Source organism: Streptomyces sp. NPDC026062, assembly GCF_055568375.1.
The window spans coordinates 1-47,623 of sequence record NZ_JBVHOQ010000018.1 but is presented as its reverse complement, the minus strand read 5'-3'; the positions used below and the strand labels follow the sequence as shown (position 1 = coordinate 47,623).

Below are 47,623 nucleotides of genomic sequence, written 5' to 3'. Positions count from 1 at the left end.
CCAGCCACCGCACCGAGGCCGCCCTCTACGCCCGTCACCTCGGCCTCGCCTCTTGAACCGGCCGGAAGAAGGCCGTCGGCTCCCGCGGTCAGCCCTCCTCGGTGAGGAACCCGCGTACCAGCTCGGCCGCCTCCTCCCGGCGCTCATCGAAGTAGGCGTGCCGGGCGCCCTCGAAGAGGCGGGTACGGGCTCCGGGGATACGGGCGGCGAGCAGTTCGAGGTTGTCCGGCGGGGTCAGCCGGTCGTGGTCTCCGTGGAGGACCAGGGTGGGTGCGGTGATGCGCGGCAGTTCGCTCCAGGCATCGTGCTCGTTGCTGGCCACGAGATGGCCGCGGCGCGCGTGGGCGGGCATCCGGGGGTCGCCGAGGGTGCGGTAGGGGCCAGGGTGTGCGGCCCGCCACCGGGGCGAGTACATCAGGTCGGCAAGCACCTCGCGTACCGCCTCCGGGTCCGGCTGGGCGAGCAGCTTGCGCACCGCGGTGTCACGTTCCACGGCGTGCGGGCCGCCCGGGGAGGTACAGCCCAGCACCAGCCGGCGGACCCGCTGCGGATGGCGGATCGCCAGCCACTGCGCGACGCGTCCGCCCATCGAGGTGCCGTACACGTCGGCGCGCGCGATACCGAGCGCGTCCAGGACCGTGACGACGTCATCGGCGAACTGCGCGGTGGAGTAGCGCCCCTTGGGCTTGTCGCTGTCGCCCGTGCCGCGCTGGTCCAGGGTGAGGGTGGAGCGCACGGTGTGGAAGTCCTCCCGCACGTCGTCCCACCAGTGGTGGTCGTTCGCCTGCCCGGCGAGCAGAACCAGCGGCGGCCCCTGCCCCCTGAGCTGCCAGGCCAGCGCGGTGCCGTCGGGGGCGCGGGCGAAGTCCGTTGCCGGCAGGTCGTGTTCGGTCATCGACCGGAACCGCCTCCATACTCGAAGGGAAACGTCTCTCAGTTGGCACTCGGGTCGGCGACCGGCCTGCGGGACCGGGCCAGCTCGATCTCCGGGACATGCTCCTCGGCCCAGCTCCGCACCGCGCGCAGCGGCACGAGCAGGGAGTGGCCCAGCGGTGTCAGGGCGTACTCGACACGGGGCGGATTCTCCTCGTACTCCTGGCGGCTGATCAGACCGTCCGCCTCAAGGGAGCGCAGGGTCTCGGTCAGAGCCTTCGATGTGATGCCCCGGATGTGCCCCTTGAGCTCGGTGAAGCGGCGTGGCCCGCTGTCCAGGGCGTTGACGACGAACACGGTCCAGCGCGCGCCGATCCGGTGCAGCACCGTGCGACTGGGGCACGTCGCCGCCATCACGTTGTATGCCCTGCCCATGGCTGCCTCCGGTTTCGTTGAAGATACCGGTATCAAATCTATACCGTTGGATCCGATCCTACGAGAGGGAGTGCGAGCCATGGAGCGAATCCTGGTCATCGGCGGTACCCGGGCGCTCGGCGCGGCAATCGCGCGGCGTGCGGTCAAGGACGGTTACGAGGTGATGATCGGCACCCGCGACCTGGCAGCGGCCGAGGGGCCGGCCCGGGAGATCGGGGCCACGGCGGTGCGGTGCGATCTCCAGGACGAGTCGACGCTCGCGGCCGCGGCGGAGCAGCTGAAGGACGGCATCGACCACATCGTGACGACAGGCTCGGCGCCGCACGACGTGCGCGCGGCCGAGCTGGACCACGACAAGCTGGTGGCCGCGTTCACGGCGAAGGTGATCGGCCCGATGCTGGTGGCCAAGCACTTCGCGCCGGTACTGCGCCCGAGCGGATCGATGGTGCTGTTCTCCGGTGTGGTCGGGTGGCGCCCCGGGCCGGGATCCCTCGTCAAGGGGGTCACCAACGGTGCGGTCGAGTACGCCGCGCGCCATCTGGCGGCGGATCTGGCCCCGGTGCGCGTCAACGCCGTCTCCCCCGGTGTCGTGGACTCGGGCCTCTGGGACCGCCTGGGTGACAAGAAGGGCGCCCTGCTGAGCAAGAGCGCCGCGGGGACCCTGGTCGGCCGGCACGGCGAGAGCGACGACATCGTCGACGCGGTGATGTGGCTCCTGCGCGCCGGATTCGTCTCCGGCGAGACGATCCACGTCGAGGGCGGCGCCCGCCACAAACTCGCCTGACACCGCAGCCGCCGCGTGCGCCCGGGCGCACGCGGCAGGGGGGTCGGCCGGGGCACCCGGTGCCCCGTACCCGTACCCCGTACCCCCTTGGCCCACCCCCCTTTGCCCCACCCCTCTTTGTCCCGCACCGGATTTCCCCCGGCGCGGTGAGGCCCCGGCGGGCCGTCCCGCCCGTACCCCGCCCACTCTTCCGGCGGGGCCCCGAGACCCAGGAGACAGACCATGTCCGAGTCCGAGCACATTCTGATCGTCGGCCCAGGCCGCGACTTCCCTGCCCGCCTCCGCCGGGTCAGGCCCGGAACCCGCACCACCGTCCTGTGCGACATCACCTACATCGGCCGGGTGCGCGAGCCGGCCGAGAACGTCCGGGTCATCTGCCTGCGCAGAAACGCACCCGAGCAGGAATGGATCGACCTCGCCACGGCCGTGCACACACGTGATCCGTTCACGCGCGTCGGCTCGTTCGGCGAGTCGGACCAGATCCCCTACGCGGCGGTCGCCCAGGCCCTGGGACTGCCGGCGCACAGCCCGCAGACCGTGCACCTGGCCCATGACAAGGCCGCGATGCGCGCCTGGCTGCGCGGGAAGGGGATCGACTCCACGGCGTCGCGGCGCGTCGAGAGCCTCGACGAACTGCGCGCCTTCACCCAGCGCCACGGCCTGCCCTGCATCGTGAAACCGGTGTCGAGCGCGGGCAGCGCGGGAGTCGGCAAGGTCAGCGCCGAAGGCGATCTGGAACACGCCTTCGCACGGGCCGTCAGCCAGAGCGACGCTTCCCAGGCCCACGCGGGCGTGCTGGTCGAGGAGTTCCTCGAAGGACCGCAGTACAGCGTCGAGGCGTTCTCCGAGCACGGCGAGCACGTACTGGTGGGCATCACCGCCAAGTGCTCCGACCCGGACGGCTTCGTCGAGCTCGGCCACGTCTCCCCCGCCGGCCTCCAGGAGGAACAGCGCCTGGACATCGAGACGTACCTCAAGCGGATACTCGACGCCCTCGGCGTGCAGAACGGTCCCACCCACACCGAGGTCGTCCTCACCGCCAAGGGCCCGCGGCTGATCGAGACGCACGTCCGCGTCGGCGGCGACAGCATCCCGGACCTGACCCTGGACGCCACCGGCGTCGACATGGACGACTGCACGGCCCGACAGGCACTCGGCGAACAAGTGCTGCCCGGCATCCGGGACACCCTCGCCGACACCCGGTCGCCGAGCCGGGCCTCGGCGATCTGGTTCGCCTCCCTCGACACCTCCGGCACTCTCGTCTCGGTCACCGGCACCGACAGGGCGGCGGCCGTGCCCGGCGTCAGCAAGGTTTCGGTCCTCGTCCAGCCCGGCACCGAGATCGGCGCGCTCACCGACTCCGACGCACGCGTCGCCTCCGTCCGCGCGCTCGCGGACACCCCCGAAGCCGCACTGGCCGCCGCCCGGGAAGCGGTGTCGCAGCTGGAGTTCCAGCTCGGTGCCCGCCCGCGGGACAGCCGGACGATCTGAGACCCGCACCCGGCCAAACCCCCCACGAAGAGGGATTGGAATGCTGTTATGACTACTGGCCCCAAGCTCACCGAGGTGCCCGGCGGGACCTCGTCGCGCTCAGGATTCTGGTACTTCTGGGCCGCCTCGGGCACCAGCAGCCTGGGGTCCGGTATCACCGCCGTCGCCCTGCCGCTGACCGCCCTCGTCATCCTCCACGCCTCGGCCTTCGAAGTCGGCCTCATCACCGCGGCCAGCTACGCGGGCGCGGTCCTCCTCGGACTGCCGGCCGGCGTGATCGTGCAACGCTTCCCCATGCGGGGCCTTCAGGTCGTCATGGACCTGGTCCGCGCGGTCCTGATCGCCTCGGTGCCCATCGCGGCGTGGCTGGACATCCTGACCATCGCGCAACTCGTCCTGGTCGGCCTCTTCATCAGCCTGGCCAACATCCTCTTCGACGTCGCCAACACCGCGTATCTCCCCTCCATCGTCAGCAAGGAGGAGCTGACAGCCCGCAACAGCCTCATCTCCGGCACCCTCGCCACCACCCAGCTGGCCGGTCCCTCACTGGGCGGCCTCCTCGTCCAGCTCCTCGGCGCGGCCACCAGCCTGCTCACCGACGCGGTCAGCTACCTGCTGTCCGCGGTCCTCCTGGGGCGCATCCGCACGGAGAGCCCCCGCCCCCCGGCACGCCACCACGAACCCTTCGTCCGGCAGATCAGGGAGGGCGTACGGTTCGTCCTCCAGCACCCGGTGATACGCCCCTCCGTCCTGGCCTCCACCGCCTTCAACCTCGCCTCCGGCGTCGTCCTGGCAGTCGCCCCCGTCTTCCTCGTCCGCACCGCCGACCTCCCGGCCGGCACCGTCGGACTCGTCCTCGCCTGCGACGGTGTGGGAGCTCTGGCCGGAGCCGCGGTCACCACCCGGCTCGCCGCCCGGCTCGGCACCGCACGTGCCATCGTGGCCGCCACCGTCACGGGAGCCGCCGCCACCCTGTTGCTGCCCCTCGCCCGCTCCAGCTGGACAGTCGTCTGCTTCGGTCTCGGCCTGGCCGGCTTCGCGGCCGGCATCACGATCCTCAGCATCCTCACCCGCACCCACCGCCAGACCGTCACCCCAGCCGAACTGCTCCCCCGCGTCGTCGCCTCGGTCCGCTTCTTCACCTGGGGAGCCATCCCCATCGGCGCACTCCTCGGCGGCACCTTCGCGGACACCCTGAGCCCACGCGGCGCCCTCTACGCCGGCTGCGCCCTCGTCGTCTTCGCCCCCCTCGCCCTCTACTGCAGCAAGGTCCGCACGATCAGGAACCTCGAAGACTGACCGAGACGTTGCTCGTGGTGACGCGACCGGCGGGCCTGCCCCTCCGAGCCACTGGCATCTCAACTGTCCCGTGGGGGACTTGCCGGCCCGCCAGGCAGCCACCGCGCACGCCCGGACGGGCGTCGGTGAATTCGTGGGCACTTGGGCCCAGAAGCCCCGCCACCGCTCTCCGCCCGCCGCAGCACGGGCAGGGCCCGCACCCGGAATCGGCCGATCAGGAGGAGCGATCCGGCCAACACCTCTTTCTCCGCGCTTCATTGGGGACAGACACCTGCGACATCCCCGTGTCCGGAAGGCAGTCGGGACGCATCGTGTGAACCGCCGCTTGCCCGGCAGGGCTGAGTCCCGACATCCGCTGAGCCCGACATCCGCTGAGCCCGACATCCACGCGGCCGTGGGGCGGGTGGAGGCGGCGTTGGCGGCTCAGCCCAGGTAGGGGTAGGTGCCGGCGAGGTAGTCGCCGATCTGCTGCCGCATGCTCGGGTGGATGTCGTACTGGTCCAGGTCGCTCGACCGGACGTAGCGAACGCCGTCGGCCTCGTCGTTGATCGTGGGCTCGCCGCCCACGGGTCGGCCGATGTAGGTGTTCTCGTACTGCTGGCGGATCTCGCCGTCGGTGTAGGCCACGATGTGGTTCGGGTTCGTGTAGGGCCGTGCAGTGGCCCGGACAGCTTCGAAACCCTGAGCGTAGTTGTCGAACCAGCCCGCCCTGCCTGCTCTGCGAAGATGGAGGGGGAGCACCTGCCTCACTGGCGGGGGTCGAACAGCACCCGCTCCAACTGACGCCACTCAGGCTCGGGCGCCGCAGCAGGCCGAACGACGGTGAGAAGCCGCCCGTCGAGACACACGTCAAACCGCCCTTCCGACCGTGCCATCCTTTCCCGAATCGCCACCTGCCGGGGCGGCCTCTCAGCAAGTACTCCGACCATGACCTCGTGCTTCGCAGGTCCCAAGGCGTCGGCCGGTACCCAACGGCCACGCACGGCGATCCCGGCGAGGGTGGCCTCTTGGTCCGGTTCAGGAGCGGATGCGTAGAGCCTGCTCACCACATCCTCTGCGACTTCCTGGGGAGGCCGCGTGGGTTCCGCCGCCATTGACACAAGTGATTCGAGGTCCGTGATCGCCTCGCCTGCGGCGCCGCTGGAAACCGTTCCCCCCGCCGGGGACGGCTGACTCGACGGGAGAACGTCAGGGCCGGACGCTGCGTCCGCCCCCGATTCGCCCCAGTGGAAGGCCTGCTCCTGGCCGTCCCCGTCCTCCGTCTCTACCCAGTCGGTCATCAGCGTGTCGCCCGATTCGCTGCCTTCGGGGATAAAAATGTCCACAGCCACCCCGGCCGGACCGACGTAGACCCAGCTCATGAAGTAGGAGTGGTCGCCATGAGCAGCAGACCAGGCCGTGAGCTGAGCGAGTCGCCGTCGCTGTACGGAGAGAAGGCGCTTGGGCAGCAGATCCTTCTGTTTGCGATACCGCCCACGAGCCTCTCCCGCGATTGGGCCCGCTGGCACATGGAACAGCAGATCAGGGCGTACACCACTGCCCCGATACGACTTCGACAGAGGTCTCGGCAGAGCATCGAAGCTGTGCAGTGCGTGGGTTCCGTCCGTCCACGAGAAAAGAGCTTCACTCGCCGCGGTCAGCAGCCCGAGCCCTGCGCACTCGCTGACGAAGCTCCGTATGTGCCGAGAACTCGCCATAAGGGAGGGATGATCGAGTTGCAGGGGACTCCCTCCTGGAGCGTCGACGTAACTGAGCAGAAGGCGGGCCTCCAGCTCCTTGGTCCGAAGGTCGACGACGCCTTGCAGGTCACAGGCCAGCGCGTTGATGTGGACCAGCCGAGCCAATCCGACCGGCAGTTGCCCGCGACCGATGATCCAAGCCGCACCCTGACCACTCGACCGCGGCTCGAACCGCCAGACCCGAGCTTCAACCGTGTTCACGCCGACTCCCCCGCACCCATCACTCCATGCCCCCGATCGCCTGACCGCACGTACTCAAGAGCCACGATAGCGACGGCCACCGACCGTCACGTGGTCTGGAGGAAGACCGCTGCTCACCCTTGATCGGTGAGCGAACGCGCAGGTGGGTGTGGACGGCGCTGAGCAAGAACGGTCGGCACAACGACGCGACCCGCGTCATGCGGGCCGCGACCCGCGACTTCGGAGGCCTCACCCAACCCGACGACCGGTCCGGCCACATCCTGCTCTCCGACGCGGCGTCCCGGGATGATGGACTCCACGTAAATCGCCCCCGGCGACGGTGATCAGGGAGAGACGCGTGAGCGACAACCAGCAGGCCATCACCGAGGAGCAGTGGCGCCAGGCCGCGCTGATCTGGAACTACCACCAGATGCACCACCAACTGGGCCCTGTCGACGTGGCTATCGGGCTGGGCAGTCATGACCTCGGCGTCGCCACCCACTCCGCCGAGCTGTACCGCGCCGGGCTGTTTCCGACCCTCGTCTTCACCGGCGGCAACAGCCCCACCACCGCCAAGGTCTTCCCGCGCGGCGAGGCCGTCCACTTCCGCGAGCACGCCATCGGCCTCGGCATTCCCTCCGAGGCCATCCTGTTGGAACCGAACGCCGCCAACACCGGGCAGAACATCACTCTCTCGCGAGAGGTCCTCACCGCGGCCGGAATCACCCCGACCACCGTGCTGCTGGTCTCCAAGCCCTATATGGAGAGGCGGTCGTTCGCGACAGCCCGCAAGCTGTGGCCCGACGTCGAGATCCTCTGCACGTCGGAGCCGCTGGGAATGGACCACTACGTGAAGTCCATCGGTGACGAGAACCTCGTCGTGGACATGCTCGTCGGCGACCTCCAGCGCGTCATCGAGTATCCGAAGCGCGGATTCGCCATCGAGCAGGAGGTCCCGGAGAACGTGCACGGAGCGTACGAATCCCTCGTCCACGACGGCTTCACCAGCCGTCTCATCGCTTCCTGACCTGCCGGAGCCGGGCGGACCGCGCGCGATTCATCAGCCCAATCCGTTCCCGAGACCGACCACACCGGCCGAGCTGTTCGCGAACGCTCGGTCCGCTGTCGGCGTCGGCGGTGCCCGGCCCGCAGATTCCGGCCGTCCGTCCACAGAGGCCCGTCTTGGATCACGGCGGCCGGCACACCACCCCCGAAACAGCAGAAACCCCAGGTCACGGGCTGTACGACCTGGGGTTCTCGCCGAGCCCCCTATCGGATTCGAACCGATGACCTACGCATTACAAGTGCGTTGCTCTGGCCAGCTGAGCTAAGGAGGCAGCGCGCACGCCGAAACCACGCGCGCGAGCCCTCACTCTACACAGCGCCCCACGCGCCGATCCACGATGTTTCCGACCCCTGCCGCAACCCGCCGGGGCGCCGCCGCTCCCGGCCGCCCGGCGCCCCACGCGGCCGCCCGGCGCCCGTATCCGGGCGGGGCTCGACGCCGGCTTCTGGTGCCCGGCCGTTCCACCCCGGGCGGCGCCGACCAGGAGATATTTCTCCCCAGAGAACTACTGACAGATCCGAAATCGCCAGGTAGCGTCGCTGGTGGTTCACCCAGGTGGACCAGACCACTCCCTTTACAACGGATCGTCCGGCACGTTCCTGCCGGTTGAGGAGAAGATTCAGCATGGCCAGTGTCACGTTCGACAAGGCGTCCCGCGTCTACCCCGGCTCCACGAAGCCGGCCGTCGACCAGCTCGAGATCGACATCGCGGACGGTGAGTTCCTCGTCCTCGTCGGTCCCTCCGGTTGTGGCAAGTCGACCTCCCTGCGCATGCTCGCGGGTCTTGAGGACGTCAACGGCGGCGCCATCCGCATCGGTGACCGCGACGTCACGCACCTGCCCCCGAAGGACCGGGACATCGCCATGGTGTTCCAGAACTACGCGCTCTACCCGCACATGTCCGTCGCGGACAACATGGGCTTCGCGCTGAAGATCGCCGGTATCAACAAGACCGAGATCCGCGCGAAGGTCGAAGAGGCCGCCAAGATGCTGGACCTCACCGACTACCTGGACCGCAAGCCGAAGGCGCTCTCCGGTGGTCAGCGTCAGCGTGTGGCGATGGGCCGCGCGATCGTGCGTGAGCCGCAGGTCTTCCTCATGGACGAGCCGCTGTCGAACCTCGACGCCAAGCTCCGTGTCTCCACCCGTACGCAGATCGCCTCGCTCCAGCGCCGTCTGGGCATCACGACCGTGTACGTCACGCACGACCAGGTCGAGGCCCTCACCATGGGTGACCGCGTCGCGGTCCTCAAGGACGGTCTGCTCCAGCAGGTCGACTCGCCGCGCAACATGTACGACAAGCCGGCGAACCTCTTCGTGGCCGGCTTCATCGGCTCCCCCGCCATGAACCTGGTCGAGGTCCCGATCACCGACGGTGGCGTGAAGTTCGGCAACAGCGTCGTCCCGGTCTCCCGCGAGGCGCTCACCGCCGCCGCCAACCGCGGTGACCGCACGGTCACGGTCGGCATCCGTCCCGAGCACTTCGACATCGTCGAGCACGGCGGCGCCGCCGCGAAGTCCCTCACCAAGGACTCCGCCGACGCCCCGGCCGGCCTGGCCGTCTCGGTCAACGTCGTCGAGGAGCTCGGCGCCGACGGCTTCGTTTACGGCGCTGCCGAGGTCGGCGGCGAGCACAAGGACCTGGTCGTCCGCGTCGGCGGCCGCGCCGTCCCGGAGAAGGGCACCAAGCTGCACGTCGTGCCGCGCCCGGACGAGCTGCACGTCTTCGCGACGTCGACGGGCGAGCGCCTCACCGCCTGATCCGCACCCGCTCCACGGTGGCCCCGCACGTTGTCCGTGCGGGGCCACCGCGCGTTCGGGGGTTTGGACCGGACAGGCCGAATTCCCCGGCACAACGGTCATTTCACTCCGGGCCGTCAACACGGGATTCGAAAAGCGCAGTCGAACCATCCCTCACAGGGGTGACGTAGTGCTGTCCAGTCATCACCGCCCGCTACGCTCGCTGCGTGACCCATACCGCGCGCCGTATCGGCCGATCTCTCGCTTTCGTCCTGCCTGTCGTCATGGTGCTGTCCGGGACCCTCGCGGTCACCGCCGTGCCGTGGGCAGCCGACAACTCCGATTCGACGATGCTCACCGCGTCGGCCCGGACCGTCTCCAAGCGCGCCGAGCCGCGCACGCCGCAGGACATCCTGCGCGACAAGCTTCTGCTGGAGCTCCAGGAGAAGGACCCGGGCGTCGCGTTGACGGATCTCCAGCGTGCTGTGGAGGGGCGTCCGTCGCTCGCCCGGCACTGCATGTCGATCGCCAAGGCGCTGGGCAAGGCCGCCGTCGCGCAGTACGGCCCGACGCGCGCGCACCGCTTCTCGCGTCCGGTCTGTGACACGTCGTTCGCCTCGGGTGTCGCACAGTTCAGCTGACCGCTCCCGACCGGGCACCGCATATCGTGCCTGGCATGCATACGTTTCCGACGCAGGCCGTGATCCTGGCGGGTGGCCAGGGGTCACGGCTGCGCCCGTACACCGATGACCGCCCCAAGCCGATGGTCGAGATCCCGGGCACCGGGACGCCGATCATCGGCCATCAGCTTGCCTGGCTGGCCGCCGAGGGCGTGACCGACGCCGTGGTGTCGTGCGGGCATCTCGCCGAGGTGCTTCAGGAATGGCTGGCCGAGGCGGTCCTGCCGCTGCGTGTGACGACGGTGGTGGAGTCAGAGCCGCTGGGCCGCGGTGGCGGACTGAAGTACGCGGCGGCCCGGCTGCCCGATCCGGAGCAGCCCTGGTACGCGACCAACGGCGACATCTGGACCCGCTTCTCGTTGCGTGAGATGGCCGCGTTCCATGCGGAGCGTGATGCGACCGCGACGCTGGCGCTGGCACGTCCGCGCATTCCGTGGGGTGCGGTGGAGACGGACGCGTTCGGGCACATCACGGACTTCATCGAGTCCCCGCCCTCGCCGTATCTGATCAACGCGGGGGTGTACGTGTTCTCCCCGGCGTTCACGGGGCTGCTGCCGGACCGCGGCGACCATGAGCGGACCACGTTCCCGAGGCTGGCGCGCACACGCAGCCTGGCCGGGTATCCGCTGCCGCACGGGGCGTACTGGCGGGCCATCGACACCGCGAAGGACCTGACGGAGGCGGCGAAGGAGCTGGACGGGCAGTAGGTTCCCGTCGGCTGTCCGTACGCGTCACCGCCGCAGCACGCGCCAGGGGCCACGTACCAGGGGCGGGCACCAGGGGCGGGCACGAGGGCCACGCACCAGGGGCGGGCACCGGAATCGATTCCGGTGCCCGCCCCTGGTGCGTGGTGCGGTGCTGTCAGCCGAGGAGGCCGCCGATGGGGTTGCGGCCACCGCCGCCACCGTCGGAGGTGTCGGTGCCGCCCGTGGCCCCGGCGCTGGGGTCGGTGCCTCCGGTGGTGGCGCCGCCGCTGGGACCGGCGGAGCTGGGGCCGGAGGAGGTGGCGGGGGGCTGTTGGGGGGTGGTCTGCCGCGGAGCGGTCTGGCCGGTGCCCTGGGTCTCGCTGGGCTGACCGGCGCCGGCCGCCTGACCGGACTCGCGGACGCTGTCCGCCGCGGGGGTGGATGCCTGGGCGGACGGGATGCTGGGTGCGGTGGTGCGGGAGGGGGTGGGGCTCTGTCCCGCAGGGGTGTGGGAGGCCTTGCCGCTCCGGGACTTCTCGGGGAGCGGGGAGCCGGGGAGCTGGTTGGTGGGGACGCCGTTCGGGCCGGGAACGGTGACAACACCGGAGGAGCGGACGGCGCCGCCGAGCATGGAGCCGATGAGGAGAGTGAGGCCGACGACGACGGTGGCGACGACGGCACCTCGGCGCAGGACACGGCGGCGGAGGTCCCAGATCTCCGAGCGGGGACCGAGCTTGCGCCAGGCTTCGCCCGCGAGGCGTCCGTCGACGGAGTAGACGGGGGCGCCCGCGATGACGAGCGGGCTCCAGGCGGCGAGGTAGATGATGTCGGGCGCGTCGTACGCGGCGACCGTGCGCCAGCTGACGGTCACCAGGAGGGCGGCGGACAGCAGGGCGCCGATGGAGGCGGCGACGCGCTGCCAGAGGCCGAGGACGGTGAGGACGCCGACGACGACCTGGAGGAAGGCGATCGAAAGACCGGCGCCGACGGGGTGGGAGAGCGCGAATTCGCGGAGCGGTTCGGCGAGTGCCCAGGGGTGGAGCGAGTTCAGCCACTTGACCATGGAGCCCCGGTCGCCGCCGTCGAAGTAGACGGGGTCGCAGAGTTTGCCCATGCCGGCGTAGATGGAGATGAAGCCGAGGAAGACCCGCATGGGGAGCAGGACCACGCCGAGGTTCATCCGCCGGCCGGGGTAGTACGCGTGCCGGACGTTGTCGGCGCCGGTGCGCGGGTCGCGGGTGTCGGTGACGTCGGCGTCGGCGTCGTCGAATCCGTCCCGGTGGTATCCGTCCTGGTGGTATCCGTCCCGGCCGGGTCCGTCGGTGTCGTACGGGCCGGGCTCGACGGTGTCGTAGGCGCCGACAGCCTGGCGCATGGGGGGCAGCAGCGGGCCGCCCGGGTGGCGGCGGGGCTGGTGCGGTGCGGAGATGACGGGGTTGGGCTGGGTCTCGTCGAGGCGCGGGATGACCTGCGTGCCGGAGCCGCCGCGTCCGCCGTCGAAATCGTAGGCGGGGTACGGCTCGTAGGGGTCGTAGCCGCTGTCGGGCAGACCCGCGGTGGAGTTCCGTACGGCCTGGAGGAGTCCGCTGGCGCCTGGGTCGCCGGGAGCGGATTTGCCGCTCCACACGACGGGGGCGCGCCGGCCGCGGCCGGCTCCGGTTCCGCTCATGGCGGGGATCCTGGGCGCTCCGGCCGGGGCCACGCCGCGGAGCCGTGCGCGCTGGCCGGGGGCGAGCTGCACCCGGAAGCTGGCGTGGTTGACGATGACCTGCGCAGGGTCGCAGTCCACCTTGGTCATGCTCAGGGCGGGTAGTTCGTCGAACCGAGGCGTTCTGGTGTCCACACTCATCTAACCGAGTGATGTGTGGTTAGGACACTGCCTTGACGGTGTCGAAGTGTCCGAGGCCAGTCAACAGGTGGTGGCGGGGTGCGCCGGGGCGTGCGCGCACCCGGACACGCCCCCGGCGCACCCCCGCGGGGCCTGTCGGCCGCCGGTACCGCGGGTGGGTCCGGACCCGGTCGGCCGCCGCCCGTGCGGGTGGTTCCGCGGGACGGACCGCGCGGCCCGTCCCGGCGGCGGGTCAGGCGCGGCGGCGCGCGACCTCGTACATCACGATGCCGGCGGCGACACCGGCGTTGAGGGACTCGGCGCCGCCCGGCATGGAGATGCGGACGCGGTAGTCGCAGGTCTCGCCGACGAGGCGGCCGAGGCCCTTGCCCTCGCTGCCGATGACGATGACGACGGGGCCGCCGAGCGCTTCGAGGTCCTCGACGGTGTGCTCGCCGTCGGCGGCGAGGCCGACGATCGCGATGCCTTCCTTCTTGTACGCCTCCAGCGCGCGGGTCAGGTTGGTGACCCTGGAGACCGGGGTGCGGGCGGCGGTGCCGGCGGAGGACTTCCAGGCTCCGGCGGTCATGCCGGCGGCACGGCGCTCGGGCACGACCACGCCGTGGCCGCCGAAGGCGGAGACGGAGCGGACGATGGCGCCCAGGTTGCGCGGGTCGGTGACGCCGTCGAGGGCGACGATGAGCGGGTCCTCGCCGTTGTCGTAGGCGGCAGCGGTGAGGTCCTGCGGGTCCGCGTACTCGTACGGGGGCACCTGGAGCACGAGCCCCTGGTGGTTGAGGCCGTTCGTCATCCGGTCGAGCTCGGGGCGCGGGGCTTCCATCAGGTTGATGTTGCCGCGCTCGCCGGCGAGCTGGAGGGCCTCGCGGACGCGCTCGTCGTTGTCGATGTACTGCTGGACGTACAGCGTGGTGGCGGGCACGCCGTCGCGCAGGGCCTCGAAGACCGGGTTGCGGCCGACGACCATCTCGGAGGTGCCCTTGACGCCGCCGCGCCGGGGGGCGGGGCGGCGGTTGGCGGCCTGCTTGGCCCTGGCGGTGGCGATGCGGTTCTTCTTGTGCTTCTTGCGGTCCTCGGCGGGCGGCGTCGGTCCCTTGCCTTCGAGGCCACGGCGTCGCTGGCCACCGCTGCCGACCGTGGCGCCCTTCTTGTTGGACGTGCGGCGGTTCCTGCGCTGGCTGTTCCCGGCCATGACCTACCTGTTTCGTTGCTTCAGTCGTGCGTACGTATAAGTGAAGTGTGCCGCCCGGCGGGCCAGGCGGCACTCGGGAGGACTACTGGCGCGGGCCGAGTGTCCACCGCGGTCCGGCCGGGCTGTCCTCGATGACGAGGCCGGACTGGTTGAGCTGGTCGCGGATGGCGTCGGCCGAGGCCCAGTCCTTGCGCTCGCGTGCGGACTGACGCTGGTCGAGGACGAGGCGTACGAGGGTGTCGACGACGCCGTGGAGGTCGTCGCCGCGGTCGCTCTCACCGGCCCAGTGGTCGTCGAGCGGGTCGAGGCCGAGGACGCCGAGCATGGCGCGGACCTCGGCGAGGCGCGCGACGGCGGCTTCCTTGTCGTCGGCGGCGAGGGCGGAGTTCCCCTGGCGGACGGTGGTGTGGACGATGGCGAGGGCCTGGGGGACGCCCATGTCGTCGTCCATGGCCTCGGCGAAGGCGGGCGGCACCTCGGCGGCGGGGGCGACGGTCTCGCCGGCCTTCTCGGTGACGCGCTGGACGAAGCCCTCGATGCGGGCGAACGCGGATTCGGCCTCGCGCAGGGCCTCCTCGCTGTACTCGATCATCGACCGGTAGTGCGGGGTGCCGAGGTAGTAGCGCAGCACGATGGGTCGCCAGGTCTTGACCATGTCGCTGACGAGGACGGAGTTGTCGAGCGACTTCGACATCTTCTCGCCGGACATGGTGACCCAGGCGTTGTGGACCCAGTACTTCGCGAACGCGTCGCCGAAGGCCTTGGCCTGGGCGATCTCGTTCTCGTGGTGCGGGAAGATCAGGTCGATGCCGCCGCCGTGGATGTCGAAGGCGGCGCCGAGGTACTTGTGCGCCATGGCGGAGCATTCGAGGTGCCAGCCGGGACGGCCGCGTCCCCAGGGGGTCTCCCAGCTGGGCTCGCCGGGCTTGGACGCCTTCCACATGGCGAAGTCGCGCTTGTCGCGCTTGCCGGTCTCGTTGTCGCCGGAGGGCTGGCGCAGGTCGTCCAGGTCCTGGTTGGAGAGCTCCAGATAGCCGGGGAACGAGCGCACGTCGAAGTAGACGTTGCCGTCGGCGGCATAGGCGTGCCCGCGCTCGATGAGACCGCGCATCATCTCGATCATCTCGGGGACGTGGCCGGTCGCGCGGGGCTCGTACGTGGGCGGCAGGCAGCCGAGGGCGGCGTAGCCGTCGTTGAACGCGCGCTCGTTCTCGTAACCGATGGCCCACCAGGGGCGTCCCTGCTCGGCCGACTTCTTGATGATCTTGTCGTCGATGTCGGTGACGTTCCGGACGAAGGTCACGTCGTAGCCGCGGTGGGCGAACCAGCGGCGCATGATGTCGAAGTTCAGTCCGGACCTGATGTGCCCGATGTGCGGGGCGGCCTGGACGGTAGCGCCGCAGAGGTAGATCGAGACGCAGCCCGCTGTGAGCGGGACGAAGTCACGGATCTGCCGGGCGCTGGTGTCGTACAGGCGAATAGTCACGCCTCAAGGGTAGTGGGCGCGCACCAGTGCCCAGCGCCCCCTTGGGAGATTGCGTGGACAGTTGTTACGGCTCCGGGCGGGCCGGAGCCGTCACAGGTGAGGGCCGGAGCCGTGACAGGCGGGCGTCGGGGTCCGTTCAGATGCGTCCGACGACCTTGCGCGGGGTGATCCGGACGACGACGCGGGCGTCGTCGTCACCGGAGGAGGGGTTGAATTCGGCGTAGGACTTGCCGGTGTACTTCCGGGACAGCTCGTCGATGAGTTCCTGGCCGCCCTCGGTGGTGAGCGTGGCGGTGCCCCGGATCTCCGCGTAGGTGTACGGGGCGTCGAAGGGCTGGACGACGACGGAGACCCGGGGGTCGCGGGCGAGGTTCTGTTCCTTGCGGCGGCCGGTGGTGGTGGAGATGAGGACGTCGTCGCCGTCCCGCTTCACCCAGACCGGGGACACCTGGGGGCTGCCGTCGGGCTGGATGGTGGCCACGGTGACGAAGACCGGGGTGTCGAGCAGTGCCTTGAGTTCGGGGGAGAGTGCGGCGGTCATGGCGTACGTCCTCCTGAGCGGGTCGGTGATGCCTCTACGCCTACCCCAACCGCGCCCCCACCGTGCCTCTTCCCGCCCGCGACCCCCGGAAGGGTCAGCGCCAGGGCGGCGCCCGTGAGGGGGATGGCGGCGAGGGCGGCCCAGCGGACGGGCGCGGGGGCGTCGAGCAGGGCACCGGTGGCGGCGCTGCCGCCGAGGACCGCGAGGCCGGAGACCGAGGAGAGCGCTCCGGTGGCCAGACCCAGGTGCCGGTCGTCGACGAGATCCGGTACGAAGCCCCGGGCGGCGGGCACCAGGAGCATCTGGCCCAGGGTGAGGAGCACGACGAGAACGGCCGGGGGCAGCAGCCCGGCGGGGCCCGCGGGGGTCAGGGGTACGGCGGCGAACCCGGCGGCGACGGTGGCGAGCCCGGTGACGAGGGCGGTGCGCGGGGTGAGCCGGTGGGCGGACCAGCGGGTCAGGGGAAGCTGGACGCAGACGACGAGGAGGGAGGAGAGCGCGAAGAACCAGCCGAGGGCGGCCTGCGACCCGGTGGCGCGCGACACCTCGGCCGGGAGCGAGAGGTAGAGCTGGTTGTACGCGACGAGGTAGCTGCTGTACGCGAGGCAGAGCAACAGGAACGGCCGGTGGGTGAGGACCTGCCGCAGGGCAGCCCCGGTACGTACGGCCGTCCGGGTGACGGGGGCGCGGCGCGGCATGAGCCGGGCATGTCCGGCGAGGACGGCGACGAAGACGAGGACGCCGGCGAGGCAGGCGGCCCGGAAGCCGCCGTTCAGGAGAAGGAGCAGCGAGCCGAGCAGCGGCCCGAGGAAGGCACCGGCCTGTCCGGCGGCGGAGAACCGGGCGAGCAGGTGGGCGCGGGGGATGCCGGTGCGCCGCTCGTGCCGTACCGCTTCGCGGGCGGTCTCGGATTCGACGGCGGGCGAGAAGAGCGCGGCGGCGAACCCGGTGAGCAGGACGGCGCCGATGACGGCGGCGGTGGAGCCGGCGAAGGCCAGCCAGCCGAAGCCGGCGATGCGCAGGACGCAGCCGGTGAGGACGACGGGCCGGGGGCCGTAGCGGTCGGTGAGTGTGCCGCCGATGACGAAGAGGCCCTGCTGGCTGAAGGTACGCAGACCGAGGACGAGGCCGACGAGCCAGCCGGTCATCCCGAGGCCGGTTCCGAGGTGGGTGGCGAGGTAGGGCAGGACGGCGTAGAAGCCGGTGTTGAAGGCGAACTGGGTGGTGGTGAGGAGGCGGAGGTAGGGGGTGGTGGCGGCCGTCATGCGGCGGCCTGCGCAGGGCTGCCGTCCGGCAGGTGGTGGCCTGTGCGCTTCGGCCCGTCCGGCAGGTAGTGGCCGGCGCGCTTCGGCCCGTCCGGCAGGTGGCGGCCTGTGCGCTTCGGCCCGTCCGTCACCCGCTGGCCGGCGCGCTTCGGCTCGCCCGTCACGCGGTGGCCTGCGCGCGGCTCTCGTCGGTGGCCTGCGCGCGGCCGCCGTCGGCGGGCTTGCGAGGGTGCCTGCCCCGTACCGCTGCCGTGGTGAGGACCGCCAGCGCGCCGAGGGCGGCGAGGGCGGCGGCGGGGGCGAGGACGGACCAGGGGGCGCGCTCGGCGTAGGGGAGGTTCTCGGAGAGCATGCGGCCCCACTCGGGTGAGGGGGGCGCGGTGCCGAGGCCGAGGAAGCCGAGGGAGGCGAGGGCCAGGGCGATGGCGGGGACACGCAGGACGGCGTGTCGGGCGACGGGGGGCAGGACGCCGGGCAGCAGGTGGCGGCGGAGCAGATGGAGGCGTCCGGCGCCGAGCGCGCGGGCGGCGGCGAGGTGGGGGGCGGCGCGCTCCTGGGCGTACAGGGCGGCGGTGTGGGCGGCCAGGGGTGCCCAGGCGACGGCGGTCACGGCGGCCGCGGCGCTCCAGGGGCCGGGGCCCGCGATGCCGGCGACGACGAGACCGGTGAGGATCGCGGGCAGGGCGTTGGCGGTCTCGGTGAGGGCTCCGGCGCGTACGGCTCCGAGGACGAGGCCGATGAGCAGGGTGGCGGCACACACGATGACGGCGGTCAGAACGGTGCGGGCGGCTCCGTGTCCGAGGCGGGCGAGGACGTCGCGGCCGAGGGAGTCCGTGCCCAGGGGGTGGGCGGCGGAGGGACCGGCGAGGCGGGCGGCGGCGTCGATGTGGAGCGGGTCCCGCAGGAGCCCGGCGAGCGTGACGGCCGTGAAGAGCGCGGCGAGGAGCAGCGCGCCGGCGATCAGGGACCGGCGTGCGCGGGCGGCCGGCGGGACGAGTGCGGGCAGGGCGCCGTCGTCCAGCGCGGGGCCGAGCAGAACGCGGGAGACGAGACGGGCCGCGAGTCCGGCGGCCGTGCCGAGGAGCAGCAGGATCAGGACGGAGGCCTGGAGGACGGGGAGATCCTGGGCGAGGGCGGCGGACAGGGCGGTGGAGCCGAGGCCGGGGATGGCGTAGAGGGTCTCGACGGCGACGGCTCCGCCGGTGAGTCCGACGGTGGTCAGGCCCAGCTGGGGCAGCAGTCCGGGCAGGGTGCGCCGCAGGGCGTTGCGGGCGGTGCGGTGCCCGGGCATCCCGGCCGCCGTGGCGGCGCGGGCCCAGGGTTCGGCGAAGGCGGCGGGCAGCGCGTCGTCCAGGAGACGGCCGAGGAGGGCCCCGGCGGGGACGCCCATGGCCAGGGCGGGCAGCACGGTCTGCTCGGGGGTCCCCCAGCCGAGCGCGGGAAGCCAGTCGAGCCGGACGGCGACGACCGCGGCGAGAACGGCGGCGATCAGGAACTCGGGGAGGGCGGCGAGTACGGCGGCGCCGGTGCCGGCCCCGGCGGAGACGACGCGGCTCCGCGCCCCGCGCCGCAGGGTGCGGGCGGCGAGGGCGGCGGCGGTCACCAGGGCGACGGCGAAGGAGACGGCCATGAGGGTCAGGGAGACCCCGAGGGCGGATATCGCGTCCGGGGCGACCGGCTGCCCGGAGACCCAGGAGGTGCCGAGGTCGCCTCGGAGGAGTCCGGCCAGCCAGTCACCGAGTACATGGAGGGGTCCGCCGTCCAGGCCGGTCTCGGCGCGGATGGCGTCGAGGGTCTCGGCGGTGGGCGGCCGGTCGGCGTACCGGGCGCGCAGGATCGTGCGGGCGGGGTCGGTGCGCGTGAGCCGGGGCAGCAGTCCGATGACGGCGACGACGGCGAGGAGTGCGGTGAGCCCTCCGGCGAGCGCCGCGGCCGGCAACGTGCGCCGGTGGAGGAGCGGCGCCCGGTGCGTGCTCCCGGCGTGCCCGCCGGCGAGGCGCTTCACCCGGTCACCCGACGTGGGTGTCTGCGGTGATGAGGGTGCGTTCCTGGGGGTCGAGGGAGACGCCCCGGACACGGGTGTCGTCGTAGCCCTGGACGAAGCGTTCGTGGAGCAGCGGGACGAGGGCGTCGGTGCCGAGGACGTCGGCCTCGGCCGCCGCGGTCGCGGTGTGGCGGGCGTCGGTTCCGGCGGTGGCGGCGGCCTTGCGCACAGCGCCGTCGACGCGCTTGTCGCAGAGCTGCGAGATGTTGGAACTGCCGTCGCAGGTGAAGTCGGAGGCGAGGTAGGAGACCGGGTCGGCGGTGTCAAGGAGAGTGTTGCGGGCCTGGATGAAGGCGTCGTACTTCCCGGCGAGGGCGTCGGCCTCCATCTGGGCGTAGTCGCGGACGACCTGCTTGACGGTGAAGCCGCGCTTGGTCAGCTGCTGCTGGACGACGGTGGCGACCTCGGGGAGTTCGGGCCGGTTGGTGTAGGTGGCGAGGACGATCTCCTTCGTCCTGGCGACCTCTGCCTTGCCGGCGGCCTTCGTCCGGCCGACGGGGGTGATGCGGGCCCCGGCGGCCCAGGGGACGCCGGGGCCGAGGAGGCCCTGTGCGCTGTCGGCGCGTCCTTCGTAGACGGCCTTGACGAGGGCCTTGGAGTCGATGGCCTCGCGGGCCGCGGCGCGCATCGCGGGGTCGGCGAAGACGCCGCGCCCGGTGTTGAGGGAGAGCCCGTTGGTGCGGGCGGAGGGGAACTCGTGGACGAGTCCGTCGCCGAGGAGGGAGGCCTGGGAGATGGGCACGTACTCGGCGATGTCGACGGCCTCGGTGCGCAGGGCGTTGGCGCGGGCGGTGCCGTCGGCGACGAAGGTGACGTCGACGCCGGGGGCCTTGGCCTTACCGCCCCAGTAGGTGCCGTTGCGTTCCAGGGTGGCGCTGACGGCGCCCTTGACGGCGGCGAGGGTGAAGGGGCCGGTGGCGTGCCCGGCGGGGTTCACCTTTCCGTCGGCGTAGGCGGCGGCGGAAAGGATCGTGAGGGAGGGGTTGGCGAGGCGCTGGGGCAGCAGCGGGTCGGCCTCGTCGGTGACGATCCGTACGGTGGTGGCGTCCCGGGCCGTGGCGGTGAGGCGGGTGTCGGACAGGACGCGGGGCTTCGGCGAGGCCTTCTCCGCGGCGGTCAGTGAGCGTACGACGGCCGCCGCGTCCACCTTCGTGCCGTCCTGGAAGGACGCCTTGCGCAGGGTGAAGGTCCATTCCTTCGCGCTGTCGCGCTTCCAGGAGGCGGCGAGCGCGGGCTTGGCCGCACCCTCGCGGTCAAGGGTGGTGAGGCCCTCGATGACCGCGAGGCGGCTGAGGGTGACGGCGTCGTCGCCGTAGGGGGACATCGCCTGGGCGGGCGGAAAGGCCATGACGACCCGGAGGCGTTGCCCGCCGTCCCCCGCACCCTTGGCGTCGGACGCGCTGCCGGAGCAGGCGGTGGCGAGCGGGACGAGGAGCGCGGTCGCGGACAGAGCCAGCGGCAGCGCGGAGCGACGGCGTCGGGGTGCAGACATGGAACGACCTTATATGAAAATGATTGTCACTTAGAAGGGGTGGGGCGCAGTGCGGGCCGCAGCCCTTCCGGACGGCCCGGACTCCGGCAGCGGCGGCAGCGGCAGTTCGAAGTGGACGATGCCCTGGCCGCCGCCCGGCAGCGCGCGCTCGTCGCACACCTCGCGCGCCAGCGACCGCCAGAACGGTTCGGCGCCGGGGACGGCGGGGTCGGTGTGCAGATAGACCGCCTCGTAGCCGCCGGCCCGCGCCACGAAGTCGCAGAGCTCACGCACCACCCGGCGGGCGAGCCCGTGCCTGCGGTGCTCGGGCGCGACGTAGATCCGGCAGAGCTGGGCGGTGGTGCCGGACGGGAAACGGTCCGCGACCCAGCGGGGGTTGGGCGGCGCCTGGGGGCCCCGGTCCCGCACGGCGCCCGTCGCGACGATCTCGCCGTCCCGCTCGGCCACCAGCAGGGTGCAGCGCGCGGGCCGCAGATAGGCGGCCTCGGGGTCGATGATGTCGGCGTGCCAGCGCGGTACGTAGCCGGAGCGCAGGTCACGGTAGACGGTGTCGAGCATCACGGCCCGCGCCCCGCCGATGTCCGGCGGACCTGCGGTGCGCACGACGTACCCGTCGGCATCGGCCCGCACCGGAGCGATCGTCGTCGTGCCCATCCCGGAGCTTCACCGTCCCTTGCCGCACCACCATTGCCGCACCAGCGTACGTGCGACTAATGTGCAACAAGCCCGCGGGCCCCAGGGGTGCGCCGGACCGGACCCCCAGGACACCGCAGCCCGTTCAGCCGGTGCGGTAGACCAGAGCCGTCGCGATGCCGGCGATGCCCTCGCCCCGGCCGGTGAAGCCGAGTCCGTCCGAGGTCGCGGCGGAGAGCGAGACGGGGGCACCCACGGCGGCGGAGAGGACCTTCTGCGCCTCGTCGCGCCGCTTGCCGATCTTCGGCCGTACGCCGACGACCTGGACGGCCACGTTGCCGATCTCGAAGCCCTCGGCCCTGACGATCCTGGCCGCCTCGGTCAGCAGCGTGACGCCCGCGGCGCCGGACCACTCGGGGCGCCCCGTGCCGAAGTGCTGCCCGAGGTCACCGAGACCGGCGGCCGAGAAGAGCGCGTTGCACGCGGCGTGCGCCACGACGTCGGCGTCGGAGTGGCCGGCGAGACCGGGGCCCTCGCCCTCCCAGAGCAGACCCGCGCACCACAGCTCGCGGCCCTCCTCGAAGGCGTGGATGTCGGTGCCGATCCCGACGAGCGGGATCACGGGCGCGCCGCGCCCGCCGGATACCTCAGAAGCCATCGTTCGCCCTCCTGCGTGCGAGTACCGCCTCGGCCAGGACCAGGTCCAGCGGCCGGGTCACCTTGAACGCCTCCTCGTGCCCGGGTACGGCCACGACGGGCACCCCGAGCCGCTCGGCCAGACCCGCGTCGTCGGTCGCGCCCTCGCCACTGACGGCGACCTCCTCGTGGGCGCGCACCAGAGTGTCGCGGTCGAAGCCCTGCGGGGTCTGCACCGCGCGCAGCCGGGCCCGCACCGGAGTCGAGAGCACCGGCTCCGGCTCCCCCGGCGCACCGGGCTCGACCTCCTTGACGGTATCGGCGAGCGGCAGCGCGGGCACGACGGCGGGCGCCCCGTCCCGTACGGCCTCGATCACCGCGTCCACGGTGTCGACGGGCACGAGCGGGCGGGCCGCGTCATGGACGAGGACGGCGTGGACATCGGCCGGCAGCGCGTCGAGTCCGAGCTTCACCGACTGCTGCCGGGTCTCACCGCCGGGCACGACGAGGAAATCGGTGCGCTCGGGCAGGGCGTGCTCGTCGAGCAGGTGCCGCACCTCGGCCGCACCGTCGGGCGGTGCGACGACCACGACCAGGGAGACATGGCGGGAGGCCGCCATGGCCCGTACGGCGTGGACGAGCATGGGCGTCCCGCCCAGCCCGCGGAGCGCCTTGGGGGCCCCGGGGCCGAGCCGTACGCCGCGGCCGGCCGCGGGAATCACGACTGCGGTGCGGTAAGAACGCGATTGATCAGACATCGGTTGCACTCCGAAGCATCGGCATGTTTGTCTCCACGGCGGACGTGGGTATGGCCACAAGCGAGCCGGGCGCTACGCCATGACTCGACCGGGACCCTTTCCGTGACCCCGGGCGAGTCGCGGGGGCCGCCCCGGCCGCTCGGGATCGGCCGCACACGTCGACTTCACAAGATCGCGAGCAAAGTACCGGGGGATCGTCGATGAGGCCAACGCGTCGACGCATCGGGGAGAACATCCGGGTTCGGCGGGCCGCGTCGCCCACAGGCGTCCGCGAACAGGTGGCCGCTGCCCGGATTCCGCGCACCGAGGCGCCCGCGGCCGGCCGTCGCGGGCCGGGTACGGCACGATCGGGCACGGCACGGCCGGAGGTGTCACAGCCGGATGTGCCGCAGCCGGGCGTGTCGCTGCGGGGTCCCGGGCAGGGCCGTGTGTACGGCCATGTCGCGCATACCGGATCCGGACATGCCGCAGCGCCCGACGACACACCGTGTATACGGCTGGTCAGCGGGCACCGCGGCACATTATTGAGGACCGGTCCTATCCGGTTCAGGACGCGAGAACCTCGTCGAGGAGAGCCTCGGCCTTGTCCTCGTTCGTGTTCTCCGCGAGAGCGAGCTCACTCACCAGGATCTGGCGCGCCTTGGCGAGCATGCGCTTCTCACCTGCGGAGAGTCCACGCTCACGCTCGCGACGCCACAGGTCACGCACGACTTCCGCGACCTTGATGACATCACCGGATGCGAGCTTCTCGAGATTTGCCTTGTAGCGTCGGGACCAGTTCGTCGGCTCCTCGGCATACGGTGCGCGCAGCACCTCGAAGACCCGGTCCAGCCCTTCCTGCCCGACCACGTCACGCACGCCCACGAACTCCGCATTGTCCGCCGGCACACGCACCGTCAAGTCGCCCTGGGCGACCTTGAGCACCAAGTAGGTCTTGTCCACGCCTTTGATCTGGCGAGTTTCGATAGCCTCGATCAGCGCGGCCCCGTGATGGGGATAGACCACGGTGTCGCCAACCTTGAACGTCATGTGACAGGTACCCCTTCCGTGGCTATCAAGAGTAACACGAGAACAGCTTCTCCTGAATGACGTTTTCGCAGGTCAGGGCATATCTCGGGGCTTGACAACTGCAACAGGGACGTGCTGCGGAAGGCTCGCGGAGAGCGGTATTCGCAGGTCGGAGCGGCTGCGCGGGCAAGGAGAAACGCGCACGTTACACCCGCCGGAACCCGCTCGGAAGAGACGAGAAGTCCCGGTTTGCCGGGTTCCGGATGGTGAACATTCCGCGTTCCGTTCGGAGATCGATCACTCGTGCGTCACTAAGTGCCGGTGGCCAATAAAATTGATCAACGTCGGACACCGCGAGAGTTATGCGCAATGAATGCGCCACGGCCGCTTGAACAGCGGCGCGAAGCACGGGGGCGGAACGCGGGACGAACGCGCGGCGGAATTGATCAAGCGTGTTATGTGAACCAGGATGCGAATGATCTCGCGTGCGACAGCCCGCGATCCCCGGGACCGTCAGGGGCGGGTCGGGTGCGGGGCGGGGACGGCGGCTCGGTAACCTGGCCGCTGAAACACGCTTGGGGCGGCTTTGCACCGTGCCGCCCGACCCCGTCCGTAAGTCCGCTCGTTCAAGGAGTTGCCGCCGCCGTGAGCCGCAGCCTTCGACACGGCGCCCTCGCCGCCACCGCCATCGCGTTCTCGATCGCCGGGCTCTCCGCATGCGGAGCCGGCAACAACGCGCAGACGCTCGAAGTCAGGCCTGACAACGCCGCCACGTCGTCCGGCGACATCAAGATCCAGAACGCGAACGTCATCACCCAGCCGGTGCGCGGTGCCAACGGCCCGGCCGTGGTCAGCGCCACGCTGTTCAACAACGGCTCCAAGGCGGAGACCCTCGACGCCATCACCCTGACGGGGAGCAGCGGCTCCGTGCAGCTGCACGCCGCCAAGGGCGCGGGACCTGTCGTCGTACCGGCCGGCGGCCGCGTGATCCTCGGCGGTGCGGGCAACGCCTCCGCCGTGATCGAGAACGGCAACGAGGCCACGCAGAACGGCAACGTGCAGTCGCTGGTCTTCAAGTTCAGCCGGACCGGCGACATCAAGCTGGGCGCGTCCGTCGTGCCCTCGGACAACTACTTCAAGGGCTTCGGTCCCAGCTCGCTGCCGAAGCTCCCGGAGCAGTCGGCCGAGTCCCCCGAGACGTCGCCGTCCGGCTCCGCGTCCGAGACCCCGGACGGATCGGCCTCGGCAAGCGATTCCGCCACCCCGGACGACGCGGCGTCCGACTCCCAGCAGCCGGGCTGACCGCACCCCGCACCGAATGGCAGGTGTGGCTGAGGCGCCCCCGGGTCCCGGGGGCGCCTCAGCCACACCTGCTGTCGTACCGGCCCCGGACGGTGGGGCGGGCCGGTCTACGGCTCGAACTTGTACCCGAGGCCCCGCACCGTCACGAGGAACCGGGGGGCGCCCGGGTCCGGCTCGATCTTGGCGCGCAGACGCTTCACGTGGACGTCGAGCGTCTTGGTGTCGCCGACGTAGTCCGCGCCCCAGACCCGGTCGATCAGCTGCATCCGGGTCAGCACCCGGCCGGCGTTGCGCAGCAGCATCTCCAGCAGGTCGAACTCCTTCAGCGGCAGGTCGACCTTGCCGCCGGAGACCGTGACGACATGACGGTCCACGTCCATCCGCACCGGGCCCGCCTCCAGGGCGGCCGGGCTGGCCTCCTCCGGCTCCCCGCGGCGGCGCAGCACCGCGCGGATGCGGGCGACGAGCTCGCGCGAGGAGAACGGCTTGGTCACATAGTCGTCGGCTCCTATTTCCAGACCGACGACCTTGTCGATCTCGCTGTCCTTCGCGGTGACCATGATCACGGGGACGTTGGACTTGCTGCGCAGCTGCCGGCAGACCTCCGTGCCGGGCAGGCCCGGCAGCATCAGGTCGAGCAGCACGAGGTCGGCGCCGTTGCGCTCGAACTCGTCCAGGCCGTCGGGTCCGGTGGCCGCGATGGCGACCTCGAAGCCTTCCTTGCGGAGCATGTAGGACAGGACGTCGCTGAAGGATTCCTCATCCTCGACGACAAGCACTCGGGTCACGGAAGAGCCTCCGGGGCAGGGAATGAATCAAAGGTGTCGGGTGCGGCGTCCGGACCGGACGCCTCGTCGCCGTTGACGATGAGCGGGCCGCCCGATGTGCGGTCCCGGTCCCGTGCGGAGCCCGCTTCGGGCAGCCGCAGGGTGAAGGTGGAGCCCTGTCCCTCCGAGCTCCACACGGTGACCTCCCCGCCGTGCGAGGCGGCCACGTGCTTGACGATGGCGAGGCCGAGGCCGGTGCCACCGGTGGCGCGCGAGCGGGCCGGGTCGACGCGGTAGAAGCGTTCGAAGACCCGTTCCCGGTCCTTCTCCGAGATGCCGAAGCCCTGGTCGGTCACGGCGATCTCGATCTCGTTCCCGCCGGGTACGACCACCCGGCGCACGGCGATGCCGACGCGGGTGCGGGCGGGGCTGTAATTGACGGCGTTCTCGACGAGATTGCCGAGTGCCGCGGCGAGCTGGCCCCGGTTGCCCCATATGCGGAGCTCGGCGGTGCCGCCCGCGGCCATGGTGATCTGCTTGGAGCCGGCCTGCTGACGACAGCGGTCGATCGCCTCGGCGACCAGTTCGTCGACGCGCACCGGCTCGGCGTCCTCCAGCGGGTCGTCGTTCTGCACCCGGGAGAGGTCGATGAGCTCCTGGACGAGGTTGGTGAGCCTGGTCGCCTCGATCTGCATCCGCCCGGCGAACCGCTCCACCGCCTCCGGATCGTCGGAGGCGTCCATCACGGCCTCCGAGAGCAGGGACAGCGCACCGGTCGGGGTCTTGAGCTCATGGCTGACGTTGGCGACGAAGTCACGCCTGACCGCCTCGATGCGGCGGGCCTCCGTGAGGTCCTCGACCAGCAGCAGCACCAGCCGGGAGCCCAGCGGGGCGACCCGGGCGGACACCGCCAGGGCCTCGCCGCGGCCCGTGCCGCGCCGGGGCAGGTCCAGTTCGACCTGTCGTATCTCCCCGTCGCGGCGGGTGTCCCTGGCCATGTTCAGCATCGGCTCGACGGCCAGCCGCCCTCCCCTGACCAGTCCCAGCGCGTACGCGGCGGAGCTGGCCTTGACGACGCTGTCGCTCTCGTCGAGCACGACCGCGGAGGAACTGAGCACGGACAGGACCGTGTCGACCCCGGGAGGCAGGGGGGCACCGCTGTCGGGCCGCAGGGACGTACGCGTGGGCTTCTTCTGGTCGCGCTCGCTCCAGCGGAACGCCAGCATGGCGATCACACCGGTACACACCCCGGCGATCGCTGCAGCTGCGGCGACCGCCGCGTTCACGTCCATGTCTCCAGGTTATGCGGCCCGGCGGACACTCTCCCAGCCGTCCGAGTGCCTGTCCGAACACTCGTCGCCCAGAGTTCACCGAGGGGCAAGCATCGGTTCATTTGGCAGGCCGGAACCCGACGCGTACGCCCGTCACGGTGGCAGCGTGGGGTTCAGGGACGGCCCCGGACTCGGTTCAGGACTGGAGAGGGACACCATGCGTGACGCGTACCACGAGGAACTCGACTCGATCGGCGAGGGACTGGTCGAGATGGCCCGGCTCGTCGGGTCGGCGATCGGCCGGGCGACGACGTCCATGCTCGACGCCGATCTCAAGCTCGCGGAGACCGTGATCGCCGCGGACCAGAAGGTCGACGACCTCCAGCACGACCTGGAGGCCAGGGCCATCGCGCTGCTGGCCCGCCAGCAGCCGGTGGCGACCGACCTCAGGATCGTGGTCACCTCGCTGCGGATGAGCGCGGACCTGGAGCGCTCGGGCGACCTGGCCCAGCACGTCGCCAAGCTGGCCCGGCTGCGCTTCCCGCAGTCGGCGGTCCCGCACGACCTGCACGCCACCATCCTGGAGATGGGGCAGCTCGCGCAGCGCCTCATGGCCAAGGCCGCCGAGGTGATCATCACCAAGGACGTCGACCTCGCGCTCCAGCTGGAGCAGGACGACGACGAGATGGACCTGCTGCACCGCACGCTGTTCCAGCACCTGATGGACGACCGCTGGAAGCACGGCATCGAGACCGCCGTCGACGTGACCCTGCTGGGCCGTTACTACGAGCGGTTCGCGGACCACGCCGTCTCGGTGGCCAAGCGCGTCGTCTACCTGGTGACGGGCGAGCACGCGGACGAGCTCCAGCAGCCGGCACCGGTGGACGGCGCGTAGCGGCGCCCGTACGGGACATCTGGATACGCACATGTGTTCCTGCGCGTGTGCGCCGTTGATGCGCCCGCCCGGCTGGGCATGCAATGGGACGGGGCGCCACGACTTGTCCGTACGCCCCGGCCGTGGGCCCCGTGCGGGTGTACGGCCCTGCCGTACACCTTGAGGAGGAACCATGGCCGATTCCCCCATGACCGAACCCCAGCAGGAGACGCCCGCCGACGTGGCGCACCGCGGCGTCGTCGGCGCCTGCGGGTGCGGATCGGGCTGCGGGTGCGGCTGCCAGTCCGGGGCGCCGTGCCAGTGCGGCGGCTGCTCCGGCTGACGGACCCGCGCGACAGCGGGGCGCCCCGCGCGGAACACTCCGCACGGGGCGCCCCCGGCCCCTGTCGCGCGTCAGCCGGCCCGCTCCACGAAAGCTTGCGCCGGCCCGCTCCACGAAGGCTTGTGCCGGCCCGCCGGCTCCGCAACGGGCGTCGCTCAGCCCGCCGGCTCCGCCACGGGCCCGGCCTCGTCCGCGACGCGGGCCGGTCCGCTCCCGGCCACGGCTGCGGGGGACGTCGTCGCGCCGTCCCGCGGCAGGCTCCGCATCAGCAGCCAGTACCCGAACGCCGCCGCGGTGCCCAGGACCGCGCACGTCCCCCACAGCCAGCCGGCCCCGAAGTGGTCGATCACCACACCGGACATCAGCGGGGCGACGAGCGCCGCCGCCGACCAGGACAAGGTGTACATGCCCTGGTAGCGGCCCCGGCCATGGGCAGGCGAGAGCTGCACGACCAGACCGTTCTGCACGGGCGCGTTGACGATCTCGGCGACGGTCCAGACGCAGATGGTCAGCGCGTAGAGCCCCACCGAGCCGGCGAAGGCTGTCAGCCCGAAGCCGTAACCGGCGAGCAGTGACGACACGATGAGCAGCCGGCGCGGGTCGCGGCTCTGGATGAACCGGGTGACCGGGATCTGCAGCACCACGATGAGGACGCCGTTGACGGCTACCGCCGTACCGTAGTCGGAGCTGCTGAACCCGTCCGCCCCCATGGCCACGGGCAGCCCCACGTACCCCTGCTGGAAGATCAGGGCGATCACGAACGACAGGCCCACGACGCCCATGAACCGCCCGTCGCGCAGCACCGTGCCGAGCCGTACACCGTCGGAGGTATAGGCGGCCTTCGGGGCCGCGCTCGGGAACGCGGGCGTGGCCTTCTCCGGCCGGGACTCCGGCACCTTCATGAAGACGACGACCGCGCAGACGAGCGTCATCGCCGCCTCGCCCACGAAGCCCGCGAGATAGCTGTGCTCGGCGACGAACCCGGCCCCGGCGGACGAGACCGCGAACCCGAGATTGATCGCCCAGTAGTTCAGCGAGAACGCCCGCACCCGGTCCTTCGCGGGGACGATGTCGGCGATCATCGCCTGGACCGCCGGCCGGGAGGCGTTGCCGGCCATGCCGACGACGAAGGCGACAGCGGCGATCGCCGCCGGATGGACCATGAAGCCGAGCACCGCCACCGACACGGCGGTCGAGAGCTGCGCGATCAGCATCGTGGGCCGCCGGCCGAAACGGTCCGTCATCACCCCGGCCCCGAGCGAGGAGACGACCCCGCCGAGCCCGTGCAGGGCGGCGACCAGCCCGGCGTACGAGGCGGAGTAGCCCCGGTCCAAGGTCAGATACAGGGCCATGAAGGTGGCGACGAACGCCCCGAGGCGGTTGACCAGAGTGCTGGTCCACAGCCACCAGAACTCCCTGGGGAGACCGGAGACCGTTTCACGGACGGCCCGTCCGAGACCGGCGGCAGGCATGCGGGTTCCCCCAGGGAGGTACGAGATCTGATGCGGGCGGTATGAGGTTCGCCGACGGTCCGAACATTACGAATCCTGCGCTCGGCCCCGCCACTCGATTGACGGCCGCCGTCAATCGAGCACCGCCCGCCCCCGGCGCACGCGCCCCGCCTGTCCGCCCTGTGGCCGGGCGCGCGCGGCCCGTACGGGTTCGATTACGCTCGGACCCATGGCCGACGCACCGTACAAGCTGATCCTCCTCCGCCACGGCGAGAGCGAATGGAACGCGAAGAACCTGTTCACCGGATGGGTGGACGTCAATCTCACCGAGAAGGGCGAGAAGGAGGCGGTCCGCGGCGGTGAGCTGCTCAAGGACGCCGGCCTGCTCCCCGATGTGCTGCACACCTCGCTCCAGAAGCGCGCCATCCGCACCGCCCAGCTCGCGCTGGAGTCCGCGGACCGCCACTGGATCCCCGTCCACCGCTCCTGGCGGCTGAACGAGCGCCACTACGGCGCCCTTCAGGGCAAGGACAAGGCCCAGACGCTCGCCGAGTTCGGCGAGGAGCAGTTCATGCTCTGGCGCCGCTCGTACGACACCCCGCCGCCCGCACTGGAGGACGGCACCGAGTTCTCGCAGAGCGACGACGCCCGCTACGCGACGATCCCGCCGGAGCTGCGCCCGCGCACGGAGTGCCTGAAGGACGTCGTCGTCCGCATGCTGCCGTACTGGTACGACGGCATCGTCCCGGACCTGCTCGACGGCAAGACGGTCCTGGTCGCCGCGCACGGCAACAGCCTCCGCGCCCTGGTCAAGCACCTCGACGGTGTCTCGGACGCCGACATCGCGGGCCTGAACATCCCGACGGGCATCCCGCTCGCGTACGAACTGGACGAGGACTTCCGCCCCTTGAAGCCGGGCGGCACCTACCTCGACCCGGACGCGGCGAAGGCGGCCATCGAGGCCGTGAAGAACCAGGGCAAGAAGTAACAGCCCCAGCGATCACGCCCCTGACCCGCGCTTTCGGTGCGGGTCAGGGGCTGCTTTCTGTTCCGGCCCGGCCCTCGCCCCTGAGGCCCCGGCCCTCGGTGTCCGGCCGCGCAGCCGCCCCGCCGCGCTCACCGCTCCGCCCCGCACGGGGACGACCAACGGGCCGCCCGCACACGTCGGATGCCTGACCCGACCCCGAGCCGGGGCTGCCGGAAGTGACGTGCCTCACGGCGCGTCGTACCCTGTGGCGCATGCGGGGAGAGCGGGGAGAGCAGCCATGAGTGAGCCCCTGAAGACCTTCGTCGGTGGCGCCGAGGTCGAGGTGCCCAACAGCATCCCGACCATCCGCGATGCCCTGCCCGAGGCGAGACGCGAGGAGTTCGACCGCGCCATCAACGAGGCCGGGGTACACGAGATCCAGGCCGTGATGCGGCACTGGATGCTGGAGGCCGTACCCGATCCGGAGGCCGAGCGGATCCTGGACCGGCTGGCGCGGGACGAGGCCGAGAGGCGGAGCGTCGCTTGAGCTTCCGGATCTCCTACGCGCCGCCCGCCGACGACACCCTGGCCAAGATGCGGGACGGCGACACCTTCCGGGACGAGATGGCGTGCACGCTGGGGCGTGAGCCCTACGGGCACGGCTCGTCCGCCGTCAAGCACGAGCACGATCGCCGCGAGGCGACGGTCGCCGGGGCGATCGTGCTCTATTACGTCTCCGGATCGGTCCTGACCGTCACCGTCGTACGGCTCGTCCCGCTCCCCTGACCGTCACCGTCGTACGGCTCGTGGCGCTTCCCCGGCCGTCACCGCGGAACGGACCGTCCCGCTCCCCCGCCCCTGACCGTCCCTCAGGCCAGCTTGGCGGCCTGGGCGTTGATCACTGCGGTCGGCAGGTCGAAGTCGCCGCCGGCGCCTGCCGCGCCCAGGTTGAGCGAGGTCAGCGAGGCGAGCGTGGTGCCCTGGCGGATCTGGATGAGCTTCATGGCGCTCTTCTCGCCCTCCGACTCGACCGTCACCGTCCAGGCGACGGCTTCCTCGCCGCCCTTGACCGGCACCTCCGCGATCTTGGCGACCTTCTGCTTCGATCCGGCCGCGGTGAGGGTGAAGCCGGAGGCGCAGTCGGTCGCGGCGGTCCGCAGCCCGGCCAGCGTCTCCTCGGCACCCTTGCCGTCGTACGAGGCGAGCGTGGTGAGCGTCGTCGTGATGTCGAAGGCGGCCTTGAACGCCTCCGCCGGGTCGTCGCTCTCCTTGTCGCCGACCGTCTTCGGCTCGCTGACGATCTTGCGCTGCGTGGACGCGGCGGGCTTGCCGGCCTTGGCACCCATCAAGGCGTCGGCGAAGACGTCGCAGGCGGCCTTGTCGGCGGTGACGTCCTCGGCGGCGATGGCGTCCGCCGGACCGGCCTTGGTGATCTTGTGGCCCTTGACGTCGCCCTGGGCCAGCGAGGCCGTCTCCAGCTCGGCCGCCGTCAGCGCCTTGGCTGCGGAGGTGTCCGCGCCCTTGTCCGCCGGCTTCGCGGAGGCCGAACCGCCCGCCTTGCCGCTGTCCTTGCCCGCGTCGTCCCCGCCGTCCGAACCGCAGGCCGCGGTGAGCAGGGCCAGAGACATCACGGTGGCGGCAACGGCGGTACGGCGTATGGAAGTGGGTCGCATGGCCCGTCCTTCTGTCTCAAGGTGATTCGCCCGCACGAGAGCAGCCGGCACCGGGTTCGGCGCGGCAGTGAGGAATCGTGGGGGTGCGCCAACTCTATGAGTGCGCTGTGGTTTGGCAATCCGTCAAAGCGGGCATCGCCCGTGATCGTGACGACGTCGTGATCACTCCGCGAAAGCTCTGAACTGGGCAATTGCCACAGACAGCAGCAACACGCCCCCGGCGACCGCTCACGGGGCTCTCCGATGCCGATGGATTCCGCACTGTCCACCGCGCTCGGCTCCTTGGGACCACCGGAACCGTTCGCCTCCTGCGCCCGCCGGCCGGAGGCACATCGGCCGGCCTGACGGCCTCCGGGGTGCCGTACGCCTCCAGGCGCGTGTGCAGGTCGCCGGTGAAGTCGGGGACGTCGGGGACGTCGGGGACGTCGGTCTTGGCCGAACTCCGTGACCTCGCTGAACGGACGATCGCGCTGTACGGGGCGGGGCCGTCGGTCCGCACGAGGCCGGCCCGGCCGATGAAGGGGATCTGCGGGTACGTGAAGGGCGCCGCGGCGGACTCCCGCCGGAGCGGGGTGGGCCGTGGACACCCGCCGGCCGCGGCGCTCGCGGCGAAGGCCGGCCCGCCGCCCAACGCGTCCCTTGCCGCGGCCACGACGACGGCCACCGCGCCGCCGAGCAGGCCGCGCCTGCTGAAGCCCCTCTGCGTCGCCTTGGCCGCCATGCGCCCGGGGCGCGACGAAAGGGGCGCGCACCAGGGATTCTCCGCCAGGGGAACCGTCAGACGGCAGGCATCAGTTGGCGGGGCGCTGGGTCAGATGTGTGAACGCTTCCAGGTTCCGCGTGGACTCACCGCGCGACACCCGCCACGCGTACTCCTTGCGGATCGCGCCCGCGAAACCGAGTTCGAGCAGGGGGTTGAAGGCACCGTCGGCGGCCTCCAGGACCACGCCGAGCAGCCGGTCCAGCTCCTCGGGCGTCACCACGGAGAGGGGCAGCTTGCCGACGAGGTAGACGTCTCCGAGCGAGTCGATCGCGTAACCCACCCCGAAGAGGCGGAGGTTGTGCTCCAGCAGCCAGCGGTGCACCGCCTCTTCGTTCTCGTCGGGGTGCCGGATGACGAAGGCGTTGAGGGACAGCGCGTGGGTGCCGACGATGAGCGAGCAGGTGGTGGCGAGCTTGCGGGTGCCGGGCAGCTGGACGACATAACTGCCGGACGCGGGGCTCTCCCAGTCGAGCCCGGCATCCTTCAGCGTCGCCTCGATGACCTGCGCGACCTGTGTGACCTGCGGCGTCGCCGCTTCCTCGGGTACGTCAGCCATGAAGCGAGCGTACGCCCGTCCGGGGGCGGCCCGCCCACGGCGGGCTCAGGTGCGGGGCAGCTGTCCGGGGTGTCACGTGTGGTGTGCGCGTACGCCGGGCGTACGTACGGTGTGCGCCTCCGGCGGCCCACGCGGAGCGCCCCGCGTGCGCCCGGCTCAGCCGTGGTGTGTGCGCACCCGGCGGCGGTGGTCCTGCATGGCCTCCGTGTACACGTCCGCGGTCGCCGCCGCCGCCGTGTCCCAGCCGAAGCGCTGCGCGTGCGCGGCGGCCGCGGCGCCCATGCGCGCGACCAGCTCCGGCGCGACCGCGAAGCGATGGAGCGCCTCGGCGTACGCCTGCGGATCGTGCCCGGGGATCAGGAAGCCGCTGACCTCGTCCCGTACCGCCACCGGCAGACCGCCCACGGCCGCCGCCACGACCGGGGTGCCGGCCGCCTGGGCCTCTATGGCGACCAGGCCGAAGGACTCGCTGTACGAGGGCATGACCAGCACGGACGCGGCCCGGAACCAGTCGGCCAGCTGGTCCTGCCCGACCGGCGGCTGGAACCGTACGACATCGGCGATGCCGAGCCGGGCGGCAAGCTTCTGGAGCCCCTCCGGCTTGGCGAGCCCGCTGCCGCTCGGTCCGCCGACGACCGGCACGACGATGCGGGAGCGCAGCGAGGGGTCCCGGTCCAGCAGGGCGGCGACGGCGCGCAGCAGCACGTCCGGGGCCTTCAGCGGCTGGATACGGCCCGCGAAGAGCGGGATCAGCGCGTCCTGCGGCAGCCCGAGGCGCGCGCGGGCCGCGGCGCGCCCGTCGGCGGGGCGGAAGCGGTCCAGGTTGACGCCGGGGTGGACGACGGCGACGGCACTCGGATCGGCCTCGTAGAAGCGGACGAGCTCGTCCGCCTCCTCGGCGGTGTTGGCGATCAGCCGGTCGGAGGCGTTCACGATCTGGGTCTCACCGATGACGCGGGCGGCGGGCTCGGGGGTGTCGCCCTCGGCCAGCGCCGCGTTCTTGACCTTCGCCATGGTGTGCATGGCGTGGACGAGCGGGACGCCCCAGCGCTGCGCGGCGAGCCAGCCGACCTGGCCGGAGAGCCAGTAGTGGGAGTGGACCAGGTCGTAGTAGCCGGGGCGCTGGCCGGCCCACGCCTGCATCACGCCGTGCGTGAAGGCGCAGAGCTGGGCGGGCAGCTCCTCCTTGGCCAGGCCCTCGTAAGGCCCCGCGTCGACGTGCCGGACCAGGACGCCGGGCGACATCTCGACCGCCGGCGGCAGCGCCCCGGTGGTGGCGCGGGTGAAGATCTCGACCTCGATGTTGATCGCGGCCAGGCGCTTGGCGAGCTCCACGATGTACACGTTCATGCCGCCCGCGTCACCCGTCCCCGGCTGGTGCAGCGGGGAGGTGTGCACGGAGAGCATCGCGATCCTGCGGGGCTTGCGATGGCCGCCGGGGAAGCCTGCGGGGAACCTGAGACGCGGTGCGACACGGCTGCTGCCGAGCCGGGAGACGTACTGGCTCACGTCGTCCGCTCCTCCTCACTCAGGGCACTGGTACCGACCCGCTCACGGGCATGGCACCGAAGGGGCCCAGGGTCCCTTCGAAGGTCTGGAACAGTGAAACCCCTCCTTTCATTTCCGCTTTACCAAATCATTACGGTATGCGTCCGGCGCGCCGCCGGACCGCGCGCGCCCGCGTGAGGTCGTTACGCTCTGTGTCATGCGCCCGATCGGCACCGCGACCCGCGGGACCACCAACCCGAACCGGCTGCGCCGCATGGACCGCTGGATCGCCGCCACGCACGGCCGCGCCCTGCGCCGCGCCGACGCCCCCGTGGCGGTCGACCTCGGGTACGGCGCCGCCCCCTGGACCGCCGTCGAGCTGCTGGAGCGCCTGCGCACCGCCGAACCACGCACCCGCGTGGTCGGCATCGAGATCTCCCCGGAGCGCGTCGAGGCGGCGCGTCCGTACGAGCGCGAGGGGCTCACCTTCCGGCACGGTGGATTCGAGATCCCGCTGGCCGGGCGGCCCTCGCTGATCCGGGCGGCGAACGTGCTGCGCCAGTACGACGAGGGTGAGGTGGCCACCGTCTGGCAGCGGCTGTGCGGCCGGCTCGCCCCGGACGGACTGCTGGTGGAGGGCACCTGCGACGAGATCGGGCGGCGTCATGTGTGGGTGGCGCTGGGCCCGGAGGGGCCGCGCACGGTGACCTTCGCGACCCGGCTCGGCTCGCTGGACCGGCCGTCGGACCTCGCGGAGCGGCTGCCCAAGGCGCTGATCCACCGCAATGTGCCGGGAGAGCCCGTCCACGCGTTCCTGCGCGACTTCGACCGGGCCTGGGCGGCGGCCGCGCCGTACGCCTCGCTGGGCGCCCGGCAGCGCTGGATCACCGCCGTGCGCGCGCTGTCGGGCGAGTGGCCGCTGACGGACGGCGTACGCCGGTGGCGTCAGGGCGAAGTCACGGTGAAATGGTCGGCACTGCGGCCCGAACGGTAGCCCGGCGCGCGGCAGACAGGGTGAATTCCCCCCGACACGCCCCGGCATTCCCCCGGCATCGGGAACGTCGGCGCGGCATCGTTCGTCCCAGAACAGGGGACCCGGACCGAATGCGTCGACCCGGGAGTGCCACGGGGCCCCGCGAGCCTGCACAGATGTGTCTGCCTCTGTTGCTTTTGGGTAGGGCATGGCACGATCTCGACGGCACCATAAGTTACTGACGGTAAATCAGATCCGTGGGGATCAGCTCGGAGGGGGAGCTTCGTGTACCGACGCCACTGTGCCGCTGCCGCGATCACTCTGGTCTGCGCGATGGCCGTACTGGCCTCGCCCGTTCAGGCCTTCGCCGCACCCGTACCCCCCACACCCGCCCCGGCCACGCCGGGGAAGAAGAGCCTCGAAGAGGTGCGCCAGGAGATCGAGGGCCTCTACCGGGCCGCCGGATCGGCCGCGGACGCGTACAACCTCGCCGAGGAGAAAGCCGAGAAGCAGTCGGGCGAGATCGTCAAGCTGGCCCAGGCCATAGTCGAGGGCCAGGCGAAGATCGCCGCGCTCAAGGACAGGGCGGGCGCCCAGGCCCGCGACGAGTACCGCAACGCCGGACTGCCCCCGGGCGCCCGGCTCATGCTCAGCGGCGACCCGCAGCTCTTCCTCGACGGGATCAGCCGGACCCGCCAGGGCCAGAAGGCCGCCACCGGCCTCCTGGGGGAACTGAACAGAACCCAGCAGGACCTGGAGACGTACACGCAGGACGCGAGCACCAACTGGACGAAGCTCGAAGCCAATCGCGTCAAGCAGGCCAAGGCCAAGAAGAAGATCAACGCACAGATCGCGGCCGCCAAGAAGATCGAGTCCCAGCTGGAGAAGGAGGAGCGCGCCCGGCTCCTGAAGCTGGAGCAGGAGGCGGAGTACAAGTCGCAGACCGCCTGGCTGAGTTCCGGCGCGCTGAAGGAGATCAACCGCGGGGCGAGCGCGGGCGGCAAGAAGGCGGTGGCCTTCGCGACCTCCAAGATCGGCCTGCCGTACGTGTGGGGGGCCGAGGGCCCCAAGTCGTACGACTGCTCGGGACTGACCTCCCAGGCCTGGGCGGCGGCCGGCCGGCCGATCCCCCGCACCTCGCAGGAGCAGTGGCGCCTGCTGCCGCACATCGCGATCAAGGACATGCGCCCCGGCGACCTGATCATCTACCACAGCGACGCCAGCCATGTCGGGATGTACATCGGCGACGGCGCGATCGTGCACGCCCCGCGCCCCGGCCGCAACGTCACCATCGCGGGAGCGGGCTCGATGGAGATACTCGGAGTGGTCCGCCCGGACAAGTGACACGCGCCCCGGCCCGGGACGGGACAAGTGCCACGCACCGCTGCCCGGGGACGGGGCGAGTGAAGCGGCCCGTGTCGCCCGTCCGGACGGGCGACACGGCCTCCCCCGGACGGGCGGCACAGAACCGGCCCCGCCATGCGCCCCTGCGGTGCATCCCGGACGATCCGGGAGGCGGCCCCGCACCACCCCGGACGTTCCCGGACACGGCCTCCGCCCCACCCCGAACGGTCCCGAACACGGTCCCCGCCCCACCCCCCGGGCACCCGCGTGAGCGGGGCCACTTCGCCCGGGGCGGCGGGCGTGACCTTTGTCATGCCGCCAAGAGCGCCGCGGAGCGGGCACATCGCGCCTGATCCGTGACCTGACGCGGCTTATGGCGGTGCATATGCCGGGGGCGGGGCGCGGTGCGCCATTCCGTTCCCGTATCCCGTAACGCTATGGTCCCCGTCTGGCGGGTCGTCGATCGTCGTCCCGCCGCGCCCTCGGGGGGAGGGAAGGAAACCCGAACCGATGCCCGTACCCGTACCGCAGCAACGCAGCGTTCCCGCTGCGGAGACCAGCAGCGGCACCGACCTCACCCTTCTGGTGATCGAGGACGATCCGGCGGGCACCTTCAGCGTCCCGGAACTCTCCGCCGCGGCCGGTGCCCGGGTCCGCATCCGCGCGGCCCGCAATCTGACCGAGGCCGAGCGGCTCCTCACCGACGACGTGGACTGCATACTGCTGGACCTGGCCCTGCCGTCCGGCACCGAGACGCGCGGCGACCGGGACACGGAGGCCGACGGGCTCGCCACGCTCAAGCACGTCCTTCAGATCGCGCCCCGGCATGCCGTGCTCGCCCTCACGGCCGAGGACGACGCCGAGCTGGCCGCCGAAGCGGTACGGGTGGGAGCGCAGGACTACCTCTTCCGCGGCGAGCTGGACGGCCGGCTGCTCAGCCGCGCCATCCGCTACGCGGTCGAGCGCAAACGGGCCGACGTCGCCCAGCACCAGCTCACCGAGTCCCGGCTGCGCGCCCAGGAGAACGCCCGGCTGGAACGCGGCCTGCTGCCCACCCCGCTGCTCGACGGCTCCGATCTGCACTTCGCGGCCCGCTACCGCCCCGGCCGCAGCCGTGCGCTGCTCGGCGGCGACTTCTACGACACGGTCCGCACACCCGACGGCACGGTGCACGTGATGATCGGTGACGTCTGCGGCCACGGCCCGGACGAGGCGGCACTCGGCGTCGAACTGCGCATCGCCTGGCGGGCGTTGACACTGGCCGGACTCTGCGGCGACGAACTGCTCTCCACCCTTCAGCAGGTCCTGGAGCACGAACGGGAGAGCGAGGAGATCTTCGCGACGCTCTGCACCGTCGACATCGCCCCGGACGGCCGCCGTGCGGGACTGTGCCTGGCGGGCCATCCCGCGCCCCTGATCGCCCGCCAGGGCCGGGCCGCGCACCTGCTTCCGTACGAGGACGGCGGTCCGGCGCTCGGCCTGCTCCCGCGCGCCCGCTGGCCGCGCAGGCAGGTGGAGCTGGGCGGCTCCTGGAGTCTGATGATGTACACGGACGGGCTGATCGAGGGCCGCGTCGGCAACGGCACCCAGCGCCTCGGCCAGGACGGGATGGTCGCGATGATCAACCGCCAGCTGTCCGAGGGGCTGAGCGGCGAGGACCTTCTGGAGGCGGCGGTCGCGCACGTCCGCGAGCTGAACGGCGGCGAACTCACCGACGACGTCGCGGTCCTGCTGCTCGACCGCGACCAGGACACCGCACGTGCGACGGCCCGCGACACCGTCGCCCGCGACGCGGCCCGCGGCAACGCCCGCCACCGGGCGCAGAACGGCGACCGGGGCCGGAGCATCCCGCGCCCCCGCCCCGGACAGATCTCACCCGCAGGCGCTCAACGCCCGCCGTTGTAGGGCCCGTACGGCCCGTCGCTGCTGGAGCCGCCCCGGCGGCCACCGCCGCCCGAGACCGCCTTGAGCGCGGGCCGTACGTCCACGAAGAACACGATGGACGCGACCACCCCGGCAAGCTGCACGAACAGCATGGGAACCCAGAGGTTCACCACCACCGCGATGCCGAGGATGATCAGCCAGAAGGGCTTCGTCTGCTTGTCCGCGGCACGGTACGCGTCCTCGCGGGTGATCGCGGCCATGACCAGGGCGACCACGGCAAGGACCGTCATGGCCGTATAGATCAGGCCGAGGAACGTGTTGAAGCCTTCGAGCAACATGATGTGCACCGCCTAATGAGTGAGTGAGCGCCTCGCGGCCAAGGTACTGGGACAACGGCCGGGGAACGCGAAATGGTGCCCGTCCGCCGCCCCGGCACACCTGCCGGGCATCGCGCCGCTACTTGGCGGTCGGCGGTGTCGTCTTCTTCGCGGCGGGCTTGCGCGCGGGAGCCTTCTTGGCGGGCGACGGCTTGGCCTCGGCCTTGACGGCCCTGGGCGCGGGCTTGGCCTGCACCGGCTTGGCGGCGGGCTTCGGCGCGGCCTTGGGCTCCGCCTTCACCGCCTCCGCCTTCACCGCCTCCGGCTTCGACTCCTTGCGCGGCTCGACGACGACGGCGATCTCCACGATCTCCTCGGCCGTCCCGCCACGCCACGTCCGCACGGTCTGCTCGCCGCGCTCGGCGACCTTCTCGTACGTCTCCCGGGCCCGGACCGCGTACTCCGCGGCCACGCCGACGCTGCGCAGCGCCAGGTCCTGCGCGCTCTCGCCGAGCTTCTTCAGGTCGGTGTCGAACGCCCCGATCACCTCGGTGACCTTGGCGGAAAGGGTGGCCTGCGCCTCCTTGGCCTGCCCGGCCACCTTCTCCTGCACGGCCTTGGGGTCGGTGTTGCGCACGGCCTCGATACGCTCCGGCGCCTCGGCGCGCAGCTGCTCGATCAGGGCCGGAACCCTCCGGGCCTGCTGAACGGCGAGATCGGCCGTACCGGCGGCGAAGTAGAGGGGGGTCGGGTCGGTGAGGGTCTTACGCAGGTCATCGGTGATGGCCATGACTGTGGTCCTCCCGGATCATCAGACTCAGTGTGAGGGTTTCGCAGGCTTCGAACCTGAACCTGTATCTCTATCGGCAGCACTGCCGTCGGCACTGAGGGGCACATCCGCACCGGACGCGCGCCCCTCGTCATCCGCCGGGTCCACGGGCTCGTCCTCGAACCCGTTCTCCTTGCGGAAGGAGGCGTAGATCTGCAGCAGCACGCTTTTCTGCCGCTCGTTGATCGACGGATCGGCCAGAATCACCGCCCGCGTCTCCAGCTCCTCCCGCTCCCGCTCATCCAGGATCCCGGCCCGTACGTACAGGGTCTCGGCGGAGATCCGCAGCGCCTTGGCGACCTGCTGGAGGACTTCGGCACTGGGCTTGCGCAGTCCGCGCTCGATCTGGCTGAGATAGGGGTTGGACACCCCGGCGGCATCGGCGAGCTGCCGCAGCGACAGCTGCGCGGTACGGCGCTGCTCGCGCAGGTACTCGCCGAGATTGCCGACGTTGAGTGAGGCCATGTACCGATAGTGGACCCATCTTGCTAACTTTTGCAAGCAGGTGCTTGCAAAAGTGTTCCGCACCACTCGGGCGGGCCCTTGAGGCTGGGCACGACGGGGTCATATGTGCAGGACACCGTCGTCTCGGCGTGCGATCCACCCCGACGGGGGAGGGCCGCGATCGATCAGTGCCGAAGACCGGGATCGAAACGGCTCGAACAGGCTTCAGGCCGACGTCGGATCCGAGGGCCGTCGTCGTGGAACCCGGCGAGGAAGGCCAGGAGCGGCGCGGTGACGGCATGCGTCTCAGCCGGCTCCTCCCGTGCCACCCGTTCGACGGTCCGGAGGGTCGCCGCGTCCCGCGGCCAGACCAGCGACAGCAGCCTCAAGGCAGGAACGCGCAACGGGCCGTCCACGCGGCGCTCCACGGCTGCGCGGGTCTCGGGGTGCTCGCGCCACCGCTGCGCGAGCACCTGAAGCGCTCTCAGGGCAACCCACGGCTCGGCATCGTCCGTAGCCTGGAGAGCGGCGGTCCGGACCTCTTCGCACTCCGGCCAGTAGTCGCCCGCCAGGCCGAGGGCCACGCCCCGGGCGGTGCCGTCCGTGTCGCCGACCGCCGCGAGCACGGCCGACCGCACCTCGGGGCGCTCCGGCCACTGCTCGGCCAGCGCGCGTATCGCCGTGGTCCGGACGGTGTCGTCGCTGTCGTCGACGGCGGCGAGCACGGCCTGGCGCACCTCGTCGTCCTGGGGCCACTGCTGGGCAATGCTCTCCACCGCGTACCACCGGACATCGGAATCGCTGTCCCGGACGCCTGCCATGAGCGCGGCCCGCAGCTCAAGGTCCCCGGACCACTCGTATCCGGCGAATTCGAGCGCCGTTTGGCGCACCTCAGCCACGACATCACGCGTGGCGGAGATCGTCGCCCGGCGTGCTTCCTCATCCGCCGGCCAGAATTCCGTCATTGTTCCCAGCACCTGCCACCGGACCTCAGGGTCCGCATGGCGGGTGAGCCCGAAGATCAGCTCCCGGACTTCGGGATCTTCCGGCCACTGCTCGCCCAGACTCCACACGGCCGCATGGACGTCGCCCGCGGACAGCGTGTCGTCACGGACGGCCTCGATCAGGGCCTGCCGGACCTCACTGTCGCCGGGCCAACTCGCGCACAGCGCGCGAAATGCTCCCATGTCACCGGTCGCGCGGGCTGCGGCGAACATGGCCGAACGCACTCCGGTGTCGTGCGGCCAATGCCTGCCCAGAAAACGCATGGCGGCCCCGCGCACGTGTGGGTCGCTGTCGTCCATGGCCGCCACGGCCAGCAGCCGAAACTCCTCGTCAGCGGGCCATTGCCCACGTAGCTCCGTCCAGGTGCCGGAACGCACGTACGGCCTCTCGTCAACGGCCGCGCCCAGGAGCCGGGATCGCACCCCCGGGTCCCCCACCAGGTAACGCGCGAGCGCGCCCATCACCCTTGCCCGCGACTTCGGGTCAATGCCTGTGTCGTCGACAGCCTCCAGAACCGCTCGCCGGCACTCCGGGTCCGAGGGCCAGTGCTCGGCCAGGAGAAGCAGGGCCGCACACCGGCAGTCCGAATCCGCCTCGGCATCATGGGCGACGTCGACCAGGAGCGCCCGTGCGTTGTCGTCGGCCGCGTATCGCTCCGCCAGCGTCCGCAGCGCCTCGGACTGCGTCTCCGGGTAGGCGCCGGAACCGCGCGCCAGGGCGAACACCGCCGCCTTGACCCCGGGATCGTCCGGCCATCGCTCGCCGAGGGCACGTACGGCAACCGCCCCGGCCGCATTCCAGGTGATCCGGGTGAACTCCATGGCCTCGGTGGAGTCGCGGCACATCGCCAGCCCGACGCGGACGGCACTGTGGCTCGCTTCCACCGTGCTGACGAGGTGGGGCCACAGCCAGCGGCGGAAGCGCTCGCGACCGCTCCACGAACCCGGGAAGCCCAGCAGGACCGCCCGTCCGCGCGGGAAGTCCACTCCGGGGAACATGGCGAGTTCCGCCGTGACCGCATCGATCACCGCGTCGCTCTGCAGGGCAAGTGACGCTTCGGCCTGCTCGGGCGGAACGGCCGGCCGGCCGATGCGATGCGCCTCGGCGAGGGCCTGGAGCGCGAAGTCGAGGAACGCGGTGTCGCCGTGGGGACGGAAGAGCGGGGCTCCGCCGCAGTGCTGGTGCAGCCTCAGCAGCCGCGCGATGAACTTTGCGTGGAGAGCCTCGGAGTCACGGCTGATCATGCCGAGGAACAGAAGAACGACTTCGCGCCAGCTGGGGTTGACCACCCGCTCCATCAGCTGGTCGAGGAGCGTCTCCTCGCTCCACTGCCGGTAGCGGTGCGCGAGGTCGCGGGCCGTCAGGTACTCCAGGAACGTCCGATGCACGAAGCCGTACGCGCCGGCTCCGAACGGGTGGATGAGGAAGGCGCGCTCATGCAGTCGATCGATCATCGCGCGTGCGACCGTACGTGCGACAGGCACCGAGTAGCCCAGCTCCGAGACAAAGTCCCGAACCACCTGCTCCAGCGCCCCGACGGCGATCAGCGGGCTGTCGCCGCCGCCCGACCGACCGCCCGGGGCAACCCCCTCCTGGATGCGGGAGGCGATCCGCTCCAGCAGTTCCTGGAGGACCCGGCCGTCGAGTTCCTCGATGGCATGCGCCACGTCCGGGTGCGCGTGAGGCGGAAGGCGAAGGTGCTTGGCGTCCCGGTCCCAGCGGCTGGCCAGGACAACCACGGCGTGCTCGTACACGTCCTTGCGGTCCCGGGGGATGGAGGCGCCGAGACCGATGGCGGCCAGGATCGCCAGCAGCAGCGGGTTGCCGGCGAGTTCGGCCACGGAAGGGAAGTCGCGTACGGCGTCGTTCAGCCGACGGGCGAGCCGGGCGCCCTCGCCGGGGCTGTCGGGGTGAGCGGCGGCGTACCACCGGCCGACGAACGACTCGACCTGTGCCCGCGAGAGATTCTCCAGCTTGGTGATCCCGAAGTCCGCGCGGGTGAACTCCCCCGCGCTGAAACCGACGATGCGGGAGGTCACCACGGAGCGGGTGTCCGGGTGGCTCTGGGCGAAGGCGGTGATCTGCCGGGCGATGTCGGCGCGACGGGCGGGGTCGAAGACCTCGTCCAGGCCGTCGAAGACCATCACTACCTGGCGCCGGCGGCCGGCCAGCAGATCCTCCAGGACCTCACGAGGCAGGCCCATCCGCTCGGCGGCGTTGTACTCCGCCCAGTACTCCTCGACCGTCACCCCGATCCAGCGGGGGTCGGCGAGCCTCCGCAACTCCACCACGACCGGAACGGTGTCCTTGAGCGCGACGACGCCGTCGGGGACCGTGTCCAGCCCGCCGGCCACGGCCAGCGCCAGGTACTTCGCCAGCGTCGTCTTCCCCGCGCCGGGGTCGCCGAGCACCACCAGACGGCGGCCGTCCTCCGAGCCGATGACGTCGAGGGCGGGCTGCGCGGGCCGTACGCGGGTGGGCCGGCGCCTCCTGCCGTCGAGCGCCCGCGAGGCCACCTCGTCGGCGTCCCGTTCGTCCAGTTCCCCGTGTTCCAGCAGGTCCTGGACGAGTCGCGGCGAGACGTGCGGACGCGGCCAGTCCCATGCCAGGAGCGGCTCCTCGAACACCGCGCCCAAGCCGATCTGCGGCTGCTCGCCCGCCCGGCCGGCCTCGCCGAGCACATCCATGTTCAGCCGGCCATGTGTCTGTACCAGACGCCGGAGGTATGCGCCGATCGCGGCATCCGTCGTGGCGCCGAGGCCGCCCCGGCGGTCCCGGGACCGCCGGTCCTCGGCGGCTTCGGCAGCGGCTTCCTCGTAGCGACGGAGCCAGGAGCGCCCGCCCGCTTGCGACACCAGCCAGTCCCGCCGCACCCGGCCGTCCGATTCCAGGGTCCGCTGTTCCGTCCAGGACAGCCAGACGGCGACAACCGCCAGGAGAACGTCCGCGTTCTTCGGCAGCCGGAAGTCCTCGGCCGATGCCGCCGCCCACTCGCTGGCACGCTGGCCATGGAACCGGTCCGTGCCCGTGAGCCCCGTGCGTCGCACCTGTCGCCGCAGATCGGCCTGGGTACGTTCCGGCTCCTTCCGGGCTGCCGCTGCCTGCAATTCCAGCAGTGCCCTGCGTAGTTCTTCGCGAGCGAACCCCATGAACCGATGCCCCCTGGTCGCCTTCGCGCCCCTGTCCGTTTCCCCTGCGTCGGCCGGACCCGCCCGAGGCGGGCGAACCGGGAAGCCGCTCTCAAGGGGCGCTGAACAGGCAGGGTAACTGCCGCGCTGCCCGGGGCGCCCGGGTGTCGGGACGCCCGGTGGCACCGCGGTCGAGAGTCGGGGGCGGAGCCGGATCCGGCTCGCCACCAGACCGTCGGATCCGGCTCGCCGTCAGACCACCGACGTACCGTCAGGAGACCGCTGTGACCCGTGCACGCAGGACCACCGCCGGCCATGTGCCGAAGGTGGGCCACCCCCGCCGCATCCGCCGCCCGTCCTCCCCGCACAGCCGCTTGCTCCCGCCGGTGACACCGTCCTGGCGCGAGACCTGGCACAAGACCTGGCACGAGTGCGTGCACCGCATCACGCTCAGCCTCGCCGACCGCGCAGGCGCCGCCGCCGTCGTCGTCCTTGAGTGGTGGCTGCGGAGCCACTGATGCTCCCAGGGGCGGCCCCACCGGTGATGAACCGGCACTCGGCCCGGTTCTCGCGATCCGGCGGTCGAGTTGACCTTCACCTTGGGGGAGCCCACAGCATCGACTGGGCCGGGCGATGTGCCCGGCATGAGGAGGAACGAGCATGGAGCTACTGACCATAGGGGCGTTCGCGAGGGCGTCCCGGCTGTCACCGAAGGCGCTGCGCCTGTACGACGAGCTCGGCCTGCTGACTCCCGCTCGCGTCGACCCGGTGACCGGCTATCGCCTCTACGCGCCGGAGCAACTGGATCAGGCTCGGCTGGTCGCCTGGCTCCGACGGCTCGGAATGCCTCTCTCCCGCATCCAGCAGGTCTGCACGCTGGATGCGGGTCCGGCAGCCGAGGAGATCCGCGCGTTCTGGTCCCAGGTCGAAGCCGACATCGCCGCACGGCGGGACTTGGCCACCTTCCTCATCGCCAACCTCTCCTGGAAGGACCCTGCCATGCCTCCGATCGCCAAGCCCCTGGCCATCCGTTACGCCGCCCTCTCCGACCCCGGCCTCGTCCGCGAGAGCAACCAGGACACCGTCTACGCAGGGTCCCGACTGCTTGCCGTCGCCGATGGCTTCGGCAGCGGTGGTGCCCCCGCAAGCGCCGCCGCCGTCGACGCGCTCAAGAGTCTCGACACGGACAGCATTCCGGCGAGCAGTCTCCTCAACGTCCTCGAGGACGCGATCGACCAGGCCGAGCAGGCCGTGCACGGCGTCGCCGGAGCCGGCCCTTCCTCCGAGGAGGCCGGCACCACACTCACCGCGATGCTCTGGACCGGCTCGCAGCTGGCCCTCGTCCACATCGGCGACTCCCGCGCCTACCTCCTGCGCGGCGGCGAGCTGTTCCAGATCACTCAGGATCACACCATGGTGCAGTCGATGGTCGACGAAGGGCGCATCAGCCCGGAGGAGGCCGTCTCCCACCCCCAGCGGTCGCTGCTGGTTCGGGCCCTGGGCCAAGGAGCCGATGGCACACCCGACATGCGTCTGCACGACGCACAGCGGGAAGACCGCTACCTGCTCTGCTCCGACGGCCTGTCGACCGTGGTGCCGGCCGGGGAAATGCACCGCGTGCTCTCCGGCATCAGCGAGCCCGAGCAGGCGGTCCGCGCACTCGTCGCCCTCGCCAACGGCTCCGGCGGACCCGACAACGTCAGCTGCGTGGTCGCCGACGTCATCGAGTCCCAGGAGCCGAAGTGAGCGGCACACACTTGGAGTTGCACCGGATCCGCTCCCGCGAGCTCATCTGCGAGGCGGACACGTACCGACTCGCCCAACAGGGCGGGAGGGCCGCACCGGTCCGCCGAACCATGCCGGCCGGCACATGGCGAGCGGCTTCACGGCGTATGCCGGCCCGGCTCAGCGGCTGAACCATCACGCTGTCCCCCGCTCTGCCCCGGGCCGGGCGTGCCGCTCGGACGTGGCCGGGCCGGCCCCCACCCGGAGGGGCCGGCCCGGCGTGGGAGAGGAGGGGTCAGCGCGCGTCCTCGGTGTGGAAGTCGAGGGGCCGGGGACACTTCGCGGCAGCGGTCCGGGAACTGCTGCGGCGTGCCGCCGGTGTACATCTCGGCCGCCTCACGGGTTCCGGCCACGTCGTCCTTCCACATCTGTGTGACGTCGGTACCGGGGTAGAGGCCGACCACGGCGGCCGGGGGCTTCGGGGTGGTGCCGCCGGAGGCCTCGATGGTCCGGATTCCCGGAGTCCCGGAGTCCCGGAGTCCCGGAGTCCCCTAGGTTCTGTCGTCAAATGATCTTGTGTGGTGGATCATGGTCGGGTGATACGTCGCCATGAACTGTCGGATGCCGAGTGGGAGTTCGTCCGCC

General features: G+C 71.4%; 42 protein-coding genes, 1 tRNA gene and 1 pseudogene. 18 read left to right on the top strand and 26 right to left on the bottom strand.

Features of this window, described 5'->3' with window-relative positions:
* Positions 1 to 88: 88 nt before the first annotated feature.
* A complete protein-coding gene (locus ACZ4LX_RS18260; RefSeq protein WP_467645504.1) occupies positions 89 to 895 on the bottom strand; it encodes an alpha/beta fold hydrolase in 807 nt (268 codons plus the stop codon).
* Positions 896 to 933: 38 nt separating this feature from the next.
* Positions 934 to 1,308: a winged helix-turn-helix transcriptional regulator gene (locus tag ACZ4LX_RS18255; protein WP_467645508.1), complete on the bottom strand. Its 375-nt coding sequence runs from the start codon at positions 1,306 to 1,308 to the stop codon at positions 934 to 936.
* Positions 1,309 to 1,387: 79 nt separating this feature from the next.
* Here ACZ4LX_RS18255 and ACZ4LX_RS18250 point away from each other — a divergent pair, with 79 nt between their 5' ends.
* From ACZ4LX_RS18250 to ACZ4LX_RS18240, 3 genes are all read left to right on the top strand, one after another.
* Positions 1,388 to 2,092 (top strand): SDR family NAD(P)-dependent oxidoreductase, encoded by a 705-nt coding sequence (locus ACZ4LX_RS18250; protein ID WP_467645514.1) that lies wholly within the window; start codon positions 1,388 to 1,390, stop codon positions 2,090 to 2,092.
* 222 nt (positions 2,093 to 2,314) lie between these two features.
* Positions 2,315 to 3,583 carry an ATP-grasp domain-containing protein gene (locus tag ACZ4LX_RS18245; protein WP_467645518.1) on the top strand — a complete coding sequence of 423 codons (1,269 nt, stop codon included), beginning with the start codon at positions 2,315 to 2,317 and terminating at the stop codon, positions 3,581 to 3,583.
* Positions 3,584 to 3,631: 48 nt separating this feature from the next.
* The gene (locus ACZ4LX_RS18240; RefSeq protein WP_467645523.1) at positions 3,632 to 4,882 is read left to right on the top strand and encodes an MFS transporter; all 1,251 of its coding nucleotides are present in this window, start codon (positions 3,632 to 3,634) and stop codon (positions 4,880 to 4,882) included.
* A 423-nt stretch (positions 4,883 to 5,305) separates the two neighbouring features.
* On the opposite strand, the pseudogene ACZ4LX_RS18235 reads toward ACZ4LX_RS18240, so the two are convergent.
* Positions 5,306 to 5,530, bottom strand: a pseudogene (locus ACZ4LX_RS18235) (NUDIX hydrolase); the annotation flags it as partial.
* Positions 5,531 to 5,628: 98 nt separating this feature from the next.
* The gene (locus ACZ4LX_RS18230; protein ID WP_467645526.1) at positions 5,629 to 6,822 is read right to left on the bottom strand and encodes a hypothetical protein; all 1,194 of its coding nucleotides are present in this window, start codon (positions 6,820 to 6,822) and stop codon (positions 5,629 to 5,631) included.
* 337 nt (positions 6,823 to 7,159) lie between these two features.
* On the opposite strand from ACZ4LX_RS18230, the gene ACZ4LX_RS18225 reads away from it, so the two are divergent.
* A complete protein-coding gene (locus ACZ4LX_RS18225; protein WP_467645531.1) occupies positions 7,160 to 7,828 on the top strand; it encodes a YdcF family protein in 669 nt (222 codons plus the stop codon).
* A gap of 236 nt (positions 7,829 to 8,064) precedes the next feature.
* On the opposite strand, the gene ACZ4LX_RS18220 is transcribed toward ACZ4LX_RS18225, so the two are convergent.
* Positions 8,065 to 8,138: transfer RNA gene (locus tag ACZ4LX_RS18220), tRNA-Thr, on the bottom strand.
* Between the two features lie 353 nt (positions 8,139 to 8,491).
* On the opposite strand from ACZ4LX_RS18220, the gene ACZ4LX_RS18215 reads away from it, so the two are divergent.
* The 3 genes from ACZ4LX_RS18215 to ACZ4LX_RS18205 all read left to right on the top strand — a co-directional run bounded on the left by ACZ4LX_RS18215 (position 8,492) and on the right by ACZ4LX_RS18205 (position 10,994).
* Positions 8,492 to 9,628 (top strand): ABC transporter ATP-binding protein, encoded by a 1,137-nt coding sequence (locus ACZ4LX_RS18215; protein WP_467645534.1) that lies wholly within the window; start codon positions 8,492 to 8,494, stop codon positions 9,626 to 9,628.
* A gap of 206 nt (positions 9,629 to 9,834) precedes the next feature.
* Positions 9,835 to 10,248, top strand: coding sequence for a hypothetical protein (locus ACZ4LX_RS18210; RefSeq protein WP_467645538.1), 414 nt, complete (start codon positions 9,835 to 9,837; stop codon positions 10,246 to 10,248).
* A gap of 35 nt (positions 10,249 to 10,283) precedes the next feature.
* On the top strand, positions 10,284 to 10,994 hold the full coding sequence (locus ACZ4LX_RS18205; protein WP_467645541.1) for a nucleotidyltransferase family protein: 711 nt from the start codon (positions 10,284 to 10,286) through the stop codon (positions 10,992 to 10,994).
* Positions 10,995 to 11,148: 154 nt separating this feature from the next.
* On the opposite strand, the gene ACZ4LX_RS18200 is transcribed toward ACZ4LX_RS18205, so the two are convergent.
* The 11 genes from ACZ4LX_RS18200 to ACZ4LX_RS18150 form a co-directional block, all read right to left on the bottom strand.
* A complete protein-coding gene (locus tag ACZ4LX_RS18200; protein ID WP_467645544.1) occupies positions 11,149 to 12,822 on the bottom strand; it encodes a DoxX family membrane protein in 1,674 nt (557 codons plus the stop codon).
* Between the two features lie 232 nt (positions 12,823 to 13,054).
* Positions 13,055 to 14,011, bottom strand: coding sequence for a 23S rRNA (guanosine(2251)-2'-O)-methyltransferase RlmB (gene rlmB, locus ACZ4LX_RS18195; protein ID WP_467645548.1), 957 nt, complete (start codon positions 14,009 to 14,011; stop codon positions 13,055 to 13,057).
* Positions 14,012 to 14,093: 82 nt separating this feature from the next.
* On the bottom strand, positions 14,094 to 15,497 hold the full coding sequence (gene cysS / locus ACZ4LX_RS18190; RefSeq protein WP_467645551.1) for a cysteine--tRNA ligase: 1,404 nt from the start codon (positions 15,495 to 15,497) through the stop codon (positions 14,094 to 14,096).
* 136 nt (positions 15,498 to 15,633) lie between these two features.
* Complete coding sequence (locus tag ACZ4LX_RS18185; RefSeq protein ID WP_467645554.1) at positions 15,634 to 16,038, bottom strand: PPOX class F420-dependent oxidoreductase; 405 nt, start codon at positions 16,036 to 16,038, stop codon at positions 15,634 to 15,636.
* Positions 16,035 to 17,303: an MFS transporter gene (locus tag ACZ4LX_RS18180; protein WP_467645556.1), complete on the bottom strand. Its 1,269-nt coding sequence runs from the start codon at positions 17,301 to 17,303 to the stop codon at positions 16,035 to 16,037. The genes ACZ4LX_RS18185 and ACZ4LX_RS18180 overlap by 4 nt, the downstream gene beginning before the upstream one ends.
* Before the next feature lie 160 nt (positions 17,304 to 17,463).
* Positions 17,464 to 19,242 carry an ABC transporter permease subunit gene (locus ACZ4LX_RS18175; protein ID WP_467645677.1) on the bottom strand — a complete coding sequence of 593 codons (1,779 nt, stop codon included), beginning with the start codon at positions 19,240 to 19,242 and terminating at the stop codon, positions 17,464 to 17,466.
* A gap of 70 nt (positions 19,243 to 19,312) precedes the next feature.
* Positions 19,313 to 20,839: an ABC transporter substrate-binding protein gene (locus tag ACZ4LX_RS18170; RefSeq protein ID WP_467645560.1), complete on the bottom strand. Its 1,527-nt coding sequence runs from the start codon at positions 20,837 to 20,839 to the stop codon at positions 19,313 to 19,315.
* A 30-nt stretch (positions 20,840 to 20,869) separates the two neighbouring features.
* Entirely contained in the window at positions 20,870 to 21,493 is a 624-nt protein-coding gene (locus tag ACZ4LX_RS18165; RefSeq protein ID WP_467645562.1) for a GNAT family N-acetyltransferase, read from the bottom strand.
* Positions 21,494 to 21,617: 124 nt separating this feature from the next.
* The gene (ispF, locus tag ACZ4LX_RS18160; protein WP_467645565.1) at positions 21,618 to 22,130 is read right to left on the bottom strand and encodes a 2-C-methyl-D-erythritol 2,4-cyclodiphosphate synthase; all 513 of its coding nucleotides are present in this window, start codon (positions 22,128 to 22,130) and stop codon (positions 21,618 to 21,620) included.
* Positions 22,120 to 22,866 (bottom strand): 2-C-methyl-D-erythritol 4-phosphate cytidylyltransferase, encoded by a 747-nt coding sequence (gene ispD, locus ACZ4LX_RS18155; protein ID WP_467645569.1) that lies wholly within the window; start codon positions 22,864 to 22,866, stop codon positions 22,120 to 22,122. The genes ispF and ispD overlap by 11 nt, the downstream gene beginning before the upstream one ends.
* Before the next feature lie 546 nt (positions 22,867 to 23,412).
* Positions 23,413 to 23,895 (bottom strand): CarD family transcriptional regulator, encoded by a 483-nt coding sequence (locus ACZ4LX_RS18150; RefSeq protein WP_006380568.1) that lies wholly within the window; start codon positions 23,893 to 23,895, stop codon positions 23,413 to 23,415.
* Between the two features lie 624 nt (positions 23,896 to 24,519).
* Between ACZ4LX_RS18150 and ACZ4LX_RS18145 the strand changes: the two genes are divergently transcribed.
* Entirely contained in the window at positions 24,520 to 25,176 is a 657-nt protein-coding gene (locus ACZ4LX_RS18145) for a copper chaperone PCu(A)C (protein WP_467645573.1), read from the top strand.
* A 107-nt stretch (positions 25,177 to 25,283) separates the two neighbouring features.
* On the opposite strand, the gene phoP is transcribed toward ACZ4LX_RS18145, so the two are convergent.
* Both phoP and phoR read right to left on the bottom strand, forming a co-directional pair.
* On the bottom strand, positions 25,284 to 25,955 hold the full coding sequence (gene phoP / locus ACZ4LX_RS18140) for a two-component system response regulator PhoP (RefSeq protein WP_467645681.1): 672 nt from the start codon (positions 25,953 to 25,955) through the stop codon (positions 25,284 to 25,286).
* Positions 25,956 to 25,960: 5 nt separating this feature from the next.
* Positions 25,961 to 27,235, bottom strand: coding sequence for a two-component system sensor histidine kinase PhoR (gene phoR / locus ACZ4LX_RS18135; RefSeq protein WP_467645578.1), 1,275 nt, complete (start codon positions 27,233 to 27,235; stop codon positions 25,961 to 25,963).
* A 196-nt stretch (positions 27,236 to 27,431) separates the two neighbouring features.
* On the opposite strand from phoR, the gene phoU reads away from it, so the two are divergent.
* Entirely contained in the window at positions 27,432 to 28,109 is a 678-nt protein-coding gene (phoU, locus tag ACZ4LX_RS18130) for a phosphate signaling complex protein PhoU (RefSeq protein ID WP_467645582.1), read from the top strand.
* Between the two features lie 172 nt (positions 28,110 to 28,281).
* Positions 28,282 to 28,431, top strand: coding sequence for a hypothetical protein (locus ACZ4LX_RS18125; protein WP_467645587.1), 150 nt, complete (start codon positions 28,282 to 28,284; stop codon positions 28,429 to 28,431).
* A gap of 155 nt (positions 28,432 to 28,586) precedes the next feature.
* Here ACZ4LX_RS18125 and ACZ4LX_RS18120 read toward each other — a convergent pair whose 3' ends face one another.
* Positions 28,587 to 29,903, bottom strand: a complete 1,317-nt coding sequence (locus tag ACZ4LX_RS18120; protein WP_467645592.1) for an MDR family MFS transporter — start codon at positions 29,901 to 29,903, stop codon at positions 28,587 to 28,589.
* 208 nt (positions 29,904 to 30,111) lie between these two features.
* On the opposite strand from ACZ4LX_RS18120, the gene ACZ4LX_RS18115 reads away from it, so the two are divergent.
* From ACZ4LX_RS18115 to ACZ4LX_RS18105, 3 genes are all read left to right on the top strand, one after another.
* Positions 30,112 to 30,870, top strand: a complete 759-nt coding sequence (locus ACZ4LX_RS18115) for a phosphoglyceromutase (RefSeq protein WP_467645597.1) — start codon at positions 30,112 to 30,114, stop codon at positions 30,868 to 30,870.
* A gap of 277 nt (positions 30,871 to 31,147) precedes the next feature.
* Complete coding sequence (locus ACZ4LX_RS18110; protein WP_326737713.1) at positions 31,148 to 31,396, top strand: hypothetical protein; 249 nt, start codon at positions 31,148 to 31,150, stop codon at positions 31,394 to 31,396.
* Positions 31,393 to 31,635 (top strand): hypothetical protein, encoded by a 243-nt coding sequence (locus tag ACZ4LX_RS18105; RefSeq protein ID WP_467645605.1) that lies wholly within the window; start codon positions 31,393 to 31,395, stop codon positions 31,633 to 31,635. Before ACZ4LX_RS18110 ends, ACZ4LX_RS18105 begins: the two co-directional genes overlap by 4 nt.
* An 83-nt stretch (positions 31,636 to 31,718) precedes the next feature.
* On the opposite strand, the gene ACZ4LX_RS18100 is transcribed toward ACZ4LX_RS18105, so the two are convergent.
* The 3 genes from ACZ4LX_RS18100 to mshA all read right to left on the bottom strand — a co-directional run bounded on the left by ACZ4LX_RS18100 (position 31,719) and on the right by mshA (position 35,350).
* Complete coding sequence (locus ACZ4LX_RS18100) at positions 31,719 to 32,522, bottom strand: hypothetical protein (protein WP_467645607.1); 804 nt, start codon at positions 32,520 to 32,522, stop codon at positions 31,719 to 31,721.
* 791 nt (positions 32,523 to 33,313) lie between these two features.
* Complete coding sequence (locus ACZ4LX_RS18095) at positions 33,314 to 33,841, bottom strand: type III secretion system chaperone family protein (protein ID WP_467645611.1); 528 nt, start codon at positions 33,839 to 33,841, stop codon at positions 33,314 to 33,316.
* Between the two features lie 156 nt (positions 33,842 to 33,997).
* The gene (gene mshA / locus ACZ4LX_RS18090; protein ID WP_467645616.1) at positions 33,998 to 35,350 is read right to left on the bottom strand and encodes a D-inositol-3-phosphate glycosyltransferase; all 1,353 of its coding nucleotides are present in this window, start codon (positions 35,348 to 35,350) and stop codon (positions 33,998 to 34,000) included.
* 196 nt (positions 35,351 to 35,546) lie between these two features.
* Here mshA and ACZ4LX_RS18085 point away from each other — a divergent pair, with 196 nt between their 5' ends.
* The 3 genes from ACZ4LX_RS18085 (at position 35,547) to ACZ4LX_RS18075 (ending at position 39,551) form a co-directional block, all read left to right on the top strand.
* The gene (locus ACZ4LX_RS18085; protein ID WP_467645621.1) at positions 35,547 to 36,323 is read left to right on the top strand and encodes a class I SAM-dependent methyltransferase; all 777 of its coding nucleotides are present in this window, start codon (positions 35,547 to 35,549) and stop codon (positions 36,321 to 36,323) included.
* Positions 36,324 to 36,587: 264 nt separating this feature from the next.
* Entirely contained in the window at positions 36,588 to 37,646 is a 1,059-nt protein-coding gene (locus ACZ4LX_RS18080; protein ID WP_467645625.1) for a C40 family peptidase, read from the top strand.
* A 510-nt stretch (positions 37,647 to 38,156) separates the two neighbouring features.
* Complete coding sequence (locus tag ACZ4LX_RS18075; RefSeq protein WP_467645628.1) at positions 38,157 to 39,551, top strand: PP2C family protein-serine/threonine phosphatase; 1,395 nt, start codon at positions 38,157 to 38,159, stop codon at positions 39,549 to 39,551.
* Here ACZ4LX_RS18075 and ACZ4LX_RS18070 read toward each other — a convergent pair.
* The 4 genes from ACZ4LX_RS18070 to ACZ4LX_RS18055 all read right to left on the bottom strand — a co-directional run bounded on the left by ACZ4LX_RS18070 (position 39,533) and on the right by ACZ4LX_RS18055 (position 45,274).
* A complete protein-coding gene (locus ACZ4LX_RS18070) occupies positions 39,533 to 39,868 on the bottom strand; it encodes a DUF2516 family protein (protein WP_467645630.1) in 336 nt (111 codons plus the stop codon). The genes ACZ4LX_RS18075 and ACZ4LX_RS18070 overlap by 19 nt on opposite strands.
* 118 nt (positions 39,869 to 39,986) lie before the next feature.
* Positions 39,987 to 40,637 carry a hypothetical protein gene (locus ACZ4LX_RS18065; protein ID WP_467645633.1) on the bottom strand — a complete coding sequence of 217 codons (651 nt, stop codon included), beginning with the start codon at positions 40,635 to 40,637 and terminating at the stop codon, positions 39,987 to 39,989.
* 27 nt (positions 40,638 to 40,664) lie between these two features.
* Complete coding sequence (locus ACZ4LX_RS18060) at positions 40,665 to 41,141, bottom strand: helix-turn-helix domain-containing protein (protein ID WP_467645635.1); 477 nt, start codon at positions 41,139 to 41,141, stop codon at positions 40,665 to 40,667.
* 164 nt (positions 41,142 to 41,305) lie between these two features.
* Positions 41,306 to 45,274: a HEAT repeat domain-containing protein gene (locus tag ACZ4LX_RS18055; RefSeq protein ID WP_467645641.1), complete on the bottom strand. Its 3,969-nt coding sequence runs from the start codon at positions 45,272 to 45,274 to the stop codon at positions 41,306 to 41,308.
* A gap of 263 nt (positions 45,275 to 45,537) precedes the next feature.
* Here ACZ4LX_RS18055 and ACZ4LX_RS18050 point away from each other — a divergent pair, with 263 nt between their 5' ends.
* Together ACZ4LX_RS18050 and ACZ4LX_RS18045 are read left to right on the top strand one after the other, a co-directional pair.
* Positions 45,538 to 45,771, top strand: a complete 234-nt coding sequence (locus tag ACZ4LX_RS18050; protein WP_467645643.1) for a hypothetical protein — start codon at positions 45,538 to 45,540, stop codon at positions 45,769 to 45,771.
* A gap of 142 nt (positions 45,772 to 45,913) precedes the next feature.
* Positions 45,914 to 46,999: a MerR family transcriptional regulator gene (locus tag ACZ4LX_RS18045; RefSeq protein ID WP_467645647.1), complete on the top strand. Its 1,086-nt coding sequence runs from the start codon at positions 45,914 to 45,916 to the stop codon at positions 46,997 to 46,999.
* The last annotated feature ends 624 nt before the right edge of the window (positions 47,000 to 47,623 follow it).

Bases quoted from the DNA above. Each gene is read 5' to 3' on its own strand.
- ACZ4LX_RS18260 (WP_467645504.1), bottom strand. From the start codon at position 895: ATGACCGAACACGACCTGCCGGCAACGGACTTCGCCCGCGCCCCCGAC.
- ACZ4LX_RS18255 (WP_467645508.1), bottom strand. From the start codon at position 1,308: ATGGGCAGGGCATACAACGTGATGGCGGCGACGTGCCCCAGTCGCACG.
- ACZ4LX_RS18250 (WP_467645514.1), top strand. From the start codon at position 1,388: ATGGAGCGAATCCTGGTCATCGGCGGTACCCGGGCGCTCGGCGCGGCA.
- ACZ4LX_RS18245 (WP_467645518.1), top strand. From the start codon at position 2,315: ATGTCCGAGTCCGAGCACATTCTGATCGTCGGCCCAGGCCGCGACTTC.
- ACZ4LX_RS18240 (WP_467645523.1), top strand. From the start codon at position 3,632: ATGACTACTGGCCCCAAGCTCACCGAGGTGCCCGGCGGGACCTCGTCG.
- ACZ4LX_RS18215 (WP_467645534.1), top strand. From the start codon at position 8,492: ATGGCCAGTGTCACGTTCGACAAGGCGTCCCGCGTCTACCCCGGCTCC.
- ACZ4LX_RS18205 (WP_467645541.1), top strand. From the start codon at position 10,284: ATGCATACGTTTCCGACGCAGGCCGTGATCCTGGCGGGTGGCCAGGGG.
- ACZ4LX_RS18200 (WP_467645544.1), bottom strand. From the start codon at position 12,822: ATGAGTGTGGACACCAGAACGCCTCGGTTCGACGAACTACCCGCCCTG.
- rlmB (WP_467645548.1), bottom strand. From the start codon at position 14,011: ATGGCCGGGAACAGCCAGCGCAGGAACCGCCGCACGTCCAACAAGAAG.
- ACZ4LX_RS18185 (WP_467645554.1), bottom strand. From the start codon at position 16,038: ATGACCGCCGCACTCTCCCCCGAACTCAAGGCACTGCTCGACACCCCG.
- ACZ4LX_RS18180 (WP_467645556.1), bottom strand. From the start codon at position 17,303: ATGACGGCCGCCACCACCCCCTACCTCCGCCTCCTCACCACCACCCAG.
- ACZ4LX_RS18170 (WP_467645560.1), bottom strand. From the start codon at position 20,839: ATGTCTGCACCCCGACGCCGTCGCTCCGCGCTGCCGCTGGCTCTGTCC.
- ACZ4LX_RS18165 (WP_467645562.1), bottom strand. From the start codon at position 21,493: ATGGGCACGACGACGATCGCTCCGGTGCGGGCCGATGCCGACGGGTAC.
- ispF (WP_467645565.1), bottom strand. From the start codon at position 22,130: ATGGCTTCTGAGGTATCCGGCGGGCGCGGCGCGCCCGTGATCCCGCTC.
- ispD (WP_467645569.1), bottom strand. From the start codon at position 22,866: ATGTCTGATCAATCGCGTTCTTACCGCACCGCAGTCGTGATTCCCGCG.
- ACZ4LX_RS18150 (WP_006380568.1), bottom strand. From the start codon at position 23,895: ATGACGTTCAAGGTTGGCGACACCGTGGTCTATCCCCATCACGGGGCC.
- phoR (WP_467645578.1), bottom strand. From the start codon at position 27,235: ATGGACGTGAACGCGGCGGTCGCCGCAGCTGCAGCGATCGCCGGGGTG.
- phoU (WP_467645582.1), top strand. From the start codon at position 27,432: ATGCGTGACGCGTACCACGAGGAACTCGACTCGATCGGCGAGGGACTG.
- ACZ4LX_RS18125 (WP_467645587.1), top strand. From the start codon at position 28,282: ATGGCCGATTCCCCCATGACCGAACCCCAGCAGGAGACGCCCGCCGAC.
- ACZ4LX_RS18120 (WP_467645592.1), bottom strand. From the start codon at position 29,903: ATGCCTGCCGCCGGTCTCGGACGGGCCGTCCGTGAAACGGTCTCCGGT.
- ACZ4LX_RS18115 (WP_467645597.1), top strand. From the start codon at position 30,112: ATGGCCGACGCACCGTACAAGCTGATCCTCCTCCGCCACGGCGAGAGC.
- ACZ4LX_RS18110 (WP_326737713.1), top strand. From the start codon at position 31,148: ATGAGTGAGCCCCTGAAGACCTTCGTCGGTGGCGCCGAGGTCGAGGTG.
- ACZ4LX_RS18100 (WP_467645607.1), bottom strand. From the start codon at position 32,522: ATGCGACCCACTTCCATACGCCGTACCGCCGTTGCCGCCACCGTGATG.
- ACZ4LX_RS18095 (WP_467645611.1), bottom strand. From the start codon at position 33,841: ATGGCTGACGTACCCGAGGAAGCGGCGACGCCGCAGGTCACACAGGTC.
- ACZ4LX_RS18085 (WP_467645621.1), top strand. From the start codon at position 35,547: ATGCGCCCGATCGGCACCGCGACCCGCGGGACCACCAACCCGAACCGG.
- ACZ4LX_RS18075 (WP_467645628.1), top strand. From the start codon at position 38,157: ATGCCCGTACCCGTACCGCAGCAACGCAGCGTTCCCGCTGCGGAGACC.
- ACZ4LX_RS18070 (WP_467645630.1), bottom strand. From the start codon at position 39,868: ATGTTGCTCGAAGGCTTCAACACGTTCCTCGGCCTGATCTATACGGCC.
- ACZ4LX_RS18065 (WP_467645633.1), bottom strand. From the start codon at position 40,637: ATGGCCATCACCGATGACCTGCGTAAGACCCTCACCGACCCGACCCCC.
- ACZ4LX_RS18060 (WP_467645635.1), bottom strand. From the start codon at position 41,141: ATGGCCTCACTCAACGTCGGCAATCTCGGCGAGTACCTGCGCGAGCAG.
- ACZ4LX_RS18055 (WP_467645641.1), bottom strand. From the start codon at position 45,274: ATGGGGTTCGCTCGCGAAGAACTACGCAGGGCACTGCTGGAATTGCAG.
- ACZ4LX_RS18045 (WP_467645647.1), top strand. From the start codon at position 45,914: ATGGAGCTACTGACCATAGGGGCGTTCGCGAGGGCGTCCCGGCTGTCA.